Origin of the sequence: Acinetobacter sp. CS-2 (genome assembly GCF_016599715.1) — a bacterium.
GTDB lineage: Bacteria > Pseudomonadota > Gammaproteobacteria > Pseudomonadales > Moraxellaceae > Acinetobacter.
The window spans coordinates 1-57,671 of the sequence record NZ_CP067019.1; the positions used below are offsets into that span (position 1 = coordinate 1).

Consider the following 57,671-nt stretch of genomic DNA (forward strand, 5'->3'; position numbering starts at 1 on the left):
ATGCTTTGGACAGACTGTCTAACTCGTTTGCGACAAGAGCTTTCGGGAAATGTCTTTACCATGTGGATTCGCCCTCTGGTTGCTGAAGAGCTGAACGATACTTTAAGACTCTATGCACCCAATCCGTATTGGACCCGCTATATTCAGGAACATCATCTGGAGCTGATTACGATTTTGGCCGAACAGATGTCCGAAGGCCGGGTACGTAAAGTCGAGATTCTGGTGGATTCACGTCCGGGTGCAATCTTGTCAGCCAATGAACAGCCAGCAACCACCACGGCTGCATTGCAATCTGTTCCGGCAGTTGTTTCCAAACCGAAAAAAGAAAAAGATGAAACGGGCAGTAAAAACAGCCGTAAACGTTTACTCAATCCCTTATTTACTTTTTCACTATTCGTTGAAGGCCGTTCCAACCAGATGGCAGCTGAAACCTGCCGTAAAGTGTTAACCCAGTTGGGGGCTTCACAGCATAACCCGCTATTTTTATACGGACCGACCGGTTTGGGTAAAACCCATCTCATGCAAGCTGTCGGTAATGCCCTGTTACAGGCCAAACCCAATGCACGGGTGATGTATATGACGGCCGAGAGTTTTGTACAAGATTTTGTCAGCTCTTTACAGCAAGGCAAAGTGGAAGAGTTTAAAAAGAATTGCCGCTCGCTTGATCTGTTGTTGGTGGATGATATTCATTTGCTGGCCGGTAAAGAAGCCAGTCTGGTGGAGTTTTTTTATACCTTTAACGCGCTATTGGATGAATCAAAACAGATTATCCTGACTTCCGACCGTTATCCCAAAGAATTGACTGAACTGGATGCACGTCTGGTTTCACGTTTTTCCTGGGGCTTATCGGTCGGGGTGGAACCACCGGATATTGAAACCCGAATTGAAATTTTGTTGAAAAAAGCCGAAAGCAGTGGGGTGGAGTTGCCGCGTAACTGTGCCCTGTTTATTGCCCAGCAAGTGGTAGCCAATGTTCGTGAGCTGGAAGGTGCGCTGAACAAAGTGGTGGCGATTTCCCGTTTTAAAGGCACACCGATCGATCTGGATGTGGTACGTGAATCGTTAAAAGATGTGCTGGCCATTCGTGCCCGTACCATCAGTACTGAAAATATCCAGCGGGTGGTGAGTGAATATTTCCGTATTCCTTTAAAGGAAATTGTCGGTCCCAAACGTACCCGGATTTATGCCCGTCCACGTCAGCTGGCCATGGGCTTGGCACGTGAACTGACCGGGGACAGTTTCCCCGAAATTGGCATGGCCTTTGGTGGTCGTGACCACAGTACCGTGATGCATGCCTGTGAAAAAGTCATCAGTCTGCGTGAACAAGATCCGATCTTTAATGAAGACTATAAAAACCTGCAACGGCTGTTGCAAAGCTGATCTGATTTGATCAAATTCTATTCTTGCAATGCGGCATATTCTGCCGCATAGTACACTGCTAAAAAACACATTTATTTATTTTCATCTTCAGTTGTTAGAGGAATGTACCGTGCGTTTGAAAATCGCGAAAGAAAGCTTACTTAATGTTCTGTCACATGTCGTAGGAGCGGTTGAACGTCGCCATACTTTAAACATTCTGTCTAACGTAAAAATTCAAGTAAACAATGAATCCTTGACCATTACCGGTTCCGATCTGGAAGTGGAACTGGTGGCCAGTACCACACTGGCTGAAGGGGCTTGCTTGCAGGCAGGTGAAACCACTGTACCTGCACGTAAACTGATGGATATCTGTAAATCCTTGCCTGCCGCGGCATTGATTGACCTGCAAATTACTGAAGATCGCTGTATTTTAAAATCAGGGAATAGCCGCTTTGTACTGGGTACTTTGCCAGCTGAAGATTATCCATTGTTAAGTACTGAAAATGCCCAAGGTACGCAAGTGACCGTGACTCAGCGCGAGTTAAAACGACTGTTTGAAAAAACGGCTTTTGCAATGGCTGTGCAGGATGTCCGTTTCTATTTAACTGGTACCTTACTTGAAATTGACCAAAATCAATTGCGTGCTGTAACGACTGATGGTCACCGTTTAGCGCTGTGTGAAACGGTTGCACAATCTACTGCAACTCAGCCGATTCAGGCGATTGTGCCTCGTAAAGCGGTAGCAGAATTACAGCGTCTGCTTAGCATTGAAGATGAGCAATTGTCTTTATTGATTGGTCGTGAACTGTTAAATGTGACCATTAGTACCCCGAGTCGTGATAAAGAGCAGGGCGATATTACCGTTCGTTTCACGACTAAACTGATTGATGGAAAATTCCCGGATTACCGTCGCGTGATTCCACGTGGTGGCGATAAAAACGTATTGATCGCGCATGATGTATTCAAGCAATCCTTGCAACGTGTGGCCATTCTCAGTAATGAAAAATTACGTGGCGTGTTCCTGAATTTTGGTGCCGATTCTTTGCAGCTGCGTGCCAATAACCCAGAGCAAGATGAAGCGATTGAAGATTTAGCCATTCAGTATGCAGATGCACCGATGGAAATGTCTTTCAATGCCCAATACCTGCTTGATGTGCTGAGTGTGTTAGATGGTGAAGATGTATCGATGACCATGACTGAAGCGAATCAGTCGGTATTGGTGCATGATCCGGCACAACAGGACCAGACCTATGTTGTAATGCCAATGCGTGTTTAATTTACCGATATTGAATCAGATTTAACCATGCATATTACGCGTTTAAATATAGAACGTGTTCGAAACTTAAAGACGGTTGCACTCCATGAGTTGCAGCCGTTTAATGTCTTTTATGGGCAAAATGGTTCAGGTAAGACCTCGATTTTGGAAGCCATTCATTTGCTGGCGACCGGGCGTTCTTTTCGTACCCATATCCCGAAAAATTATATTCAGAATGAAACCAGCGATGCGATTGTGTTTGCACAATCGGCAACGGAAAAAATTGGCATGCAAAAGCTGCTCTCCGGTGAACAGCTGATTAAGGTCAATGGCGATCATATCGCGACCCAAGGTCAACTGGCCAAAATACTGCCTTTACAGCATATTGATCCGCAAAGTACCGACATTATCGATTATGGTGCCAAACCGCGCCGGCAGTTGCTGGATTGGCTGATGTTCCACGTGGAACCGGATTTTTATCATGCCTGGCAGTACTATGCACGTGCCTTAAAGCAACGTAACAGCTTGTTGAAATCGAGCAGAAATCTCGGTTTGCATGATCTGGAACCATGGAACAAAATGTTGGCTGAATATGGCGAAATGCTGAATTCGCAGCGTAGCGGCATTGTCGAGCAGTGGAAAGTTTATTTTGAGCAGGATTTGCAGCACTTGCTACCCAATCTTGCGGTTGAACTGGAATATATGCCTGGCTTTCATACCGAACAGGGCTTGCTGCATGACCTGACTGTGCATCATCAGAAAGATGTGGATCGCCGTTATACTGAATACGGTCCACATCGTGCCGATTTACGTTTAAAAACAACGTTGGGCGATGCTGATGTGGTGCTTTCACGCGGTCAGAAAAAGCTCTTGATTATGGCTCTAAAACTGTCACAGATTGCAATGCTACATGCCTGTAATAAGGAAACTGTGGTATTATTAGATGATCTGACAGCAGAATTAGATTTAACTGCACAACGACGATTAATTGAGCGATTAAGCCAGCTGGGTAGTCAAGTTTTTATTACCACTTTAGAACATGAATCGGTCAAAAAACATTTACATGATTTGTCTATTTCATATCAATTATTCAAAGTTGAAAATGGTCAAGTTCAGGTTGTTGTGCAATAACTTTTTAAATTTTACCCATCTTTGGATAGACCTATATTTCACTAGGGAGAAACCATGAGTTCAGAAGATCAAGCTGCTTCTCAAACAGAACCAACCCATGAAAAAGCTTATGATTCCTCTAGTATCAAGGTATTACGTGGCCTCGATGCTGTGCGTAAGCGTCCAGGTATGTATATTGGCGATACAGACGATGGCTCAGGCTTGCATCACATGGTGTTTGAGGTGGTCGATAACGCCATTGATGAAGCTTTGGCAGGTCACTGTGACGAAATCCTGGTCACCATCCATGAAGATGAGTCAGTCAGCGTATCCGATAATGGTCGTGGTATTCCGACAGATATTCATCCTGAAGAAGGCGTATCTGCAGCTGAAGTGATTTTAACTATTCTGCATGCCGGCGGTAAGTTTGACGATAATAGCTACAAAGTTTCTGGTGGTTTGCATGGTGTAGGTGTTTCGGTCGTCAATGCCTTATCGAGCAAACTGGAATTAACCATTTACAGAGCCGGTCATATTCACCAACAAGAATATAAACATGGTGATCCTGTCTATCCACTCAAAGTCGTGGGTGATACCGACAAAACCGGGACTACTGTTCGTTTCTGGCCAAGTGCCGAGACCTTTAGTCAAACTATTTTCAATGTTGATATTTTGGCGCGCCGTTTGCGTGAGCTTTCATTCCTGAATGCCGGTGTGCGTATTGTGCTACGTGATGAACGTATCAATGCAGAACATGTGTTTGATTATGAAGGTGGTTTGTCTGAATTCGTAAAATATATCAACCAGGGCAAAACCCATCTGAATGATATCTTTCATTTTACTGTGCAAGCAGACAATGGCATTGGTGTAGAAGTTGCCTTGCAATGGAATGACACGTATCAAGAAAACGTGCGTTGTTTTACCAATAACATTCCACAAAAAGATGGTGGTACACATTTAGCTGGTTTCCGTGCTGCTTTAACCCGTGGCTTAAACAGCTATATGGAAAGCGAAAACTTGCTCAAAAAAGAGAAAGTTGCTGTATCGGGTGATGATGCACGTGAAGGTTTAACCGCGATTGTTTCGGTAAAAGTGCCTGATCCTAAATTCTCTTCACAAACCAAGGAAAAACTGGTTTCAAGTGAAGTGAAACCTGCTGTAGAGCAGGCGATGAACAAGTCATTCTCGGAATACCTGCTGGAAAATCCGCAAGCAGCAAAATCGATTGCCGGAAAAATTATCGATGCTGCACGTGCGCGGGATGCTGCACGTAAAGCGCGTGAAATGACCCGTCGTAAGAGTGCGCTGGATATTGCCGGTTTGCCAGGTAAACTGGCGGACTGTCAGGAAAAAGATCCGGCATTGTCTGAATTGTACCTGGTCGAAGGTGACTCTGCGGGTGGTTCTGCCAAACAGGGCCGTAACCGTAAGATGCAAGCCATTCTGCCACTGAAAGGTAAAATCCTGAACGTAGAACGTGCACGTTTCGACAAGATGATCTCGAGTCAGGAAGTCGGTACGCTGATTACAGCGTTGGGCTGTGGTATTGGTCGTGAAGAGTACAACCCGGACAAATTACGTTATCACAAAATCATCATCATGACCGATGCTGACGTTGATGGTTCGCACATCCGTACGCTACTGTTGACCTTCTTCTTCCGTCAAATGCCTGAACTAGTAGAACGCGGTTATATCTATATTGCACAGCCACCGTTATATAAACTGAAAAAAGGCAAGCAAGAGCAGTACATTAAAGATAATGATGCGCTTGAGACTTACCTGATTTCTAACGCAATTGATGAGTTGGAACTGCATGTCAGCGCCGATGCACCTGCGATTCGTGGTGAGTCTTTAGCAAAAGTCATTGCTGACTATCAGACTTCACAAAAGAGCTTGCAGCGTTTAACGCTACGTTATCCAGCAAGCTTGCTGGATGGTTTACTGGGCCTAGATGCGTTCAAGTTAGACCATAGTCATGATGAAGACTATGTGAAACAGTGGTCTGAACAGTTGCGTGCTGCTATTGAAACGTATCAACCAAGTTTACGTCCTGAAATCACGCTTGAAGTGTTTGAGAAAGAACATGCAGACGGTAGCAAAGTGGTGCATTACTGGCCACGTGTAACGGTGTATGTGCACAACTTGCCGCATCATTATTTACTGGATACCGGATTGCTCGGTTCAAGTGAATACAAGCGTTTACTGCAAAATTCGAAGAGCTGGTTTACCTTGCTTGAAGAAGGCGCTTATTTGCAGAAAGGTGATCGCAAGATTCAGGTGTCGACCTTCCATCAGGTTTGGCAGCACATTTTATCTGACTCACGTCGCGGCATGATGATCCAGCGCTATAAAGGTTTGGGTGAGATGAATGCGGAACAGCTGTGGGAAACGACTATGGATCCTGAAAACCGTAACATGCTGCAGGTGACCATTGACGATGCCATTGAGGCAGACCGCATGTTCTCCTGTTTGATGGGCGATGATGTGGAACCGCGTCGTGCCTTTATTGAGGAAAATGCCTTAAATGCGGATATTGACGCTTGATGCATTGATGAGTGAAATTGTAAAAAAGCATCCTTCGGGATGCTTTTTTTATGCTGTTTTTATTTTAATTCGATTAATTTTTAGCCATCTTTGTTTTTATTAAAATGACGTATTCCTCTGTCATGATGATTCCAAATAAAGAGGAAATCATCATGCAATATGACGAGGTGAGCACTATGGACCAAGAACTGGAACAGATCCGCGATATCTGGACTCAGGCCTTTTTTAGCGGAAATTATGAGGTGCTGGCTCAGTATGAACATGAACAGTTCAAAGTGGTCTACGAGCAGGAAGGTCGCGTGGAAAGCAATTTTGTTCGCTATGACCGCATTGCTCATGCCGTGAAAAATGGTGTCTGGAAGCCGCAAAAACTCGCAGTTGAGTTTGAAGAATTTGATTATGATGAAGATTTAAAGCATTGCCAGGTCTGGATTGGCTTGCAGAATCATAAACAAATTCGGGAATTATGGGTCAATGAGAGCGCCTGGAAAATCATTGAACTCAGGTTTTTAAAACGCAAAAAACAGCTCAGGATAAGTCAAAAAACTAATTTAAAATGACGAGTATAGTGTGGATAAGTTTTTAAGCTGCCATTTCAGCTCAATAAAAGAGTAAAAATTAACTTATCCATAGCATAAGGCGATATTTTATTTTAAATTTAAACTTGAATTTTAAGTGGTTGTGGATAAATTTTTTAAATTTAAAAGCAGATTTTGAATTTAAATTTATTTTAAGAGGGTTTTTGAATTTAAAACCTGATCATGTTGTTTGATTTAAAATAGCTTGTCATAGCTGGGTAGAATGGCTATATAGAGTGGTTGTGTAGAATAGAATGGTTGTGTAGAAAAATTAAAAAATCGCAGCACACCTTAAATATTGTGCTGCGATCATAAAATAAACGTCACTTTAGCTTTACTTAAGAATGGAAAAATGCCTTATTCAAAAGAACTTTCCAGCTCTTCCAATTCCATCATTAACTCTAACATCTGTTCTTCCGCCGTTTCCAGCTGGCTTTTTAACTGAGTTTGCTCATTCATCAGCTTGAGTAAATCATCTTTACGACTGGCTTCATATATTGCCGCATCACCCAGTAATACTTCAATTTCAGCTAAACGGGGTTGCAGCTTGCTGATCTGTGCTTCATTTTTTTCAATATTTTTACGAATCGGTCGGCTCAGTTCACGGCGGCGCGCAGTTTCTTTACGTTGAGCTTCTTTATCGAGTTTTGAAATTGCCGGTTTTACTTCTACTTGTGACTTCACGGGTTCAGCAGGTTTCTGACCATTTTTCATGAGGTCAATCCGTGCCTGACGTAACCAGTCTGCATAAGCAACCAAATCACCATCAAATTCACGGCATTGACCATTGTGGACTAATAACAATTCATCACAGACGCTGGCAATCAATTGACGCTCATGCGATACCAACACCACAGCACCTTCAAAGTCCTGTAAAGCCATGGTCAGGGCATGACGCATATCAAGGTCCAAATGGTTGGTCGGTTCATCCAGAATCAATACGTTTGGACGTTGCCATACAATTAAAGCCAAAGCTAGGCGCGCACGTTCACCACCAGAGAAGCCTTCACTTGGGGTGTCCATACGTTCGCCACTAAAACCAAAGCTACCGAGGAATGAACGTAAAGTTGCTTCACTGATTTTTTTGTCCGCGATTCGTGATAATTGCAGCATTGGACTGGCACTACCATCTAGGGCATCCATTTGATGCTGGGCAAAATAACCAATATTCAGTAATTCGGAATCTTTGCGTGTTCCTTTGAGCAGTTTCAGGTCACCGACCAAAGATTTGATTAATGTCGATTTACCGGCGCCATTCATCCCGAGTAAACCAATCCGGCTGCTTGGTGTTATTTGCAAATTGACATTGGTTACAATCAGCTTGTCACCATAACCAATATCTGCATGTTCCAGTTGCAGCAGAGGTGAGCTCATTTTAGTCGGTTCACGGAAACTGAAGGTAAATGGTGTATCTACATGTGCAGCAGAAAGTTCCTGCATACGTTCTAATTGTTTAATCCGGCTCTGTGCCTGTTTGGCTTTGGTGGCTTTGGCCTTAAAGCGATCAATAAATTTTTGTAAATGTGCCCGTGTTTCAAGCTGCTTTTCATACGCTTGTTGTTGTTGTGCCAGACGTTCACTACGTGTACGTTCAAAGGTAGAATAATTTCCGGTATAGAGCATCAGTTCCTGATTTTCGATATGTAAAATATGATCGGTAACGGCATCAAGAAAATCACGGTCATGCGAAATTAAAATCAGGGTGCCTTCATAGGCTTTTAGCCAGTCTTCCAGCCATAAAATTGCATCCAAATCGAGATGGTTTGTCGGTTCATCCAGTAACAGCAAGTCTGAACGGCTCATCAGGGTGCGGGCCAGATTTAAACGCATGCGCCAGCCACCCGAGAAACTGGAAACATCCAGTTGTGACTGATGTTCAAAGAAGCCCAAACCGGCCATCAATTGTGATGCTTTTGATGGAGCAGAGTAGCCATTAATTTCGTCAAAGCGGCCATATAAATGTGCTAACTCATCGTTATTAAGGGCTTCAGGATGTTCCAGTTTATGCTGGATGTCCCAATATTCTTCATCTCCAGACAGGACAAAATCGATGGCCTTCATCTCCAGCGCTTTAATTTCCTGAGCCATATGAGCCACCGTCCAGGCAGCAGGACGGGTCAAAGAACCGCCATCTGATTCCATGCCACCCAATAATGCGGCGAACAGGGTCGATTTTCCTGCACCATTGACACCGGTTAGGCCAATTTTCCATCCTGGATGTAGCTGCATAGACGCTTTTTGAAATAAAACACGCCCACCGCGACGTATAGAAAGTTGATCTAACTGAATCATTGAAATATCTAAATGAGAAGAATAATGTGCGTATTCTAAAGGAAGCCACTCAGAAAAGAAAAAGGCAGTGCATGATTCTTTTTTATAAAAGCATGATTTTAAGTAGATGAATAAAAATGTGACAAATTGTGCAAAAAAACAGCCTTTCGTCAGAAAGGCCTCAGCAGCTCTATTTTTAGTATAAAAACAAAATTATAGTAATTTTCTAAGATAAGTAAGCGAAAAAGAATAAGGCACATCATGAAAAAAAAGACTTTTATTTTATCTATGCTCACACTTTTGAGTTTTTCCAGCTTAGCGCAGGCAAAACAGAATATCTGTGTATTTGATTTACTTGGGAAAGCAGGTGAGTCTTATAAATTAATTGAAGAATGGGCCTTAACCAGTAAAAACTGGGGAGCCGAGGTCAATCTAATGCCCTATCAAGACGAAGCCAAAATTGAAAAAGATTTTAAGGTCGGTGTCTGTGATGCTTTTTACATGACCTCAATGCGTGCCCGCGCCTATAACAAATTTGCCGGTTCAATTGATGCACTTGGTGGCGTTCCAAGTAATCAGATTGCACAAAAAGCCATTGCTTTTGTGTTGGACAAACGTAATAAAAAGCGGCTGACCAGTAGCATTGCCAATGAGAAATATGAGGTGGCAGGAATTGGGCAAATTGGTACTGCCTATCTTTTTGTACGTGATAAATCAATTAATTCTATAGAGAAGGCACAAGGTAAAAAATTTGCCATTCTGCACTATGATCAGGCGCAAAAAATTGTTGTCCAGCGTATTGGTGCAGTGCCGGTGATGGCTGATATTTCTAATTTTGTGAAGAAATTCAACAATGGTGAAGTCGATATGATTGCGGCACCCGCTTATGCCTTTAAGCCGCTAGAAATTTACAAAGGTTTAGGCTCTAGCGGGGCAATGATTAATTTTCCGGTCGTCAATGTGACTGCCGATCTGGTGATTCGCCCGGAGAAATTTCCTGAAGGTTTTGCAGATCAGTCACGGAGTTGGTTCGTAAAACTTTTACCGAAAAGCTTTGCTATGGTGAAACGCCTGGAAGCGGAAATTCCCGCCAGATATAAAGTCAATTTAACTAAGGAAGATCATGATAAATATCAAAAATTATTACGAGATGGACGTTTAGACCTGACTAGGCAAGGAATTTATGAACCGACCATGATGACGGTGCTGAAAAAAGCCCGTTGTACGGTAGAGAGAACCAACTTTGAGTGTTCATTAAGCGGTGAATAAATCCATCATTATTGTATTCATTTGTAAAATAGCGCAAATTTCATAAATTATACCTAAAAATCGCTGTTACATAAGTTTATGATTTTTATTGCTAACTTAAAAAAATGAAAAACGATTGGCATTTTAAGCCTGATTAATTGGAGTAAATACTCTATTTTTTTAGAATGAACTTGCTTAATATTTGTGGCGTGAACGGATACTCGTCAAACAACAAGATTCTAAAAGGACCGAAATAATGAAAAAAATGATTTTCACATTAACAACATTTGCTGCTGTAGGCTTAGCGAGTACAGCACAAGCTGCTAAAGTCGATGTCTGTGTATTTGATTTACTGGGTAAATCGGGTGAATCTTTTCAAATGGCTCAGGAATGGGCATTGGCTGCCAAAGGATGGGGGGCAGAAATTAATCTTATTCCACGTCAAGACGAAGCGGTTGCTGATAATGACTTTAAAGCCGGTAAATGTGACGGCGTGTTTATGACCGCGATGCGTGCTCGTCAATACAATAAATTCGTAGGCTCTATTGATGCTCTCGGTGGTGCACCAAGTAATGCGATTGCTCAGCGTGCCATCACTTTTGCTTTGGATAAACGTAATGCGCCGAAAATGGTCAGTAATTTAGGCGGCAAAAAATATGAAGTGGCGGGTATTTCACCTTTAGGTTCTGCTTTTATTTTTGTACGCGATAAAAAAATTGACTCGATTGAAAAAGCAGCAGGTAAAAAATTTGCGGTATTAGGTTATGACGATGCACAAAAAATTATGGTGCAACGTGTAGGTGCGCAAGCGGTGATCTCTGATGTATCTAACTTTGTCGCAAAATTCAATAATGGACAGGTCGATATGGTAGGTGCACCTGCCTATGCCTATAAACCTTTAGAAATTTATAAAGGTTTAGGTTCTAATGGTGCGATGTTTAATTTCCCTGTACTCCAGGTGACCGCAGATTTTGTGATCCGTCCAGACCAATTCCCGGCAGGCTTTGGTCAAAAATCACGTGACTGGTTTGTGAAAAACTTACCAAAAAGTTTTGCCCTAATTAATCGTCTGGAAGCCAATATTCCGGCCAAGTTTAAATTGAACCTGACTGCAGAAGATAAAACCAAATATCAAAAATTATTGCGTGAAGGCCGTATGGATATGACCAACCGCGGTATTTATGATCCAGGCATGATGGGGGTTTTGAAAAAGGCTCGCTGCTCTGTCGATAAAGCCAATTTTGAATGTTCACTTGGTGGTGAATAGTATTGATTTTTAAAAAGAAAGCCTAGATTAAATCTAGGCTTTTTTGTTACTAGTATTTTGTCATTTTTGCCATTGTGGTGAGTAAAAAAAGGCGTAATCTTAAAATAATAGTAAAATTTTATCAGCCACAAAAACAATTCTTCAAGTCGGCTGCTGGCTGATGAATAAAAAAAGCAAAAACGATTCAATTCAAGATTGAATAAAATAATAAAACAAGGAAGAAAAAAATCATGATGCCATGCTCTAAAACACTGCTGCTTGGTCTGGGTTTGTGTGCTGTCACCAGTATGACTCAGGCCAAACAGGTTATTTGCGTATTTGATTTGGTGGGTAAAAGTGGGGATGTTTTTGCCCTGATGAAAGATTATCAATTGGCAGCCAAAAATTGGGGTGCCGATATTGAATTACGTGTAGGCCAAAATGAAGCAGTCATCGCTGAAGATTTTAAAGCTGGAAAGTGTGACGGGATCAGTGTGACCGGTATGCGCGGTCGTCAGTTTAACCATTTTACCGGTTCACTGGATGCTATTGGTGCGATTCCCGATTTAAAATTGGCAGTAAAAGTGATGCAGGGTTTAGCCAATCCAACTTTTGCCAAACATATGCTGAATAGCAAATATGAAGTGGTGGGTGTGATTCCAGTCGGCGATGCCTTTTTAATGGTTAATGATCGTAATATCAATACCGTGGCGAAAGCTGCAGGCAAAAAAATTGCCGTGCTTGATTATGATGAAGCGCAAAAAATTATGGTTCAGCAAGTGGGTGCACAGGCGATTAGTGCAGATGTCACCAATTTTGGCGCTAAATTTAACAATGGTCAGGTGGATATTATTGGTGCACCTGCTGCCGTATTTAAACCTTTAGAACTGTATAAGGGTTTAGGCAATAAGGGCGCAATTGTGAATTATCCTATTTTACAAGTCACCGGTAATGTGATTATCCGTCCAGATAAATTTCCGGCAGGATATGGGCAAAAGTCACGTGAATGGGTGAAAAGCCAGTTACCTCGTGCCTTCGGGATTTTAGGCAAAATGAAAGCCGATATTCCGCAAAAATACTGGATGCAAATTCCTGAAGCAGATAAAGTGGGCTATCAAAAATTGATGCGCGAGTCGCGGGTCGATTTAACCAAACGCGGCGTTTATGATAAACGTATGATGAAATTACTGTGGCAATTCCGTTGTAAGCAAGATCCGAAGAATTTTGAATGTAGTCTGCAGGATGAAAATTATAAAAAATCTTGAGAAAAATAGTCTGATTTAACTTTAAATCTGTAAATACTGACCATATATTGGGTATGCTATACTTAATATATGGTCTTTTATATTTCAAGACAGCTGAATTGAACAGAGGAATCCCACATGAATGCCCAAGCTCTGGTGTTGACCGACAATGCTGCGAATAAAGTACGCCAATTGCGTGATAGCGAAGGCAACCAAGAATTAATGTTACGCGTTTATGTTACAGGTGGCGGTTGTTCCGGTTTCTCTTATGGCTTTAACTTTGCTGAAAGCATGAATGAAGATGATGCTGAATTTGTTAATGGCGATGTGAAAATGCTGGTCGATTCACTGAGCTATCAATATCTTGTCGGTTCAGAAGTGGATTATGTAGAAGGTCTGGAAGGTTCACGTTTTATCGTGCACAACCCCAATGCAACAACCACCTGTGGTTGTGGTTCATCTTTTTCAATTTAATCGAATAATCAAATATAAAAAGCCCTCCAAAAATGGGGGCTTTTTTTATTGCAGTTCAGCCTGCTAAATTGCTGTTGCAAGCTATTTAAATTATTAGGCTTGCAGTTTTGCCGCTTCTAGAATATCAAAAATAACCGTAGTCACATCTTGGCTTAAATCGCGATTGTTAAAAATTTCATAAGCACTAATGGTGATATCGGTATCGCTTGGCAGTAAACGTTGTTCTTCTTCAATCAAATCTTGAATAGGCAACAGGGTCTGTTTGACTTGCAAATGCAGAATATCTTTATATTCTATATTTTCATCTTCAAGTTCAATCAGTTGCTCATTGAAATACGGCAAAAGAATGGAATGGAGATAAGGTTGAATCTCAATAATATCAAAAATTTCAATATCACGAGTCTGTTCAATCGTACTGATGTGATCATTTACTTCAATAAGAATATGGTAGTAACTCACATGCATCTCCAGAGGTTTCTGTTGTCATTTCTGGTTATTACCATAACACGAAATTTGCCTGATTGCCGATATCTTACTATTCATAGACTTATAAAAAGTAAGGTTTTTTTGCATTGTATCTCAAGTTGAGTCTAACGCACCTGTAACAGGGCAAGATCAGCAGCGGACAAGCGGAAATTTTGCAGGTTCTGCTCTTTCATGACTGGATACATTAGCGCTTGTGGATCCTGATTATGTTTCAAGCCCAATGCATGGCCAAATTCATGTGCCAGCGTCAAGCGTAAATCCTCAACGGATTCAAATTCATAAATGTTGATTTGCTTGCCATTAAATGAACCTTTATCAAATAATCGTGGCTGAAAACGCTGATTAAAGCTTTTTACAGAGCTATCAATCTGTTGATTAAGCTGATTCAGGTCATCAACCTGAAGATTGAGTTGCTGAATTTTCTTGTTATAAAGATTGATCTCCTGCTGCAGTACAAAAATGTGCTGTTGTAACTGGTTTTGCTGCTGCATGAGCTGATTACGTTGTGAAGCCGGGATTCCGCCACTTTGATTAATAATTGCAATATATTGATTATGTTGATTTATTTGTATATTGAGTTGGGCTTTTTTCGCATCGAGTAGAGTATTGGTACGGTCTAGTTCATCTTTAAATTGCTGCAGTTGTTGATTTTTATTGACCCACACTTGCTGGTTGTTTTGAATCTGGCCTAATTGCTGCCGACGTTGCACCGATTCGTCTTGACGTTGATCATAAATTAAATGGATGGTGAGCCGGGCATCGGGATCATAAACAAAATAGTCTTTGCCTGTACCCGCTTTCCAGATGTCAGTGGCTTGCTGGCTAATCTGTTTCAGTTCATTTTCAGTAACACCAAAACGTGAATCAACCTCAGCAATACGGTAACGTAAGCGGGTATCGAAAGGATGTTGAATACGATCCAACAGGGTATTGTGGCGAACTTGGGGATGATTTCGGGTTTGATAGGTCATGCCGAACAGAAATATGACCAACAGGCTGAGTAGCACTAAGCGCATAAAAGCTTAAAATCATTATTTTTCTATACTGTATAACAATTAAGCTGAAATAAAAATAAAAAAACCGCGCTTGCGCGCGGTCTTTTTTCTGTTAATTCGACAAATTATTTTTTGTCATCTTTAACTTCAGTGAACTCAGCATCTACAACGCCGTCATCTGCTTTTTGTTGTTGACCCGCATCACCTTGGAATGCATTTGGATCAAAACCTTGCGCACCGCCTTGAGCACCTTGCGCAGCTTCATAAGCGCGTTGAGTGATCGGCATGATGATGTTTTGAAGTGCTTCAGTTTTCGCTTTGATGTCTTCAACATCATTTTCTTTGGTTGCAGCTTCAAGTTCAGAAACCGCAGTTTCAACCGCAGTTTTTTCGTCAGCAGTCACTTGTTCGCCCAGATCTTTTACTGCTTTTTGCGCGCTAGAAACTAAAGCATCAGCTTCGTTACGAGCTTTAGCCAGTTCTTCGAACTTACGGTCTTCTTCCGCATTTGCTTCCGCATCTTTGATCATCGCTTCAATTTCAGCATCGCTCAAACCAGAGTTTGCTTTAATTTGAATTGATTGTTCTTTACCAGTGCTCTTGTCTTTTGCAGACACTTTTAAGATACCGTCAGCATTGATATCGAACGATACTTCAATTTGTGGTACACCACGTGGAGCAGGTGGGATGTCGCCTAACTGGAAGTTACCCAACAATTTGTTTTGCTGCGCCATTTTACGTTCACCTTGGTAAACCGAAATGTCTACAGCAGGCTGGTTGTCTGCAGCAGTTGAGAACACTTGAGATTTCTTAGCAGGAATCGTGGTATTTTTCTCGATAATTGCAGTTAACACGCCGCCCATAGTCTCAATACCAAGCGTCAATGGAGTTACGTCAAGAAGCAATACGTCAGTTTTGTCACCAGACAATACCGCACCTTGAATTGCAGCACCAATCGCTACAGCTTCGTCAGGGTTTACGTCTTTACGTGGCTCTTTGCCGAAGAATTCTTGTACTTTTTGTTGTACAAGTGGCATACGAGACTGACCACCAACCAGAATCACGTCAGAGATGTCTGAAGTTGAAAGACCGGCATCTTTAAGTGCAATCTTACATGGTTCAATAGTACGAGCGACCAGATCAGCAACCAAACCTTCAAGTTTTGCACGCGTTACATTGATCACTAAATGTTTAGGACCAGTCGCATCTGCAGTGATGTATGGAAGGTTAATTTCAGTTGCATTAGAAGAAGAAAGCTCGATTTTTGCTTTTTCAGCGGCTTCTTTCAAACGTTGTAATGCAAGAGGATCTTGTTTCAAGTTCACGCTTTGTTCTTTCTTGAATTCTTCAACCAGGAATTCAATTAAAGCGTTATCGAAGTCTTCACCACCTAGGAAAGTATCACCGTTTGTAGATAATACTTCGATTTGCTGGTCGCCATCCAAGTCAGCAATTTCAATGATGGATACGTCGAAAGTACCACCACCCAAGTCATAAACCGCGATTTTACGGTCGCCTTCTTTCTTGTCCATACCGAACGCAAGAGCTGCAGCAGTTGGTTCGTTGATGATACGTTTAACGTCCAAACCGGCAATTTTACCTGCATCTTTAGTGGCTTGACGTTGTGCATCGTTGAAGTAAGCAGGAACAGTAATTACCGCTTCAGTAACTGTTTCACCTAAATAGTCTTCTGCAGTTTTTTTCATCTTTTTCAAGATTTCAGCAGAGATTTGTTGTGGTGCAAGTTTCTTGTCATTCACATCAACCCAAGCATCGCCATTGTCTGCCTGGATAATTTTGTAAGGCACTAAACCGATGTCTTTTTGTACTGCTTGGTCTTGGTACTTACGGCCGATCAAACGCTTGATCGCGAATAATGTGTTTTTAGGGTTAGTCACTGCCTGACGTTTCGCAGATTGACCAACCAGAATTTCGCCATCTTTATAGGCAATAATAGATGGAGTTGTACGCGCGCCTTCAGCGTTGTCGATGACTTTAACTTTGTCGCCTTCAAGTACGGCAACACAAGAGTTTGTTGTACCTAAGTCAATACCAATGATTTTAGCCATTTGGATGTTTCCTCAAAATTATTTTTTGCAATGTTTTTGCTTGTTATCCGATATGAGAGCCATTCAAAATTTTTCAAGTTGTTTGCATGAAAAAAATAGAAAAACTCTCGAATTTCTATACCTTATTGACCTACGAGGACCATTGCTGGACGCAGTAAACGGCCTGAAAGGGCATAACCTTTTTGTAATACGGTACCGATTTCACCAGCTTTGACGTCAGGTGCAATACCGACGGCCTGATGTAAATCAGCATTGAAACCGTTGTTCATGTTGACTTCTACAACGTTAAATTTTTCCAGCGTACTGAGTAATGATTTATGGGTCAGTTGAACGCCTTCAAGTAATGGCGATTCAATATCCCCAGCCGCTTGAATGGCACGCTCTAAATTATCGACAGTGTCGAGCAGCTCTTTAGCAAACTTCTCAATCACGGTCTCTTTATGCTTTTCAGCTTCACGTTGAATACGTTCTACGCTTTTTTGTGCTTCATAAACTGCATTGGCTGTACGGGCTTTTTCTAACTTCAAGTCACCTTCAAGCTGTGCAATCTGCTCTTGTAAAGATTCAACGGTAACTTCTGACTGTTCAGGTTCAGCTTGAGATTCTACTGTTTGTTGCTCAGCTTGCTCTTGCCCTAGATCTTGAGCGTCTTGATTCTGCTCAGTTGCCATAGATTTACTCCGTTTGAATGGGTTTTTAAACATGTCAGTCCTTTTGGCCTCAGTGCTAACTGCGTTAATCCTGAACTGCCATGAGTGATAAAATTCATGATTAATACAGAGTTCGGGGCAGACGCTAAAAATTCAAGCGAGATAAGCGATTAAATCTGTTTAATTTGATTAAAATTATTAAAAAGCATTATTTTTCTAAAATAGAACACAAAATGATGGAGAGATGGCGGGTGAATATCTGAATTTAAGCCAGCTACCAGTTTCACTCTTTTGAACAGCCGATCATGATACAAATACACATTATGATCTATAATGGATGGACTAACCGCAACAGCAGTTATAATAGGCTGTTCCGAAGTAAAGAATTGATATCCATGTATCTAAGAAGCTTGATTGCATGCAGAGGAATGAACTTCGCAATGATTTTATCTTCATCGAGCGTAAGACCCCCACCGACAGTCAGGTGGGGGATATAAGCGAGTGGCGATAGCCATAAAAAATCAAATATCGCCTTTATTACAGTGCTTTATTTTGCTATAATTCACCCATATTAATTCTTTTGTAAACAATGATTTAATGAATATTTCACAACACTATAAATTTAGGCTTCTACCTAATAAAGAACAGGAAATATTGCTTAACCAAGCAATAGGTTCTGCTCGTTTTGTGTGGAATCAAATTCTTGCTAAATCGTTTGAAATGTTCGCCAAAGATGAATATATACGTTACGAAACCATTGAAAAGAATTTAGTACCTCTAAAAAAGAAACCTGAATTTTCTTTTCTTGGTCAAACATATTCAGCTTGCTTACAACAAAAAATTCGTGATCTTGCTCAGGCATGGAACAAATACTACAACCCAAAAGAACATGCTCGTCTAAAAGAAAACAAGCGTAAACCACGCAAGCCGAAATTCTTTAAATTGACTGATGGTAGTGAAGTTCAACTTAGACCACTCATGCCACGATTCAAGAAGAAATCAGACGGTGAGCAATCCTTTAGACTACCATTTGCAGATTGTGATGTTGCTGGTGGTCGAGTTTCTTTGCCTAAAGGAACAGGTTGGATAAGATTTAAAAAATCACAAGAAATTATTGGTAAAATCACAAGTGTAACGATTAAGAAAATTTGTGGACTTTGGTATGTTTCATTTTGTACTAATCGTGAAATCAAACAGCCACTTCACCCATCGAAATCAGCTATTGGTGTTGATCTTGGCATCAAAAAATTGGTTACAACATCAGATGGTCAGGTATTCGAGCCGATCAATAGCTTTAAAGCCAATCAACTAAAATTAGCTAGGCTTCAACGAAAGTTGAAGAAGAAAACCAAATTCAGCGAAAATTGGAAAAAACTTAATTTAAAAATTAACAAGCTACATCATCATATTGCCAATATTCGGCATGACTACTTGCACAAAGTCACGACAACGCTCAGCAAAAACCACGCAATGATCGTAGTTGAGGACTTAAAAGTAGCCAATATGTCGAAGTCAGCAAGTAGAACACCTGAAAATCAAGGAAAGAATGTGAAAGCCAAATCAGGCTTAAACAAATCAATCCTAGATCAAGGTTGGTCAATGCTTGTTGGTATGTTGGAGTACAAACAGCAATGGCGAGGTGGTTTACTCGTTAAAGTTGACCCTAAATATACAAGTCAGACTTGTAGTTCATGTGGTCATATTGCAAAAGAAAATAGACCCACTCAAGCTAAATTTGAGTGCGTTTCGTGTGGATATGTTGCGAATGCGGATATTAACGCATCTCGTAACATCTTAGCGGTAGGACATACCGTTTTGTCTGTGGAGGGAAGACGCAGTAAAGGTCGCCCTGCGAAGCAGAAAGCAAGCGAAATCCGTGAGGAAGTCGCCTAAGAGCCTTTGCTTTTAGAATCCCTGAGAAACGAGTTTCGCAAGGAGCTAGTCGAAAGTGGTGGGAGTATGTCAATAGACTTAAAAACGATTAATATTAAATAAATTATATATTTCACAAAAATGCTTTATATGCTTACTATTTAACCCAGATTCTATCGCTGTAGTTTCTTCTTGGTATTTAGAAATGTGTTTTCTAGGCTTATCCAACCTCTGGATAAGCTTTTTTTTTGCCTAAAGTTAAGTAAATGCAGAATAAATAGAATTTATGTATCTGTTTAGCAAAATTTTATCAGGATTCTGAGCGGACCCCCCCTCTAAATTAGGATCTAAATAATAGGCGAAGGAATCATATTTCCAACGTTGAGGAATTACTCCCCTTTATATTGCTAGTCATAACCTGAACCCTAGGCTTGGTTATAATGACAGTCCTAGCAAGTATAAGAATCATTTTAATAAGTGCCATCTTCAGGAAAGGGGATAATCATGCAGCCAAAAATAGCCTTGCTAATGATAGCAGAAGGCATCTTTTAACCATAACGTTCATTCTTTTTGTGGGCGGGAGTGGCAAAAAAACGCCGAAATATACATGGAAATTGTCAATGACAAGGTATGAAAAGAAGATTAGCGTATGAATGTTTTTACTGTGTATACCGATAATTAGACTGATATAAGCGTATGGTCACGCATTGGCTGATCATGTAGAAAATATCAAGATTAAAATAAAAGGAAGGTGCCATGATGGTTGCTTTTAGCCGAACTTTACAGACCATGTTAGAAAAAGGTCAAGGTACAGCGGCACGTACTTTAGATCGATTGCCCAGTTTTGCACAAAAATTTCTAGTTAAAATTTTAAGATATCCGCATCAATATCCTGAACTTGATCCCTTGGTGCAATGCATGATGGCAGCCCAGTTAAAACGGGGCAGTAGTGGTGGTTTGGTCAGTGAAGATATTATTCATGCCCGTAAAAGCTTTGATTTGCAAATGCAGTCCATCAAAGCCAAGCCTACACCGGTGAAACAGGTGGAAGATCTACGTTTACCTTTACACAGCGGCACCATCTTTGCGCGACATTATCATCCTGCACCCACTAAAAAATTGCCCATGGTGGTGTATTTTCATGGTGGCGGCTTTGTTGTAGGCAGTCTGGATTCGCATGATGAGGTCTGCCGTTTACTTGCCGTCCATGCCAAAGTGCAGGTTTTAAGTATTGACTATCCTTTAGCACCTGAAGCGAGTCCGAATCAACTGATTCAAAGCTGTGAAGATGCCTTGGCATGGGTTTATCAAAACAGAAAGCAGCTGAAAATCTTAAAAAATAGAATTTCAGTGGCGGGGGATAGCGCTGGAGGGAATATCAGCACGGTAGTTGCACAACGTACAGCTCATAAAGTGTATGCACCGCAAGCGCAATTACTGCTTTATCCGGCAGTCGATTTTAAAAGCCGTCATCCTTCATTTTATGCCTACAATGAAGGACTGGTTTTAACCGGTAAAGATGTGGATTTTGTCACCCATTATTATGCAGATACGCATCAGGTTGAACTCGATGATCCGCTGATTTCACCGACCTATGGTCAGCATGACAAATTACCGCCTACGTTTGTGGTGACTGCAGGTCATGATGTATTACATGATGAAGGGGAAATTTATGCACATAAATTACGTCATCGTGGCGTAAAGGTGCATTATCAGGAATATAGCGATCAAGCGCATGGTTTTGTCAATCTCACACCCGTTTCTTATCGTGCTAAAAAGTATTTTATTGAAATCAGTAAAAACTATAGAAAGTTTTGGGATAAACACGCTTAAATTTTTTGAGCTGGGTATTCATTTATAATAAAGGTGTTTCACGTGAAACACCTTTATTTTTTCTCGATTTTAGCTTTAGGTAAGATGAGACTAAATTCTGGCACATAAAAGCTCTGTAAATAGCGGGCGTGAGAAAAATCGGGAAAAATGTTCTGGGTGTTTTTCCAGCTCGCCTGTTTTAATTTACTCAGTTTACCGCGAAATTGTAGTGTGAACTGATAGCGTAAACCTTGCCAGGCTTGATTGATCTTGAGCAGCCGTGCAGGTAAATGATGACTATTCACATAAAAAATCTGGCTATGTTTATATTTCTGCAAGCACAAACTCATTTCTTGTTGCTCAAAGCAGATATTGCAATACACCACATCATCATGGATGAGCCATTCAAATTGGGCCAGCTGTTTTGGTATTCCCCAAAAATGTTGACCATTTAGCATAGAGGCTTTGGTAGAAACATAAATTTTCGGAATGGAAGACAAACGTCTTTTACTGATTAAAGGATGATCCAAGATCAGCAATTCATCATATGGGCCTACAGGAGAATCATGATAACGAACCAATATGACCTGTACCACGCGTCCAATTGGAGAAGGAGCAATATAAAAAGTCCGATGCTGCGCAATAAATTTGGGCGTTAACCAGTAATTCAAAATAAAAGCATCACCCTGTAAATGCCAAGGTGGGTAAAGGGAAAAAGTAGTTGTATTTAATTCTTCGCTCATTGTAATGCTCATTTTATATCAAAAAGAGAAGCTGTTATATTTATATTGAAAGATTAATATATAGATATTCACAATGACAACTTAACGTAGAAGAGTAAAGAAATGTTAAAAAAGGCCTTATTTGCTATTGGTACTGCATGTATGAGTTTGCAGGTGATGGCTGCAAATACCCTGGTAGAAATGAAAACCTCAATGGGAAATATTGAAATAGAGCTATTTAATGATAAAGCGCCTATTTCAGCAAAGAACTTTGAAAGCTATGTAAAAGATAACTTTTATAACGGCACCATTTTTCACCGGGTGATTCCTGGCTTCATGATTCAGGGGGGAGGAATGGATGCCAACATGGTCGAGAAGAAGACCAAAGCCCCTATTCAAAATGAATCCTATAATGGCTTAAAGAACCTACGTGGCACATTGGCCATGGCACGAACCAATATGCCTAATTCAGCAACCAGCCAATTCTTTATTAATACAGTAGACAATAGACTTCCGTCATAAATCAAAAAACGTACAATTTATTTGATCTTAAATTAATCAGCAAAATTATTTAATTCAAGAGATAATCCTTGGATGAAATTCAAAGATATTCAAAAATTATCAGACGTTAAGTTTCGTAGGCTTACCGGTGTTAGTTGGGCTACATTTAACCTCATGTTGGCCGAGCTAAATAAGCATTTACCTGGTCATATTGGTAAAGGACGACCGCATAAATTATCGTTGGAAGATCGTTTGCTCTTATGTATAGAATATTGGAGAGAATATCGAACATTTTTCCATCTTGGTATGAGTTACGGTGTATCTGAAACGAGTGCAATTCGTATCACACGTGTTATTGAAGATACCTTAATCCGTTCTGGAAAATTTAACTTGCCAAAACAACTTCCTAATCGAGATGAAGTGGATTGGGAAGTTGTTGTGATTGATGCAACTGAAATATTAGTTCAACGTCCAAAAAAAACAGAAGAAATGGTATAGCGGTAAAAAAAAGCGACATACCTTTAAATTTCAGCTATCTATGCACTATACAACAGGTGAAATACTGAGTGTATGTGGAAGTCATGGAAGCATGCATGATTTTAAAATATTTAAAAAAAGTATGAGGAAATTAAAATTTAAGCCCTTTTTTATCGTTGATAAGGGGTATTTAGGGATAAAGAAATTGGGTTTTGGATGCCTCATGCCATCTAAAGCAAAGAAAACTGAAAAACTAGATTCTGAATTAAAAAAGTTAAATAGAGAGATTGGTCGTAGACGAATTCAAGTAGAGCATGTATTTGGAAGGATGAAATGTTTTAAGATTTTATCTTGTGTATATAGAAATCGTCGTAAAAGATTAAACCTGCGGTTTAATTTACTTGCTGGCATATACAATTTAGATTGGGTGAAAGATAAACAATTAAATTGATTGAAAAATGATTTATGAAGGAAGTCTAATGACTTTTTAAACAGAAGTCAGATGAATGCAGGTTATGCCGTGTTTGGTAAGGTTACGAAAGGCATGGATGTGGTCGATAAAATCACTCAAGTACCGACTGCAAACTTTGGAATGCATCAAAATGTACCAAAACAAGTGGTGAAAATTATCAGCGTGAACATTAAAGCAGCAGAGGTGAAAAATTAAGAAAAAATAAAGCAGAAATATTTTATTCATATTTTTGCTTTAAAATTATATGTTTATATTGGAATTAGAATAAAAATGAACCAACTTAGTGCATAAAAATACAACACTCAATAAAACAATCAGTTAAAAGCACTTGCATGGGTAAGAAATTGCCCTATAATGGGCTCATCCCGACGCGATACAGCAAACGAACTTAGCTGAACAGGTTAAGTTGTTAAATGTTTATTGCGTTATATTTTCTACTGACGAGGTAGGGAATAGATCATTAAGAGATTATGAAGAACAACTTGTGTGGATTTTTACTGGTTGATTGATCGAAATTATTTTCATTGATTGATGGTAGAAATTACTCGAAGTTTATTTGAGAAATATTTGTCAGAAAATTGATGAGCCAGATTTGGTGTTTTGAATAAAGCACTATTGATTTTAAACTGAAGAGTTTGATCATGGCTCAGATTGAACGCTGGCGGCAGGCTTAACACATGCAAGTCGAGCGGAGTTGTGGTGCTTGCACCATAACTTAGCGGCGGACGGGTGAGTAATGCTTAGGAATCTGCCTATTAGTGGGGGACAACATCTCGAAAGGGATGCTAATACCGCATACGCCCTACGGGGGAAAGCAGGGGATCTTCGGACCTTGCGCTAATAGATGAGCCTAAGTCGGATTAGCTAGTTGGTGGGGTAAAGGCCTACCAAGGCGACGATCTGTAGCGGGTCTGAGAGGATGATCCGCCACACTGGGACTGAGACACGGCCCAGACTCCTACGGGAGGCAGCAGTGGGGAATATTGGACAATGGGGGGAACCCTGATCCAGCCATGCCGCGTGTGTGAAGAAGGCCTTTTGGTTGTAAAGCACTTTAAGCGAGGAGGAGGCTACCCTAGTTAATACCTAGGGATAGTGGACGTTACTCGCAGAATAAGCACCGGCTAACTCTGTGCCAGCAGCCGCGGTAATACAGAGGGTGCGAGCGTTAATCGGATTTACTGGGCGTAAAGCGTGCGTAGGCGGCTTTTTAAGTCGGATGTGAAATCCCTGAGCTTAACTTAGGAATTGCATTCGATACTGGGAAGCTAGAGTATGGGAGAGGATGGTAGAATTCCAGGTGTAGCGGTGAAATGCGTAGAGATCTGGAGGAATACCGATGGCGAAGGCAGCCATCTGGCCTAATACTGACGCTGAGGTACGAAAGCATGGGGAGCAAACAGGATTAGATACCCTGGTAGTCCATGCCGTAAACGATGTCTACTAGCCGTTGGGGCCTTTGAGGCTTTAGTGGCGCAGCTAACGCGATAAGTAGACCGCCTGGGGAGTACGGTCGCAAGACTAAAACTCAAATGAATTGACGGGGGCCCGCACAAGCGGTGGAGCATGTGGTTTAATTCGATGCAACGCGAAGAACCTTACCTGGTCTTGACATAGTAAGAACTTTCCAGAGATGGATTGGTGCCTTCGGGAACTTACATACAGGTGCTGCATGGCTGTCGTCAGCTCGTGTCGTGAGATGTTGGGTTAAGTCCCGCAACGAGCGCAACCCTTTTCCTTATTTGCCAGCGGGTTAAGCCGGGAACTTTAAGGATACTGCCAGTGACAAACTGGAGGAAGGCGGGGACGACGTCAAGTCATCATGGCCCTTACGACCAGGGCTACACACGTGCTACAATGGTCGGTACAAAGGGTTGCTACCTAGCGATAGGATGCTAATCTCAAAAAGCCGATCGTAGTCCGGATTGGAGTCTGCAACTCGACTCCATGAAGTCGGAATCGCTAGTAATCGCGGATCAGAATGCCGCGGTGAATACGTTCCCGGGCCTTGTACACACCGCCCGTCACACCATGGGAGTTTGTTGCACCAGAAGTAGGTAGTCTAACCGTAAGGAGGACGCTTACCACGGTGTGGCCGATGACTGGGGTGAAGTCGTAACAAGGTAGCCGTAGGGGAACCTGCGGCTGGATCACCTCCTTAACGAAAGATTGACGATCGGTAAGAATCCACAACAAGTTGTTCTTCATGACGATGTATCTGAGGGTCTGTAGCTCAGTTGGTTAGAGCACACGCTTGATAAGCGTGGGGTCACAAGTTCAAGTCTTGTCAGACCCACCACTACTGACGAAGTACGGAAAATCAGAAACATTGACTTATTGATAAGCTGGGGACTTAGCTTAGTTGGTAGAGCGCCTGCTTTGCACGCAGGAGGTCAGGAGTTCGACTCTCCTAGTCTCCACCATGTATCTTCGGATGCATAATAAGCAAACGGTTAGATAGCTTATAGAGCTTAGTAAGAAAGCGGCGTATAATGCGCGGCATTGTTATTAACCTCTGTGATTTATCACAGTTTCTCGATCTGACGAAGACGAGAAAAATCATTAACAGAATATATTTGAGTTGAAATAAATTGTTCATACTCGTTTTAAAATCGACATTAGCAGTCATTTATGACTGGTTGATGAAGATTAAGAAATGAGTTACTAGCGATTAAACTGAATCAAGCGTTTTGGTATATGAATCTAATTGAAGCTGTACAGTGCTTAAGTGCACAAACGCCAACTGTAAGAAAGTGATGAGAAATCATCATAATCTGTTGCTTATCCTACTTGTAGGGATAAACGACTGTTTGGGGTTGTATAGTCAAGTAATTAAGTGCATGTGGTGGATGCCTTGGCAGTCAGAGGCGATGAAAGACGTAATAGCCTGCGATAAGCTCCGGGGAGGCGGCAAATATCCTGTGATCCGGAGATTTCTGAATGGGGAAACCCACTTACCATAAGGTAGGTATCGTAACATGAATACATAGTGTTACGAGGCGAACGAGGGGAAGTGAAACATCTCAGTACCCTTAGGAAAAGAAATCAATTGAGATTCCCTCAGTAGCGGCGAGCGAACGGGGAAAAGCCCATTAAGTCATATAAGCTTTAGTGGAATGCTCTGGGAAGTGCAACCATAGTAGGTGATAGTCCTGTACACGAAAGGGCTTATATGATGATGTCGAGTAGGGCGAGGCACGTGAAACCTTGTCTGAATATGGGGGGACCATCCTCCAAGGCTAAATACTCCTGACTGACCGATAGTGAACCAGTACCGTGAGGGAAAGGCGAAAAGAACCCCTGTGAGGGGAGTGAAATAGATCCTGAAACCGCATGCATACAAGCAGTGGGAGCCGACTTGTTCGGTGACTGCGTACCTTTTGTATAATGGGTCAGCGACTTATATTCAGTAGCGAGGTTAACCGAATAGGGGAGCCGTAGAGAAATCGAGTCTTAATAGGGCGTTTAGTTGCTGGGTATAGACCCGAAACCGGGTGATCTATCCATGAGCAGGTTGAAGGTTAGGTAACACTGACTGGAGGACCGAACCCACTGTCGTTGAAAAGCCAGGGGATGACTTGTGGATAGGGGTGAAAGGCTAATCAAACTCGGTGATAGCTGGTTCTCCCCGAAAGCTATTTAGGTAGCGCCTCGGACGAATACCATTGGGGGTAGAGCACTGTTTCGGCTAGGGGGTCATCCCGACTTACCAAACCGATGCAAACTCCGAATACCAATGAGTACTATCCGGGAGACAGACTGCGGGTGCTAACGTCCGTAGTCAAGAGGAAAACAATCCAGACCGCCAGCTAAGGCCCCAAAATCATAGTTAAGTGGGAAACGATGTGGGAAGGCATAGACAGCTAGGAGGTTGGCTTAGAAGCAGCCACCCTTTAAAGAAAGCGTAATAGCTCACTAGTCGAGTCGGCCTGCGCGGAAGATGTAACGGGGCTAAAACTATGTGCCGAAGCTGCGGATGTATACTTTGTATACGTGGTAGGGGAGCGTTCTGTAAGCCGATGAAGGTGGATTGAGAAGTCTGCTGGAGGTATCAGAAGTGCGAATGCTGACGTGAGTAACGACAAAGCGGGTGAAAAACCCGCTCGCTGAAAGACCAAGGGTTCCAGTCCAACGTTAATCGGGGCTGGGTGAGTCGACCCCTAAGGCGAGGCCGAAAGGCGTAGTCGATGGGAAATTGGTTAATATTCCAATACTTCAGTGTAATGCGATGAGAGGACGGAGAAGGTTAAGTCAGCCTGGCGTTGGTTGTCCAGGTGGAAGGAAGTAGGCATGCATCTTAGGCAAATCCGGGGTGCTCTATGCTGAGATCTGATAGCAAGCTGTACTTGTACAGTGAAGTGGCTGATACCATACTTCCAGGAAAAGTCTCTAAGCTTCAGTTACACTGGAATCGTACCCGAAACCGACACAGGTGGTCAGGTCGAGTAGACCAAAGCGCTTGAGAGAACTCTGCTGAAGGAACTAGGCAAAATGGTACCGTAACTTCGGGAGAAGGTACGCTGCTTTTGGTGATGGAACTTGCTTCCTGAGCTGAGAGCAGCCACAGAAACCAGGCCCCTGCAACTGTTTATTAAAAACATAGCACTCTGCAAACACGAAAGTGGACGTATAGGGTGTGATGCCTGCCCGGTGCTGGAAGGTTAATTGATGGGGTTAGCGTAAGCGAAGCTCTTGATCGAAGCCCCAGTAAACGGCGGCCGTAACTATAACGGTCCTAAGGTAGCGAAATTCCTTGTCGGGTAAGTTCCGACCTGCACGAATGGCATAATGATGGGGGCGCTGTCTCCAGCAGAGGCTCAGTGAAATCGAAATCGCCGTGAAGATGCGGTGTACCCGCGGCTAGACGGAAAGACCCCGTGAACCTTTACTGCAGCTTGACATTGAACTTTGATCTTACTTGTGTAGGATAGGTGGGAGGCTTTGAAGCTGGGACGCTAGTCCTAGTGGAGCCAATCTTGAAATACCACCCTGGTAATATTGAGGTTCTAACTCTGTCCCGTTATCCGGGACGAGGACCATGTCTGGTGGGTAGTTTGACTGGGGCGGTCTCCTCCTAAAGAGTAACGGAGGAGTACGAAGGTGCGCTCAGCGTGGTCGGAAATCACGCGTAGAGTATAAAGGCAAAAGCGCGCTTAACTGCGAGACCCACAAGTCGAGCAGGTACGAAAGTAGGTCTTAGTGATCCGGTGGTTCTGTATGGAAGGGCCATCGCTCAACGGATAAAAGGTACTCTGGGGATAACAGGCTGATACCGCCCAAGAGTTCATATCGACGGCGGTGTTTGGCACCTCGATGTCGGCTCATCTCATCCTGGGGCTGAAGCAGGTCCCAAGGGTATGGCTGTTCGCCATTTAAAGAGGTACGCGAGCTGGGTTTAGAACGTCGTGAGACAGTTCGGTCCCTATCTACCGTGGGCGTTGGAAATTTGAGAGGATCTGCTCCTAGTACGAGAGGACCAGAGTGGACGAACCTCTGGTGTACCGGTTGTGACGCCAGTCGCATCGCCGGGTAGCTATGTTCGGAAGGGATAACCGCTGAAAGCATCTAAGCGGGAAGCCTACCTCAAGATAAGATTTCCCCGAGACTTTATGTCTCCTAAAGAGCCGTTGAAGACTACGACGTTGATAGGTTGGATGTGGAAGCATAGTGATATGTGAAGCTGACCAATACTAATTGCTCGTGAGGCTTGACTATACAACACCCAAACAGTTGTTGTATAAAGCATCAATTAATTCGATATTAAGCAAAACAGCTTGATTTAGTGAACGCTAAAGAACAAAATATGACAGCTCAGATATACCTGTTAATGAATTCTATTTGACCAAGCATTGGCATATAAATAAGACCAAACGCAAAGTCATAAACAGTTGTGCTGGCGACCATAGCAAGAGTGAACCACCTGATCCCTTCCCGAACTCAGAAGTGAAACCTCTTAGCGCTGATGGTAGTGTGGGATTACCCATGTGAGAGTAAGTCATCGCCAGCTCATTATTCGAAAACACCCTCAGTCAAACGACTGGGGGTGTTTCTTTATGTGAGGAAAAAAGGAAATTTAAAAATGAAGAATAAAAGATGTATGCTTTATTACGTGTATAGTTCTTTAAACGTTATTACGCAGACATAAAAAAGCTCCGACATCCTGTCGAGACTTTTTCGTATGGGTTAAACATATCACTCCTGATCTACCTCAGCATCCTGCTGTTTTGTACTTTTATTCTTGTTGTTTTAGAAACATCCTGTTTCGGTATGGGTTAACTATAATTTGAACGCTGCCGCATGCCTAGCCTTCATTTTCTGCAGTCCATGTACGCGAAAGCATACAGTAGTGCTTTAAAAATATGCTTCTATGCCCAGATAAGGGCCTTTAAATTTGAGTTTGGTTTCTGCATTTGAACTTTCTTCCAGCTGAATGTCTAAAATGCGATACCCAACTCTGGCACCTACGTCAACCAAGAGGTTATCGATGAAGTTATATTTGAGTTCTGCTTGAGCATCGCTAATTTGTTCATCATTCAGTGCAGCAAAACTGGCTTCAGCTCGAGCACTTAAGCCGGTAAAGGGCAGGTTTACCCCGGCCTGGGCATATAGTATCGGTAACGTACTACTCACATCTAAAGTGTCAGTATAGTTTTGCAGAATATCTCCACTTAAACGCTTGGCTCCAAAGCCGACATCGGCATCGACAATATTGTCCAGTATTTCGTAATAGAGAATGAAATCTGTATAAGTGAGGTCGACCTGATGGCTTTTTACACCTTCAAAACTTTGATCGCTATCAGCCTGTAAATGGCTATGTTTAATTTTTGCATTGGGTAAAAATGGCACCGGATGTTCTAGTGCAACCGAGAATGACAGCGCATGATCATCTTCAAGTTGTGCTTGTGGAAGCGAAGATGCCGGTTGGGTTACATCGGTGCTGTAGTACCAGTAATCAATATTGCCTTTAACCGCAATAACATCGGCTTGGGTGGAGCTGAATGCGCCCAGTCCAAGGGCTAAGCAAAGAATTTTGAATGATTGCATAAGAATCCTGAAGTAATGTGAACTGTTATTTTTGGAAAATCTTTTTCTGACTAAAATGGAGTTAATAGAGACTCAACTCAGCGCATCATATAGGGAATGATAAAAAATTGCATTGTTGTTATTCCTCCAAATTACAGGAAATTTACCGGTCATAATTAGCACACTACTTGAAAAAGCCATGCTGCATTTAATTTTTAAAGCATTATCACACAACCATAAATAAGTAGATTGAAGCATCTTAAGATAACTTCAGGTTTTTATATGTAATTTATGTATTCCCAAAAGTTTATTATTCAATAATAAAGAGAGATTAAAAATAAGCCGATTAAATGAGCATTCAAACTCAACAGATTATAAAAATGAAATGTTTGGTAAATAAATTACAGAAAATTTTTATAAAAGTGAGTATTGTTAAGTTCATATAAAGGATGGGTATTGATCAACATTTTTAAGCAAAATTTGATCCTTACTGATCTGTTTGCAATTTAGAATACTGCACCCAAAAGGTGACCTCTAAATCAGACACAAGAATTATTTTTGAATGGTACTTTTTTTTGCTTGCGATATAAACCCGATAACAAGCAGCAACTGAAGATACCGAAGGTTTAGGTGTTGTATGACAGATTCTCGTGAAAACTGGACCTCACGATCCGGCTTTATTATTGCCGCTATCGGATCGGCGGTCGGTTTAGGTAATATTTGGCGCTTTCCATACGTTGCCTATGAAAATGGCGGTGGTGCGTTTCTTATCCCTTATTTGATTGCTTTAATTACTGCGGGTTTACCGCTGTTATTTCTGGACTATGCAGTCGGACATCGTAGCAGTGGCTCGCCTCCGAAAGCATACCGTAAATTATTCCGGGGAGGCGAAACCCTGGGATGGTGGCAAGTCAGTGTCTGTATCATTATTGGCTTGTATTATGCCAGTGTTTTAACCTGGGCAGGCAGTTACGTTTATTTCTCGATTGGTCAAATGTGGGGCAGCGACCCGGAAGGGTTCTTCTTTAAAACCTATTTGCAGACTTCAGAGGCAACCGGTTTTGACCCGCGTTTTGTCAGTCATATTTTTTGGCCATTGGCTGGAATTTGGGTACTGACCTTAATCATTTTATATGGTGGGGTGAAAAAAGGCGTTGAGCTTTCCAACAAGATTTTCATGCCATTACTGTTTGTTTTATTTACCCTGTTAGTGATTCAATCCCTGCGTTTGCCGGGTGCAGTGGAAGGCTTGAATGCCTTCTTTACCCCAAACTGGGCAGCCATGATGGACTATAAAGTCTGGCTGGCGGCGTATGGCCATACCTTCTTCTCTCTATCTGTCGGTTTCGGGATCATGGTGACCTACGCTTCTTATCTGAAGCCGAAAACCAATTTAACCGGTTCAGGTTTAATTGTGGGCTTTGCCAATGCTTCAACTGAAATTTTAGCAGGTATTGGGATTTTCTCAGCGCTGGGCTTTATGGCGTATAGCTCAAACAGCAATGTACAGGATGTGGTGAGTGGCGGTATCGGGCTGGCCTTTATTGCTTTCCCTAAAATCATTTCCAGCCTGGGTGCTGGTGCGGATTTATTTGGTATCCTGTTTTTTACCTCATTGTTTGTTGCTGGTATTTCATCGATGGTCAGTATTTTGGAAGTTCCAATTTCTGCCATGATGGACAAGCTGAAATGGGGCCGTAAGAAAGCTGTTACTATTGTTGGTGGCGGTAGTGCTTTGGTTTCTATCGTTTTATTCTCCAGTGTCAATTCGATTAAACTGGTGGATATCATTGACCATTTCATCAATAACATCGGTATTATTGGTGGTGCATTAATTTCAATTATCAGCATTGCCTGGTTTAAGCGTTCAGCTTTGCTTGAGATCCGGAATCACGTTAATGCCATTTCAACCGTGCATTTAGGCAAAGGCTGGGATTTTACCCTAACGGTCATTACCTCGTTGATTTTATTGATTACATTGGCCATGACCATTTATAACTTGTTATTAAAAGGCTATGGTGACTATAGTATCAGTATGCAGTGGCTGTTTGGCTGGGGCTGTGTGATTTTCTGTGCTGTGGTGGCGTTTGTTTTAGCCAGAATGAAAGATCGCTAGGAGAATAAACATGAATACTTCAGCAATTGTCATGATGATTATCTCGATGCTGTTTTTATGGGGCGGATTGGTGTTATCTATTCTACACTTGATGAAACATCCGGAAGAACTGGATGAGGTGCTGGAAGAAGTGAAAGACCAGCATACGCTTTAAATCCGTAAATACTTCAGTTCATACTGTTGCAAAAGAAAGCCATTATCATTGATGATAATGGCTTTTTGTTTCTTGAATACTTGTGTCTTGAATGGAGCATGCTGTTGCCCAACCTTGTGCTACCGCAAGTCTGGGTCGCATTTGCACCGATCTTTCTGGCAGGAGAGGGCATCCTAATAAAAAAGGAGGGTTTTTGCTCCCTCCTTTTTTAAGTATATGGCTTAAGCTATTTTCTGGATACGGCAATAGAAGAAGCCATCGCCACGGCCCACTTGTGGCAGCAATTGGCGACCGTGAATTTGTTCAATGCCCCAGTCGGCTTCAATTTTGATTTCTTTGGCATCTGGATGGGTAGCAAAGAACTCGACCATTTGCTGTTCATTTTCTGCTTTTAAAATCGAGCAGGTGATGTAAAGTAAGGTGCCACCGACTTTTAGTTGCTGCCACATGTTGTCCAAAATCTGTTTTTGCAGTTGGACTGTTTTGGCAATATCAGTTGATTGACGCAGTAAACGGATGTCTGGATGACGGCGCATCACCCCAATCGCTGAACACGGTGCATCTAAAACAATGCAATCAGCTGGTTCAGGTGCTGTCCAGGTTACGGCATCTGCGCTGACAATTTCGACATGTTTGCCATCGAGAACCAAACGCTCCAGGTTTTCAGAAACACGTTTTAAGCGCTTTTCATCCTGATCAAGGGCAATCAGTTTTTTCGGCTGATATTTCTCTAAAATGTGCGCAGTTTTACCGCCTGGTGCCGCGCAGGCATCAATCACGATTTTGCCATTCAAGTTCGGCAATAAAGTAGCGCACAGCTGGGCATGTTCATCCTGTACCGAGAAACCGCCAGCTTCAAAACCTGGCAGGCTTGGAATATGCAGGCTTTCATCCATGACAATACCGACTTCGGAAATTTCGCAGCGATGTGCATCGATGCCTTCATCTTCAAGAATGTCGAGATATTCGTCACGGCTGACCTGGCGTGTGTTAACGCGTAAAGTCAGTGGTGCAACCTGTTTCAGCTCATAGCTAAGTTGAGCAAACTGTTCGCCCCAGTCTTTTTTCAGACGTTTAGACAACCAGCTTGGTAAATTCGTCGCTTGTTCAAGCACGTCATAGAACTGCTCAGTTTCACGGGTGGCACGACGTAAAATCGCATTCACTACGCCACTTAAGCTTTCCATTCCCAATTGTTTGGTCGCTTCAACGGTTTCTGAAATGGCCGCATGGGCAGCCACGTGGGTGCACAGCAATTGGTATAAACCAAGGTACAAACAAGTTTCAACCACTTGATTATCCAGTGGTTTAGAGAGTAATGGTAAAGTCAGTTGTTTCAATGCATGCCATTGACGTAAACAACCCAGTACCAATTCATGGAACAAAGCACGGTCTTTGTCTGACACGATGTTCATTTGCTGCGCCAGCACAGATTGCAGCGATTGACCATTTTGGACAGCCAATAACGTCTTCACCACCTGAGCACGTAAATTAAGGTTTTTGGCTGAGGCGTTGGGAGATTGCTTCATTATAAAATTTGTCCAATAGTCAGTTTTTGGGTTTGTAAAATTTGTACAGGGTTAAGCGGTTTAGCGCCCGGCCATTGTAAAGCAGTCAGTGTGATGACCGTGTTATTTGCACAGGCCACATGAACGCCATCTTTATCAATGGCAATGATTTCACCCGGTTGAGTATTTTCCGCAGTAGCATGAGATAACTTGGAATTCCACACCCGCAAGTTGTTTTTCTCATCGAGTACGATAAATGCTACTGGCCACGGATTGAAGGCACGAATATTGCGGTCAATCTGTGCGGCATCTATAGACCAGTCAATTTCCGCTTCGGCTTTGGAAAGCTTGTGAGCATACACAGTCGATGCTTCATCTTGCACTTCACGGGTCGCCAGGTAGTGCTGTAATTTTTCTTCCGATGCTAAAACAGCTGCAATGGCGCTTGCACCTTGTCCAGCCAGTTTGTCATGCAATGTTGCAGAAGTGTCGCTTGCTTCAATCGGACAAATGGTTTTAAACATCATGTCGCCGGTGTCCAGACCCGCCGCCATTTTCATGATGGTGACGCCAGTTTCAGTATCGCCTGTGGCAATGGCACGCTGAATCGGTGCTGCACCACGCCAGCGTGGCAACAATGAACCATGGATGTTGAGACAGCCATATTTAGGTGTATCGAGTACCACTTGCGGTAGAATCAAGCCATAAGCGGCCACCACCATCACGTCGGCATTTAAAGCGGCCAGTTCTGCTTGTGCGGCCAAGCCTTCTTCAGTCGAAGATTTAAAATGAAGCGGCTGGTAAACCGGAATATTATTGGCTAAAGCCAGCTGCTTTACAGCAGAAGCCGTGAGTTTTTGTCCTCGTCCAGCTTTGCGGTCCGGTTGAGTATAGACCGCAACAATGTCATGTTCGGTTTTAAGCAGTGCAGCCAATGCAGTGGCGGCAAATTCTGGTGTACCCGCAAAGATGATTTTCACACAAAAGCTTCCAAATAAACGTGATGTCTATTATAAGGCAAAAGCATTTATTCACCTAAATTGCGTCTGAATACAGACCGAAGAAGCCTATTTTTATAAAAAAAACTTATGCAAAATTTAAAAATTATTCATGAAAGTTTTGCATTGTCTGGCCGGGGATGGCGGTATAGTAGATTTCAGTTAAAGATTTTTGTCGTCAAATCACGAAGTTCAAATTATAGACCCATCTACCCCTATACTAAGATGAAAATGCCATCTTGAAAAACAATGGCTTGGTGTATGATAGGTTGGAAATTCGACTGATTTCATGCTCTCGATCTGTAAGATTTCGCCAGAGTGAATGAGCTCATTCAACTCAAGCACAAACTTTGTTGGAATAACACAATGCCTGACTATCGTTCAAAAACATCGACACACGGAAGAAACATGGCGGGTGCGCGTGGCTTATGGCGCGCAACTGGGATGAAAGATGAAGACTTTGGCAAGCCAATTATTGCCGTCGTCAACTCATTCACACAATTTGTTCCAGGTCACGTTCATTTAAAAGACCTTGGTCAACTCGTGGCTCGTCAAATTGAAGCATCAGGTGGTGTAGCCAAAGAATTCAACACCATTGCGGTGGATGACGGGATTGCCATGGGGCATGACGGCATGCTGTATTCACTGCCTTCACGTGACCTGATTGCTGACTCGGTGGAATACATGGTCAGCGCGCACTGTGCCGATGCCATGGTGTGTATTTCCAACTGTGACAAAATCACCCCGGGGATGTTGATGGCAGCGATGCGCCTGAACATTCCAGTGGTATTCGTGTCGGGCGGTCCAATGGAAGCGGGTAAAGTCAAAATCCGCGGCAACGACAAAGCCATCGACCTGATCGATGCGATGATCGTTGCGGCAGATGACAACTATACTGATGAAGAAGTGGCGGAATACGAACGTTCTGCCTGCCCAACCTGTGGTTCATGTTCAGGCATGTTCACTGCCAACTCAATGAACTGCTTAACCGAAGCATTGGGTCTTTCTCTTCCAGGTAATGGTTCAACTTTAGCAACCCACGCCAACCGTAAAAAACTGTTTGAACGTGCAGGCTCGTTAATTGTTGAATTAGCTAAACGCCACTATGAACAGGACGATTACAGTGTATTACCACGTTCAATGGTAACCAAAGCATCGTATGAAAATGCCATGACGCTGGACATTGCAATGGGTGGTTCAACCAATACGGTACTGCACTTGTTGGCAGCTGCAAATGAAGCGGGCGTTGATTTCACCATGGATGATATCGACCGTTTATCTCGTAAAGTGCCAGTACTGTGTAAAGTTGCTCCTGCAAAAAATGATGTGCATATGGAAGATGTACACCGTGCCGGCGGTATCATGTCCATTCTAGGTGAACTGGATCGTGCTGGCTTACTGAATACGTCTGTGGGTACTGTCCACGAAGCAACCCTGAAAGATGCTTTGGACAAATGGGACATCATCCGGACTGAAAATGAAGAGGTTTACCAATTTTTTAAATCGGCACCGGGCGGCGTACCAACACAAACTGCTTTCTCACAAGACCGTTACTATTCGCGTTTAGATGGTGACCGTGAAAATGGCGTGATTCGCAATGCAGCACATGCATTCTCGAAAGACGGTGGTTTGGCCGTGCTTTACGGCAACATCGCACTGGATGGCTGTATCGTCAAAACTGCCGGCGTTGATGATTCAATTTTGAAATTCAACGGTACTGCCCGCGTATTTGAAAGTCAGGATTCTGCGGTAGAGGCGATCTTGGGTAATGAAATTAAAGCCGGTGACGTAGTCGTGATTCGTTACGAAGGTCCACGTGGTGGTCCGGGTATGCAGGAAATGCTGTACCCAACCAGTTACCTGAAATCGAAAGGTTTAGGTAAAGAATGTGCCTTGCTGACTGACGGCCGTTTCTCGGGTGGTTCATCAGGTTTGTCGATTGGTCACGTTTCACCTGAAGCGGCTGAAGGCGGTGCCATTGGTCTGGTTGAAGATGGTGATTTAATCGAAATCGATATTCCAAATCGTACCATCAACCTGGCTGTGGATGAAGCAACCATGGCAGCTCGCCGTGAAGCGCAAGAAGCCAAAGGCTGGCATCCGGTGGAAGAGCGTCCACGTAAAATTTCTAAAGCACTAAAAGCGTATGCCATGCATACCACCAGTGCGGCAAAAGGTGCGGTACGTGAAATCTAAGCTTTAGATTTTTACTAATAAAAAAGCACTCCAGATGGAGTGCTTTTTTATTGATTATTGAAAATAGCACGGTCGCATTTTATTTTGTGATTTTGAAATAGGATTGCGTAGACGATATTTTACTTTTGACAGCGCAAAAGTAACAAAACGCTTTTGTTTTCCTGATGCAGCGTCCTGAACAAGTTTAAAGCACTGCTTTTAAACGCAGTGGAAGACAGGAAAACAGCGACATCCATGTCGCTTTATCATGTGATCTGATTCGGGTAGAAAAACAATAAATGGGTGAATGAGATACACAGAGTTTCACTTTTACATATCGTATGCCTTCTATACAATGATCTTAGAATAATTTGCCAAAGACTGAAGCTGAAAATCAGTCATCGCCAAGGAAGAAACCAATGAGTAAAGATAATATCCGTGAGCATTCAGCTCCTGTCTATGAAGGCATTGAAAATGCGCCGGCACGTTCTATGATGCGCGCGACCGGTTTTAAAGATGCAGACTTTAGCCGACCTTTTATTGGCATTGCCTCAACCTGGGCCAATGTCACGCCGTGTAATATGCATATCGATGGCTTGGCGCGTGAAGTGGAAAGAGGCGTGAATGCCGCAAATGGCAAGGGCATTATCTTTAATACCATTACCATTTCTGATGGGATCTCAAATGGTACCGAAGGGATGAAATACTCATTGCTGTCCCGTGAAATTATTGCCGACTCCATTGAAGCGGTGGTGGGTTGTCAGGCTTACGATGGGGTGATTGCGATTGGTGGCTGTGACAAAAATATGCCGGGTTGTATCATGGGGCTGGCGCGTTTAAACCGTCCGGGGCTGTTTATTTATGGTGGAACCATTAAACCGGGTGCTGGCCATACCGACATGATTTCTGTGTTTGAAGCTGTGGGCCAGCATGCCAAAGGCGAAATTAACGAAATTCAGGTCAAGCAGATTGAAGAAGTCGCATTGCCGGGACCAGGATCCTGTGGCGGCATGTATACCGCCAACTCGATGGCATCTGCCATTGAAGCACTTGGCATGAGTTTACCCGGTTCATCTGCGCAGGAAGCAGTGTCTGAAGAGAAAAAAATTGACTGTCTGCGTGCCGGTGAAGCGGTGATGAATCTGCTACGTCTGGACATCAAACCACGTGACATCATGACCAAGGCAGCATTTGAAAATGCCATTAAAGTGCTGATCGCTCTGGGTGGTTCAACCAATGGTGTCTTACATTTATTGGCTATGGCGCATACCGCAGGGGTGGAACTGACACTGGATGATTTCGTGCGGATTGGTAAGGACATTCCTGTAGTGGCGGATGTGCGTCCATCAGGCAAATATCTGATGTCGGAACTGATTGCCATTGGTGGGATTCAGCCACTGATGAAACGCATGCTGAATGCCGGCATGCTGGATGGTTCCTGCCTAACCGTAACCGGTAAAACCTTGGCTGAAAATCTGGCAGATGTAGAAGATTATCCAGAAGGTCAGCAGATTATTTTGCCCTTTGATGCCCCGATTAAAAAAGACTCTCATCTGGTGGTATTAAAGGGTAACTTGTCACCAACTGGTGCGGTCGCAAAAATCACCGGTAAAGAAGGCCTGTATTTTGAAGGTCCAGCACGTGTGTTTGAAGGCGAAATTGGCGCCATGCGCGGCATCTTGGATGGTGAAGTGCAGGAAGGCGAAGTGGTGGTGATTCGTGGCGAAGGGCCGAAAGGCGGACCCGGCATGCCGGAAATGCTGAAACCGACCTCGGCCATTATTGGTAAGGGCTTAGGAAAATCTGTGGCGCTACTCACCGATGGCCGTTTCTCTGGCGGCAGTCATGGCTTTGTAATTGGTCATGTCACTCCGGAAGCCTATGAAGGCGGGCCGATTGGTTTGGTTAAAAATGGCGATAAAATTTCCATTAATGCCGAAACCCGTGAAATGACGCTGCATATTTCCGATGTAGAACTGGCAGAGCGTAAAGCGGCTTGGGTCAAGCCGGAGCCGAATTATCGCTATGGAGCTTTGGCGAAGTTTGCCAAATTGACCACAGGTGCTGAAAAAGGGGCAGTGACCGATCTAAATTTAGATGTTTGACTATTCCCACCACTTTAGACTAGCTCCTTGCGAAACTCGTTTCTCAGGGATTTTAAAAGCAAAAGCTCTTAGGTGACTTCCTCACGGATTTCACTTGCTTTCTGCTTCGTAGCGAATAAATTCATCTTTAGCGAACATTTAAAATGATTTAGCGAGAATTTGATTCCACACAAAACTAGCAGAACCTATTGCTTGGTTAAGCAATATTTCCTGTTCTTGGCTAGGCAAAAGCCTGAATTTATATTGTTGTGAAATCCTCATTAAAGCATTGTTTAAAAAAGAATTAAAATGTTTCTATTGTATTAAAAATAAGCAATAAAAATATTAGATTTTTTATGGCTTACGCCACTCGCTTATATTCCCCACCTGGCTGTCGGTGGGGGTCTTACGCTCAATTAAGATAATTGATCATTACCTAACAAATTGTTATAAACCGTTATTTAAAACCTACTCAAACCTACTTATGTCGATTTGATGTTTAATTCCTACTTTGCCATCAAGAACCAAAAGCATTTGCTCTTGGGATTACCTCAATTCCATAGGCTGTCACGGTGTAACTCACCGCCTTAATCACCACCTAAGCAGCAATTAAATCCTTATCCGCATGGTTTAAGATATTAATTGCTGCATTAATATCTCGATTTTGCTCAGTGTGACAAATAGAACACTTCCACTCACGAATTGAAAGTGTGAGAGATTGATTTAATTCGCCACAACAAGAGCACATTTTACTACTTGGGAAGAATCGACCAACGGACAATACAGATTTACCGTGCTGTTTCGCTTTATAAACCAATTGTCTTTTAAACTCACAGAAACCCATATCAGATATGGCTCTTGCGAGTTTTCGATTCTTCACCATGCCTTTAACATTTAAATCTTCGATAGCGATCACATCAAAACGTGTAACCAAATCGGTTGTGACCTGATGAAGATTATTTTTACGAAGGCAGGCTATTTTGTAGTGCAAGCGAGAAAGCTTGGTTTTTGCTTTTTCTCGATTTTGACTACCTTTTTTCTTTCGACTAAAAGATTTATTGAGTCGTCTTAGTTTTGCAATTTGTCTTTTAAGTGGTGCTGATGATGGAATGATCTCTCCATTTGAGAGGGTGGCAAGACTAGAAACCCCTAAATCCACACCAATAGACAAGCCTGTTTTGGGTTTGAGTTTTTCAATTTGAGACAACTCAACAGCAATTGACACAAACCATTTACCACCATGCTTAAGCACTTTGGCTGACAAGATTTTACCTTTGTAGCGTAAAGCCTCCGTCATCTTAACCCAACCCAAATTGGGGATTTTAATAGATTGATTATCTACGCTGAATTGATCATTTGATAATGAAAAGCGGTCATCTTTGCCTTTTTTTCTTGGCTTAGGGTATTTGCTTTGACCACTAAAAAACCGATCAAAAGCATTGCCTAGTTGCTTAATAGCAAGCTGTGGTGAACATTTAGTAACTTTTTTCATGAAAGGGTATTTTTCATATTTAAAAGAATTTAAATGCTTTCTTAGTTTTGCTTCTTTTGGTTTGTTTAGTAAATTCTTATCAACCTCAACGCCATAGTATTTACACTGATCTCGATATTCCTTGTCGGCTTTATCTTCATCGAGCGTAAGACCCCCACCGACAGTCAGGTGGGGGATATAAGCGAGTGGCGATAGCCATAAAAAATCAAATATCGCCTTTATTACAGTGCTTTATTTTGCTATAATTCACCCATATTAATTCTTTTGTAAACAATGATTTAATGAATATTTCACAACACTATAAATTTAGGCTTCTACCTAATAAAGAACAGGAAATATTGCTTAACCAAGCAATAGGTTCTGCTCGTTTTGTGTGGAATCAAATTCTTGCTAAATCGTTTGAAATGTTCGCCAAAGATGAATATATACGTTACGAAACCATTGAAAAGAATTTAGTACCTCTAAAAAAGAAACCTGAATTTTCTTTTCTTGGTCAAACATATTCAGCTTGCTTACAACAAAAAATTCGTGATCTTGCTCAGGCATGGAACAAATACTACAACCCAAAAGAACATGCTCGTCTAAAAGAAAACAAGCGTAAACCACGCAAGCCGAAATTCTTTAAATTGACTGATGGTAGTGAAGTTCAACTTAGACCACTCATGCCACGATTCAAGAAGAAATCAGACGGTGAGCAATCCTTTAGACTACCATTTGCAGATTGTGATGTTGCTGGTGGTCGAGTTTCTTTGCCTAAAGGAACAGGTTGGATAAGATTTAAAAAATCACAAGAAATTATTGGTAAAATCACAAGTGTAACGATTAAGAAAATTTGTGGACTTTGGTATGTTTCATTTTGTACTAATCGTGAAATCAAACAGCCACTTCACCCATCGAAATCAGCTATTGGTGTTGATCTTGGCATCAAAAAATTGGTTACAACATCAGATGGTCAGGTATTCGAGCCGATCAATAGCTTTAAAGCCAATCAACTAAAATTAGCTAGGCTTCAACGAAAGTTGAAGAAGAAAACCAAATTCAGCGAAAATTGGAAAAAACTTAATTTAAAAATTAACAAGCTACATCATCATATTGCCAATATTCGGCATGACTACTTGCACAAAGTCACGACAACGCTCAGCAAAAACCACGCAATGATCGTAGTTGAGGACTTAAAAGTAGCCAATATGTCGAAGTCAGCAAGTAGAACACCTGAAAATCAAGGAAAGAATGTGAAAGCCAAATCAGGCTTAAACAAATCAATCCTAGATCAAGGTTGGTCAATGCTTGTTGGTATGTTGGAGTACAAACAGCAATGGCGAGGTGGTTTACTCGTTAAAGTTGACCCTAAATATACAAGTCAGACTTGTAGTTCATGTGGTCATATTGCAAAAGAAAATAGACCCACTCAAGCTAAATTTGAGTGCGTTTCGTGTGGATATGTTGCGAATGCGGATATTAACGCATCTCGTAACATCTTAGCGGTAGGACATACCGTTTTGTCTGTGGAGGGAAGACGCAGTAAAGGTCGCCCTGCGAAGCAGAAAGCAAGCGAAATCCGTGAGGAAGTCGCCTAAGAGCCTTTGCTTTTAGAATCCCTGAGAAACGAGTTTCGCAAGGAGCTAGTCGAAAGTGGTGGGAGTATGTCAAATTGTCGCTGCCATTCATTTAACGCCCAATTATACGACAAACGAGCAACGCCACACGCTTGAGCGAAATGACTTGCTTGCTTGTTGGTGGGCATCAACTCAATGACATGCCCTCGTATAAATCGACTCATAGTACTTCTTTAACCGCCTGTATTAACTTTTGATTCTTTTTACTTCGACTGCCATACAATCTTGCAGAGAATACAGTGATAATTTCCAGTATATCTTGGGCAAGTTCTTCTTCAAAACTCAGATTTTCGCCTTGATTAATAATCACAATTTCAACATTTCTTGCTTCACATAAAGCAAAAACCAACTCAGCACCAAAGCGTAGTAAGCGATCTTTATGTGTTAAAACCAAACGACCAATTTGATTATCAATAATCCCATCTAAAAGAGCCTTTAAACCCTTTTTATGGTAATTCATGCCTGAACCGAGATCGCTGATGAGTTCAAATGTCCAGCCTTGTTTAGCACAGTACATTTCTAAAACTTGTTTTTGTCGCTCAAGATCAGCCTTTTGGTCATGACTTGATACTCTTGCATAAGCAATCGTTTTTCGATTATTTTGAATAGCAAGATCATGGATAAGTTCAGGCGTTATTTTACTTAGATCATAACGTCTGTGATTTTTAGGGGTTCTATCTGCAACTAAAGTGCCTTCCTCATCCCATCTTCTTAGGGTTTGAATGGAAACGCCCAATGTTTTAGCTGCAACACCAATACTAACATATCTACTCATTTGTATATAATAATATAGAAATAAGTAGATTTAAATTAACATTTAACAACTCTTGTAGCACACAAGGTTTTTTTTCGAGGCTGATCTCATGTCACTGTTACGCCGTTGGTTTGATCCACTTCGATCGAGTTGGTTTTATCAAAAGCCAACTCGTCAGGTGGAATTATCTACGGAGCAGGGTTTAACCATCCACTTGCGTCTGGATGATGTCTATAGCTATCTGGCTGCACAGCAGTTACCTGAACTTGAAGAAATCTTGAGTGATGAGATCAAACCCTTAAAGGTGATCATTTCCAGTGAAACGGCAGAACCTCCCAATAACATGTCAGAAATGGAGTGGCAAAATTACTGCCTCAACGATGCCAAAATTTTGTCCAAACAGCATCGTTTTAGTTTTCATGAAACCCCCGAACAGCCACCACTTGAAGCCATTGCTCAAGCAGAAACCATCCTTCGCAATACTCCTTTACGCGGCCAGGATTTCCTGTATTTACTCGAAGATGTGTTCCACATGCTGTGGCAAAAACAGTATGGCAAATTGCGTACCTTGCATGCCATGGCTAGTCGCCATCATCCAGCGCAAAATTTTCCGGAACGGATTTTTAACGATAACGAAGTGCTTGTCAGCTATTTTGAATTCGGGGAGCGCAAGTATCATGCGGTGGATGATCTGCTGCGTTTGACCCGCCGTTTAAAACAGCAAAAATTACTCACTGGCAATCCGATTTTCCTGATCAACCATATTGAATGGCGTGAACACCTGATTAGTGATGCTGAGGAACTGAATGAAATTCAGGCGCTGGATCCGGAACTGGATTTATATATTGCCCTGGAAGACCCGATTTCCTGGCTATTGTTGGCCTATATTAAAGAAGAGCTGGCCAATTTTTATAATATTCACCTCAATGTTTACCCGCTGTCTTATCATGGACGGGACCTGTTTGACTGGGGGCTGGCGACACGCTTGTCCAAACGTACCGAAGTGAAATTTACCCCGTTTTGCCGTCCTACCCAGCAAGCAACTTATGAGATAGCGAAACTGTTTTATAGCGTGCCTGAAGAGCAGCGTGTGGAAGCCATGTACAGCATTTTGCAGGCAGTCTGGACCAAAGGCAAAGACTTGTCATTTAGGGCACATTTTGACCAGATCAAGCGTGATTTAGAGATCAATGAACTGAGCACTGAAGATATTGCTGCCAAATTAAAAGAAAATGACATACTCTGTGAAATGAAGTCTCAGCCCGATTTTCCTGTGCTCGAACTGCGCATTGATGGTCAAAGTTATGTGTTTAATAGTTTGTACCGGGTCTGGATGATCGAAAGTATTTTTAGTAATGTTTTAGAAGACCAATATAAAAGTGAAAATGATGATAGCAAAGATGAAGAAAGAGAAATGTGAGTCTTTAGAACAGGCCCGTGCACAGATTGATGCAATTGATACCGCACTCATTGAGATGATAGCTACCCGTCAGTTTTATGTCGATCAGGCTACGCGTTTTAAGCGTACTGTACAGGACGTACAATCTCCGGAACGGGTCGAGCAGGTCATTCAGAAAGTACGTGCACAAGCACTAGATTTGGGAACCGATCCTGATCTGGTGGAACATTTATATCGTCAAATGATCCAACGTTTTATTCAGCGCGAATTGCGAGAATTTCGTCCTTAATTTTATTTAAATTTCGCTAAGAACATACTTGCGCTTGGGCATAAGCGTCTAGCAGTAGGAATCCCCCACCTAGCGAAAGCGTAGGTGGTGGAAGAATGTCAAGATTTATCGCCCAGGCTAAAGAACCAGTTCAGAATTAAGGCTGCAAACGTAGCGGTACCAATACCACCCAAATTAAAGCTGCCGAATTGCAGGGCAAAGTCACCGGTGCCTAAAATAATGGTCACCGCAGCCACCATCAGGTTTTTGTTTTTAGAGAAATCAACCTTGTTTTCAATCCAGATTTTTGCCCCGGCAATGGTAATTAAACCGAAGACCACAATCGATGCACCAGTTAAGATAGCAGTCGGAATGGTATGGATAATGGCACCAAATTTTGGTGAAAGTCCCAAGAAAACCGCAAAGATACCGGCAAAAACAAAAATGATGGTGGAATAGACACGAGTCACCGCCATCACGCCAATATTTTCACCATAAGTCGTCATCCCCGGAGCACCGACACCACCTGATAAAGTGGTTGCAAGACCATCGGCAACAAAGGCTTTACCAATATGCGGATCAAGGTTTTCACCGGTCATGGCACCCACTGCTTTGATATGCCCCAGGTTTTCAGCCACTAAAATCAAGGCAATCGGCGCAATAATTAGCATGGCATTGGCATCGAATACCGGTGAGTGGAAGGTAGGAATACCAAACCAGTCTGCCTGTTGAATTGGAGCAAAATTAATGGGTGTGCCATGTCCCATCACATTGGAAACAATATAATAAATTAAGTAAGCCAGTAATAAACCGATCAATAACAGCAGACGTTGCAGCAGGCCTTTGGTAAATACTGCAATAGAACCCATGCACATCACGGTGACCAGTGACATCCACATATTGAAGTTATTCCCTGCTACGCCTTTAACAGTCACCGGTGCCAAATTCAGGCCGATGATCATGACCACAGCACCGGTCACTACAGGGGGCATGAGTTTTTCAATCCATTTGGTTCCGGTTGCCATCACAATAAAACCAAAAATGGCATACAGAATACCGCAGGCCATAATACCGCCAGCGGCTAGGGCCAGATTGGTATTGGGTGCACCCGTACCCGAAGCGGCATAACCCGTTGCTGCAATGACCACCCCAATAAAGGCAAAGCTGGAACCCAGATAACTCGGCACACGTCCCCCGGTCATCAGGAAAAACAGGATGGTACAGATGCCTGACATTAAAATAGCCAGATTAGGATCAAAGCCCATCAGGAAGGGCGCAAGTACAGTCGCCCCAAACATGGCAAAAGCATGTTGTACACCCAAAACTACACTTTGTGCAGGTGGAAGGTATTCATTGGTACCGACAGGACGTGCATCGATACTGCCTTCGTACGGGCGCCATTTGGGAAACCAATTGGACATTTTTTGAGCACTCTAAAAACAAATTGTGCACATCATACGCTTCTTTTTTGGAAGATTTAATCATTGAAACAAAATTTTATTTATACTAATACCATGACTTTTCAAATATTTTTACCATGTGATAAAAAATTTAATAATTAAAAATAACGCTAAATCAATAGTTAATAGGTATGAAGATGGGTTGATAAATTCATAAATATTTTTTGTTTTATTTATAAAAAATAATGGGAAACTTTTGACCATAAGGTTAAAAAAAGCACATTGCAGGAATGTGCTTTTTCTATGGGAAATCAGAATTTAACCGGTATTACGCAATCCGGCTGCAATCCCGGCAATACTCACCATTAAGGCATGATCGACTGGGGTATGTTCTGCCTGACGTTCTGCCAAATAGCGACGGCGGCGTTTCATCAGTTCGGCCTGCAATAAATGCAGCGGCAACAAATACGGTTTGCGTACCCGCATAGACTGATCCAGCACTTCATTGCTGCTGAGCAGTTTGGATTCGCCTTTCAGCGCCAGCAAGGTTTGTACCGCATCTTTTAAGCGCTGACGCAGTTCATTGCCCAGGACTTTTAAATCTTCATCCTCGGTCAAATGTGATTCGTAATATAAGGCGACATTACTATCTGCTTTGGACAATACCATTTCCAGCATGTCAATCAGGGTCTGGAAATATGGCCATTGTTGCAGCATCTCATCTAGCAGTGGTTTTTGCCCTTGATGAATCACCTGGTTAATGGCTGCTCCAGTGCCCAGCCAGGCTGGAAGCATCAGACGGATTTGGGTCCATGCAAAGACCCAGGGAATGGCACGTAAGGATTCAATCCCACCACTGACCTTGCGTTTTGCCGGGCGTGAACCGAGTGGCAACATTTGCAATTCTAGTTCCGGTGTAACCGTACGCAGGTATTTTACAAAATGTGGATTTTCACGCACGGTTTGACGATACACCTGTACCGACAAATCGGTCATGCTATGCATCAGTTCACGCCATTCATCCTTAGGCACCGGTGGTGGCAATAAGGTTGCCTCTAAAGTGGCTGCGGTATAAATCTCCAGATTTTGTAAGGCAATGCCTTCCAGACCAAACTTGAAGCGGATCATTTCCCCTTGTTCGGTCACGCGAATAGCACCGGAAATCGAGCCTGGCGGTTGTGAAAACAGTGCTTGCTGGGTCGGAGCACCCCCGCGGCTGATGGAACCGCCACGGCCATGGAACAGGGTGAGTTGTACTGCATGTTTTTTTGCAATGGCAGTCAGTTCTTCCTGCGCACGGTATTGCGCCCAGTTGGCAGACATAAATCCGGCATCTTTGGCTGAGTCGGAATAGCCAATCATCACCTCGTGCTTGCCCTGAATATGCTGTTTGTACCAATGCATATTAAACAGGGTATTCATGGTACTGGCTGCACCGTCCAGATCTTTCAGGGTTTCAAACAGCGGAACTACACGAAGTGGATGCTTGATGCCGGCTTCTTTTTGCAGCAATAACACTGCCAAAACATCACTTGGATATTCCGCCATGGAAATAATATACGCACCCAGACTTTCTTCCGGTTGTTCGGCCAGCGTGCGCATGGTGGCAAACACTTCCTGCACATCCGGATGTTCAATCAGGCTTTGTTTAGGCTCATTCAGATGTTTAGGCAACAACGGACGTTTGCTTTGTAATTCCTGCAACAGGAAGTTTTGGCGCGCCTGTTCGGTCCAGGTTTCAAAATTGCCCAGACCCAGATATTCAGTAATGGCAGAAATAGCCTGACGATGACGACCGGATTCCTGACGGATATCCAGTTTCAGCAGTTCAATGCCAAAGCAGTTGACGCGATGGATAAAGTCCAGCAGTTTGCCATTGGCAATTTCCGGCAGGTTGCAGGCAATCAGTGAACGGTAGCACAGCAATAAAGGCTGTAATAATTCATCTTTGCTTTTAATCACCAGATGATCATCGGCATCTTGCCCTTGCAGTTTTTGCGCCAGCCAGTGACGGGTGGCTTTGAGGCGTTCGCGGGTATCCCGCAGATATTCACGGTAGGGTTCAGGGTGGCTATGGCCCAGTGCCTGCATCAGTTCATCGCTGCAGTTTTGAATCGACAGTTCCCAGCGCAGGTCTTCCATATCACGCAGATATAAATCAGCCGCTTTCCAGCGCGACAGCCAGAGCACTTCCTGGGTAATGTTATGCGTGACATTCGGGTTGCCGTCACGGTCACCGCCCATCCAGGAGGCAAAACGCACTGGTGCAACGGTTAAAGGTAAACGCTGGCCACAGTGATCTTCAACCATTTCATCCAGTTCGCGAATGAACTTGGGAATGGCATTCCACAGCGTCTGTTCAATGGTGGTAAAGCCCCATTTCGCTTCATCGACTGGGGTTGGCCGGTGCTGGCGGATTTCATCGGTCTGCCAGGCGGAACAAATCAGTTGTTTGAGTTCTTGCAGTACGGCTTTGCGTTCACGTGGGGTCAGTTTTTGTTGATCAGACTTAAACAGGCAGTCATTAATATCATCATATTTTTGAATTAAGGTACGACGGCTGACTTCAGTCGGATGTGCAGTCAACACCAGTTCAATTTTCAGTTCACAGATTTGCTTGAATAGCGTGTCGGCTGAAATTTCGTGATCTTTAAATTTCTGGAACAGATGATCGAGCGGATTGGGAGAGGGGGCATGTTCATCGAATTCGCTTTGACGGCGACTTCGAACCACATTGTACTGTTCGGCAATATTGGCAAAATTCAGAAAGTGGGTGAATGCACGGGTAAGTGGAAGAATCTCATCATCTTCCAGACTCAGGAATAGTTGTTCAAGCTGTTTTTCGGCTTCTACCTGCCCATCACGTGCACCTTTGGACAGGGCACGAATCTGCTCCACCTGATTAAACAAATCTTGTCCCGCATGTTCCTTGAGGGTTTCTCCCAGTAAGTTCCCAAGTAAGCGTACATCCTCACGCAGTGGAGCATCAATTTGTTGAATCATTTTTTTTCATTCTCCTAGGCTACTCCTTTGAATATACCCCGATTCGATGACATTCCAAGTGGGGGGCAGACAAAAGTCGGTAATTTTTTGCTGCTAAAACTAGCAATTGAGTTGCCGTTGGTGCAGTCAGGAAAATGGAATTACAGATTTTAAGGGTTTTTCTGATATTTCAGCATAAAGATCTCAATACTGTTCAAGATAATCTGCTGTTTCTCTTCAGCAGTGGGTACTTCCCGCACCCCAAGCAGCACTTCATGATGGCGCAGGCCCAACAGTAAAGAAAGGATCAGTAAGGTCAGGTTTTTTAAAGCTTCTGGCTGAATAAAGCCCAATTCGATAGCCTGCTGAAAAAAGTTTTCCCACAGTGCATTCATACGCAGATGGCAGGCATTATAAAATGTCTGTGCCAGTGGATTTTGTTCCGCCGCCAGTTCCACCAATAAGCGTTCCAGTTTGATGGCTTCTGGCAAATTGGTGATATTGAGGGCCAGCTCACAGGCATGCACAAATTCCTGATAAAAATTACTGTCGGCTTGCAGGTTTAAGGGGCGAGCACTGAGTAATTCTTCGCATGTGGCAACAATGGCACAGACAAATAAATTGGCTTTATCCTGAAAGTGATTGTAGACGGTCAGTTTGGTGACACCCGCTTCCTGGGCAATCTGGTTCATGCTGGAACCATGGTAGCCACACCTTAAAAATAAGCTTTTTGCTGCAGTTAAAATGCGCTGACGTTTTTCTAAGTCTTTGGGGCGACCCACATTTATTTGCACAATTTTTTCCAAAAAAATGAAAAAGGTCATTGATTTGACCCTCGATTCCCAATTAATGTACCGATAAGTATATTAATTAAAAAACGATCAGTTTAAGATAATGCTTATTTTGCCTTAAAAAACATTTTGAGATAAGAGCCAACCTCATGAGCACAGTAAAGATTGCAGTAAAAACCGCCCTGGTCAGCATGATGATTATTTGCAGTGTGACTTTATTGGGCTGCAGCACGGAGGCAACCGAAACAGAACAGGTTCCGTTTGTGATGGTGACTCAGCCGAACAGTACTCATAATGAACAGAAAAGCTATGCCGGAGATGTGCAGGCACGCCAGCAAACAGCTTTGGCCTTCCGGGTGGGCGGACAGATTATCGAACGTTATGTCGATGTCGGCGATCAGGTCAAGATGGGGCAGGTGCTGGCAAAACTCGATGTGAAAGATGCCCAGCTGCAGCTCAATGCAGCAAAAGCTCAACTGGAAAGTGCTCAGTCGGCAGCAAAAATTGCCGCAGATGAACGGCAGCGCTTTAAGCAATTGCTGCCGATGAATGCGGTCAGCCGTTCGCAATATGATGCGGTGGATAATCAGTATAAGTCAGCGATGTCCGCGCTGAAACAGGCGCAGTCCAATTATCAGGTTACGAGTAACCAAACCGGTTATAACCAGCTGATTGCCAATAAAAATGGCGTGATTACTGCGCGTAACATTGAAGTGGGGCAGGTGGTCGCTGCGGGACAGGCTGCTTATCAGGTGGCGATTGCCGGTGATCGTGAGGTGGTGATCGGGGTACCGGAACAGGCCATTTCAGAGATTAAAGTCGGTCAGACAGCATGGGTGACCTTGTGGTCCAAGCCTGAAGAAAAATTTGCTGGCTATATACGTGAAATTTCTCCGGCAGCCGATCAGTCCCGAACTTTTAGTGTCAAAGTCGCTTTGCGTGAAGGCAATGCTGCCATTCAGCTGGGCCAGAGTGCGCGGGTATTTTTTAACAATAGCCAAAACAATGTACTCAGTGTGCCGTTGTCCAGTGTCTCGGCCAATGGTCAGCAGGCCTATGTCTGGGTGGTGAAACCGGACCAGACCATTCATAAGGTGGCCGTGAACCTGGGAGCCTATGGTCGTGACAGTGTGCCGGTATTGTCCGGTCTGAATCCGCAAGATTATGTGGTGATTGGCGGTGTGCATTTATTGCGTGAAAAACAGAAAATCCAGCCGATCGACCGGGAAAATCGTGCCGTGAAAATTCAGGCAGGAGCTGCATCATGAATTTAGGCTCGAACTTTAACCTGTCGGAATGGGCACTGAAAAATAAAGGCTTGATTCTTTATTTCATGCTGCTACTCGGCATTGTCGGCATTGTGTCCTATTCCAAACTGGCCCAAAGTGAAGATCCGCCGTTTACCTTTAAGGTGATGGTGATTCAGACCTACTGGCCGGGCGCAACCGCACAGGAAGTGTCCTTGCAGGTGACGGATCGCATCGAAAAGGAGTTGATGAGTACCGGTAATTACGAACGCATCATGGCCTATTCGCGTCCCGGTGAATCACTGGTGACATTTGTCGCCAAAGATTCGCTGCGCTCAAACCAGATTCCCGATGTCTGGTATCAGGTGCGCAAAAAAGTGGGCGATATCCAGCATCAATTGCCGAGTGGGGTGCAGGGGCCGTTTTTTAATGATGAATTTGGCGATACCTTTGGAAATATCTATGTCCTGACCGGCAAAGATTATGACTATGCCATATTGAAGGAATATGCCGACCGTCTGCAACTGCAACTGCAACGGGTCAAGGATGTCGGCAAGGTCAATCTGGTAGGCCTGCAAGACCAGAAAATCTGGATTGAACTGTCCAATACCAAAGCGGTACAGCTCGGCATTCCGGTCACAACTATTCAGCAAGCCCTGCAACAACAAAATACCGTGGCCAGTGCCGGCTTTTTTGAAACTGGCACCGACCGCATTCAGATGCGGGTCAGCGGTCAATTAAAAAGTATTGATGAACTTAAACAAATGCCCCTGTTGGTGGCAGGAAAAACCATTCAGCTGGGTGATGTTGCGGACATTTATCGTGGCTTTAGCGAGCCGGCCCAGCCACGCATGCGTTTTATGGGCGAAAATGGGATTGGCATTGCCGTATCCATGCGCAAAGGTGGCGACATTCTGGCTTTGGGTAAAAATTTAGAAGCTGAATTTGCCCATTTGCAAAAATCTTTGCCTTTGGGTATGCAGCTAAAAAAAGTTTCCGACCAACCAGTTGCGGTGAAACGCAGCGTCAATGAATTCATGAAAGTGCTGGCAGAAGCGGTGATTATTGTCCTGCTGGTCAGCTTCTTTTCCCTGGGTTTTCGTACCGGTCTGGTGGTGGCATTTTCCATTCCACTTGTGCTGGCCATGACCTTTGCCGGCATGAATCTATTCGATGTCGGACTGCATAAAATTTCACTGGGCGCTTTAATTCTGGCGCTCGGTTTATTGGTGGATGACGCCATTATTGCCATTGAAATGATGGCCGTAAAAATGGAGCAGGGCTATAGCCGGCTCGAAGCGGCAGGTTTTGCCTGGAAAACCACGGCTTTTCCCATGCTGACAGGCACTCTGATTACTGCAGCCGGCTTTTTACCGATTGCTACTGCTGCGTCCAGTACCGGTGAATATACCCGTTCCATTTTCCAGGTGGTGACGATTGCCTTGGTGGTTTCTTGGTTTGCAGCAGTCCTTTTTGTCCCCTATCTGGGCGATAAACTGCTACCCGATTTTAATCAAGACCTGCTGCAAAAAGCACCGTGGTATCAGCGTTTATGGGCGCGCTTACGCAGGCAACCCGAACCGCAAGCTGTGCTACATCATGCCGGTGAGCATCATGATCCCTACCAAACCAGGTTTTATCAAAAATTTAGAGGTTGGGTGAGTCAGTGTATTAGCTACCGTAAAACCGTGATTGCGACGACAGTAGGTATTTTTGTGCTGTCGGTGCTGATGTTTAAACTGGTACCGCAGCAGTTCTTTCCGCCGTCTAACCGGGCTGAAATTTTGGTGGATTTAAAGCTGGAAGAAGGGGCATCACTCACGGCTACAGAAAATGCCGTGAAAAAGGTAGAAAAATTCCTGTCGACCAAACAAGGCATCGACAATTATGTGGCCTATGTCGGCACGGGTTCCACCCGTTTCTACTTGCCACTGGACCAGCAATTGCCACAAGCCAGTTTTGCACAGTTTGTGGTTTTGGCTTCATCCCTGGATGACCGCGATGAAATCCGCAAATCTTTAGATCATGAAATCCGTAAATTGCTGCCGGATGTGCGTACTCGGGTCTCGCTGTTGGAAAATGGTCCGCCTGTCGGTTATCCATTGCAGTATCGCGTTTCCGGTGAAGACCTGAATCTGGTGCGTCAATGGGCACATAAGGTTTCCGCCGTCATTGCAGAGAATCCGAACACCACTAATGTTCATCTGGACTGGGGCGAACCGAGTAAGGTCATTCAGCTGAATATTGATCAGGATCGCGCCCGTCAAATGGGAGTATCAACTTTAGATTTGTCACAATTCCTGAACAGTTCCATCAGTGGTGCTGTGATTAACCAGTATCGTGAAAAACGTGAACTGATTGAAATCCGTTTGCGTGGAGACCAGAACGAACGCATCAATGTGGAATCTTTGTCCAGTCTGGCCGTACCGACTGCCAATGGCGGTTCTGTACCTCTGGCGCAAATTGCCAAAATTGAATATAAATTTGAAGATGGCCTGATCTGGCATCGTAACCGTTTGCCGACCATTACCGTACGTGCCGATATTCGGACCAAGTTGCAGCCTGCCACCGTGGTCGGGCAACTTGCCGATAAAATGGATCAGCTACGGGCCGAATTGCCAGGCGGTTATCTGGTTGAAGTGGGCGGTACGGTCGAAGAGTCGGCTCGTGGACAAAACTCGGTCAATGCCGGTATGCCGTTCTTCCTGGCAGTGGTGATGACCTTGCTGATGATTCAGCTCAAGAGTATGTCTCGTGCATTTATCGTCTTTTTGACCGCACCTTTAGGCCTGATTGGAGTTGTACTGTTTCTGTTATTGCTGAATAAACCTTTTGGTTTTGTGGCAATGCTGGGAACCATTGCCCTGTCAGGCATGATCATGCGCAATTCTTTAATCCTGATTGACCAGATTGAACAGGACATTCAGGCTGGACATGATCCTTGGAATGCCATTATCGATGCAACCGTACGTCGTTGCCGCCCGATTGTGCTGACCGCCCTGGCCGCAGTATTGGCGATGATTCCACTCTCCCGCAGTATTTTCTTTGGTCCGATGGCGGTGGCGATTATGGGGGGCTTGATTGTGGCGACCCTGTTGACGCTGTTCTTTTTACCGGCATTGTATGCACAATGGTTTAAAGTGAAAAAAAATAGCCAAACGGAGTAATTTTTTGACAATAATCAGGTGCGAAACGTTGAAAACTTCAATATAGTAGCACCTAATATTTGTATACATTTTTCTCAAGCAATTTACTGCATATTAAAACTCTAAACATGCGGTAAATGGGGTTGAAACGCACATGAAGCAAGACAACTTAAGCCGACTTCGCCGTTCCGTTGCGATTTCCTATGTCTTGATGTTTTTCGCGTTATTTACTGTGATTAGTGGCATATTTGCTTATTGGTTTGCGCGTAAAGTTACACAAGTGGATGAAGTGGAGGTCTGGCTTGAAGCCCAAGCCCTCTGGATCATGCGTAATATTGTGATTTATATGATTTTGGTATGTTTTGCAGCACTCTGGTTTATTCCGCTGATTTTCTTTTATTGGGATAGTGCAGTTTGGGTAAAAGGTTGTACCGTTGCAGGCGTGGTTTTCGCCATGATTGCCTTCTTATTCCTGTTGAATGCCTGGCTGAAAGGAATCTCCCGGTTTTTCAAAAATAAAGCCGTTTTCTAATCCGAGTAAATTTTTTTCCCCTCTTTCCCTTGTAAAATTTGTTTCTGTCCCCAATTTCACACCACAGTTAAGTATTAAATAAAATTCCGTGAGGAGCATCGCCAGACATGGCTAAACGTGATTATTATGAGGTTTTGGGCGTCGCTAAAACCGCTAGTGATGATGAAATTAAAAAAGCCTACCGTAAGTTGGCGATGAAATATCATCCAGACCGTAACCCGGACAACCCTGAAGCTGAAGAAAAATTTAAAGAAGCTGCCGAAGCTTATGAAATTTTATCCGACAGTGAAAAACGCAGCATGTATGACCGTATGGGGCACAATGCCTTTGAAGGCGGCATGGGTGGTGGTGGCTTCGGTGGTGGTTTCAGCACTGAAGACATTTTTAGTCAGTTTGGCGACATCTTTGGTGGCGCATTTGGTGGCGGTGGTGGCCGTGGTCAGCAACGTGCACGTCGCGGATCAGACCTGCGTTACGTGATGGAATTGACCCTTGAAGAAGCGGTCAAAGGCGTGAAAAAAACCATTACTTTTACTGCACCTGCACCGTGTGAGGACTGTGATGGTAAAGGCTCTAAAAATCCGAACGATGTTGAAACCTGTAAAACCTGTCATGGTACAGGTCAAGTGCGTATGCAGCAAGGTTTCTTCTCTGTTCAGCAAACTTGTAGCACCTGTCGCGGTCAGGGTAAAATCATCAAGAACCCATGTAATACCTGTCATGGTTCTGGTGTAAAAAACCGTCAGCAAACCCTTGAAGTGACTATTCCTGCTGGTGTGGACAATGGCGACCGCGTACGTTTAACCGGTAAGGGTGAAGCGATTCGTGACGGCCAGTCTGGTGACTTATATGTTGAAGTGGTGGTGCGCGAGCATGACATCTTCCAGCGTGACGGTGCCGACCTGTATATGGATGTGCCGGTATCTATTGCCGATGCTGCATTGGGTAAAGAAATCCAGATTCCAACCCTGGATGGCCGTGTCAGCCTGAAAATTCCTGAGGGAACTCAAACCGGCAAACTGTTCCGCTTGCGTGGTAAAGGGGTTAAACCGGTACGTACCAGCATGCAGGGTGACTTGCTTTGCCGCGTAGTGGTCGAAACTCCGGTGAATTTGACTGCGCGTCAACGTGAGCTGTTAAAAGAATTGCAAGAAACGATGGATGGTGAGGACAGCAAATCATCGCCTAAGAAAAAATCGTTCTTCGGTCTGTTTGATTAATTTCAGACACAGTTTAAAAAAAGGGGGGAATATTGAATATTCCCCCCTTTTTTTATAAGCGCTTATTCGATGATTGGTTTGTCAATAGCTTCGACATCTACCGATTGCGTTGCTGCTTCGCCAGCCGGTTCTTGCTTGGTCGCTGCCGGATTAGTTTCAGCTTGAGCCGGTGTAGAGCTATGGGTACGAATATTTATTTTGACTTGTGATAAGCTTTCCAAAGTATCTCCCGCTTGGATTGCCGGTTCTGCCCACGCTGTGCTGACGATGGTTGCCATAAAAACGGTTAATGCGATTTTTTTCGAATGCATGTTGATTTCCTTATAATTCATCTTTTGATCACTCGTGTTGCGTAGTCTGCGCAGAGATGTTTACAGGGAGATGAAAATCAGCAGCAAAATCATTTATTTTTAATGCTGAACTTTCAATACAGCAACCGGTCGGGGTTGAGCCATTACATCGTGCTTTGGCATAAACATTCATCATGACCGGTTTCTTTTTAAATAAAAAATTTCAGGCTGAAACTTAGTCTCGGTACATAGTTTTGATATAGTAAGAACAATTTAAAATCAACATTGGGAATATGTTATGTCAGCAGCTCCACGCATTGGTGTATTGGGTGCAGGCGGTCGTATGGGACGCATCCTTATTCAGGCCGTTAAAGAAGCAGGTTACCAGCTTGCAGCAGCAGTTGAACGCCCTGAAAGCAGCCTGATTGGTGCAGATGCAGGTGAGCTTGCCGGTATTGGTGCTGTGGGTGTAAAAGTGGTAGGTAGTCTGCAAGAAGTTTTGCAAGACTGTGACGTGGTGATTGATTTTACTGCACCAGTTGCAACTGCTCAGCATTTAAAATTATGCCGTGAAGCAGGGGTGGCAATTGTGATTGGTACCACTGGCATGAATGATGAACAAAAAGCCTATCTGGATGACAGCGCAACGCAAACTCCTGTTGTTTATGCTGCCAACTATTCGGTTGGCGTGAATGTTTCCATTAAACTGTTAGAACTGGCATCTAAAGTGTTTGGTGATACAGTCGATATTGAAGTGATCGAAGCACATCACCGTCATAAGGTCGATGCACCGTCAGGTACAGCACTGATGATGGGCGAAGCCATTGCCGATACTTTAGGCCGTAACTTAAAAGAAGTCGCGGTGTATGGCCGTGAAGGTCATACTGGCCCGCGTGATCGTCAAACCATTGGTTTTGAAACGATTCGTGGTGGTGACATCGTCGGTGAACACACAGTGATGTTTATTGGTGAAGGCGAACGTGTGGAAATTACCCATAAAGCCACCAACCGTATGAACTTTGCCGCAGGGGCCGTTCGTGCCGCAGCATGGGTCGTGGGTCGCGAAGCATGCAAATATGATATGAAAGACG

General features: G+C 43.2%; 41 protein-coding genes, 2 tRNA genes, 3 rRNA genes and 3 pseudogenes (1 of these 49 running past the window's edge). 32 read left to right on the forward strand and 17 right to left on the reverse strand.

What is annotated here, in order from left to right; genetic code table 11:
* From dnaA to JFY49_RS00025, 5 genes are all read left to right on the forward strand, one after another.
* Positions 1-1,380: a chromosomal replication initiator protein DnaA gene (dnaA, locus tag JFY49_RS00005; protein ID WP_086197589.1), complete on the forward strand. Its 1,380-nt coding sequence runs from the start codon at positions 1-3 to the stop codon at positions 1,378-1,380.
* A gap of 109 nt (positions 1,381-1,489) precedes the next feature.
* Positions 1,490-2,635 carry a DNA polymerase III subunit beta gene (dnaN, locus tag JFY49_RS00010; RefSeq protein ID WP_180043243.1) on the forward strand — a complete coding sequence of 382 codons (1,146 nt, stop codon included), beginning with the start codon at positions 1,490-1,492 and terminating at the stop codon, positions 2,633-2,635.
* A 27-nt stretch (positions 2,636-2,662) separates the two neighbouring features.
* Entirely contained in the window at positions 2,663-3,745 is a 1,083-nt protein-coding gene (gene recF, locus JFY49_RS00015) for a DNA replication/repair protein RecF (RefSeq protein WP_180081884.1), read from the forward strand.
* A 54-nt stretch (positions 3,746-3,799) separates the two neighbouring features.
* Positions 3,800-6,268: a DNA topoisomerase (ATP-hydrolyzing) subunit B gene (gene gyrB, locus JFY49_RS00020; protein ID WP_086197586.1), complete on the forward strand. Its 2,469-nt coding sequence runs from the start codon at positions 3,800-3,802 to the stop codon at positions 6,266-6,268.
* Between the two features lie 176 nt (positions 6,269-6,444).
* Positions 6,445-6,828, forward strand: coding sequence for a hypothetical protein (locus tag JFY49_RS00025; RefSeq protein ID WP_086197610.1), 384 nt, complete (start codon positions 6,445-6,447; stop codon positions 6,826-6,828).
* 375 nt (positions 6,829-7,203) lie between these two features.
* Here JFY49_RS00025 and JFY49_RS00030 read toward each other — a convergent pair whose 3' ends face one another.
* Positions 7,204-9,138, reverse strand: a complete 1,935-nt coding sequence (locus tag JFY49_RS00030) for an ATP-binding cassette domain-containing protein (protein WP_086197585.1) — start codon at positions 9,136-9,138, stop codon at positions 7,204-7,206.
* A 240-nt stretch (positions 9,139-9,378) separates the two neighbouring features.
* On the opposite strand from JFY49_RS00030, the gene JFY49_RS00035 reads away from it, so the two are divergent.
* The 4 genes from JFY49_RS00035 (at position 9,379) to erpA (ending at position 13,329) form a co-directional block, all read left to right on the forward strand.
* The gene (locus JFY49_RS00035; protein WP_086197584.1) at positions 9,379-10,386 is read left to right on the forward strand and encodes a putative solute-binding protein; all 1,008 of its coding nucleotides are present in this window, start codon (positions 9,379-9,381) and stop codon (positions 10,384-10,386) included.
* A gap of 235 nt (positions 10,387-10,621) precedes the next feature.
* A complete protein-coding gene (locus JFY49_RS00040) occupies positions 10,622-11,632 on the forward strand; it encodes a putative solute-binding protein (RefSeq protein ID WP_086197583.1) in 1,011 nt (336 codons plus the stop codon).
* Between the two features lie 233 nt (positions 11,633-11,865).
* Positions 11,866-12,876 carry a putative solute-binding protein gene (locus tag JFY49_RS00045; RefSeq protein ID WP_086197609.1) on the forward strand — a complete coding sequence of 337 codons (1,011 nt, stop codon included), beginning with the start codon at positions 11,866-11,868 and terminating at the stop codon, positions 12,874-12,876.
* A 117-nt stretch (positions 12,877-12,993) separates the two neighbouring features.
* Entirely contained in the window at positions 12,994-13,329 is a 336-nt protein-coding gene (erpA, locus tag JFY49_RS00050; protein WP_086176706.1) for an iron-sulfur cluster insertion protein ErpA, read from the forward strand.
* Positions 13,330-13,422: 93 nt separating this feature from the next.
* On the opposite strand, the gene JFY49_RS00055 is transcribed toward erpA, so the two are convergent.
* From JFY49_RS00055 to grpE, 4 genes are all read right to left on the reverse strand, one after another.
* Positions 13,423-13,800 (reverse strand): hypothetical protein, encoded by a 378-nt coding sequence (locus JFY49_RS00055; RefSeq protein ID WP_171263258.1) that lies wholly within the window; start codon positions 13,798-13,800, stop codon positions 13,423-13,425.
* Positions 13,801-13,919: 119 nt separating this feature from the next.
* On the reverse strand, positions 13,920-14,831 hold the full coding sequence (locus tag JFY49_RS00060; RefSeq protein ID WP_200223402.1) for a matrixin family metalloprotease: 912 nt from the start codon (positions 14,829-14,831) through the stop codon (positions 13,920-13,922).
* A gap of 104 nt (positions 14,832-14,935) precedes the next feature.
* Positions 14,936-16,879: a molecular chaperone DnaK gene (gene dnaK / locus JFY49_RS00065; protein WP_086197580.1), complete on the reverse strand. Its 1,944-nt coding sequence runs from the start codon at positions 16,877-16,879 to the stop codon at positions 14,936-14,938.
* 122 nt (positions 16,880-17,001) lie between these two features.
* Positions 17,002-17,550, reverse strand: coding sequence for a nucleotide exchange factor GrpE (gene grpE, locus JFY49_RS00070; protein ID WP_086197579.1), 549 nt, complete (start codon positions 17,548-17,550; stop codon positions 17,002-17,004).
* A 576-nt stretch (positions 17,551-18,126) separates the two neighbouring features.
* On the opposite strand from grpE, the gene JFY49_RS00075 reads away from it, so the two are divergent.
* On the forward strand, positions 18,127-19,422 hold the full coding sequence (locus tag JFY49_RS00075; RefSeq protein WP_086197621.1) for an RNA-guided endonuclease InsQ/TnpB family protein: 1,296 nt from the start codon (positions 18,127-18,129) through the stop codon (positions 19,420-19,422).
* A 738-nt stretch (positions 19,423-20,160) separates the two neighbouring features.
* The gene (locus JFY49_RS00080) at positions 20,161-21,234 is read left to right on the forward strand and encodes an alpha/beta hydrolase (RefSeq protein WP_200224772.1); all 1,074 of its coding nucleotides are present in this window, start codon (positions 20,161-20,163) and stop codon (positions 21,232-21,234) included.
* Positions 21,235-21,287: 53 nt separating this feature from the next.
* On the opposite strand, the gene JFY49_RS00085 is transcribed toward JFY49_RS00080, so the two are convergent.
* The gene (locus JFY49_RS00085; RefSeq protein WP_171263255.1) at positions 21,288-21,956 is read right to left on the reverse strand and encodes an acetoacetate decarboxylase family protein; all 669 of its coding nucleotides are present in this window, start codon (positions 21,954-21,956) and stop codon (positions 21,288-21,290) included.
* 102 nt (positions 21,957-22,058) lie between these two features.
* Between JFY49_RS00085 and JFY49_RS00090 the strand changes: the two are divergent.
* From JFY49_RS00090 to rrf, 9 genes and pseudogenes are all read left to right on the forward strand, one after another.
* Positions 22,059-22,442 (forward strand): annotated as a pseudogene (locus JFY49_RS00090) (peptidylprolyl isomerase); the annotation flags it as partial.
* Positions 22,443-22,529: 87 nt separating this feature from the next.
* Entirely contained in the window at positions 22,530-22,934 is a 405-nt protein-coding gene (locus JFY49_RS00095) for a transposase family protein (protein ID WP_019384912.1), read from the forward strand.
* Positions 22,935-22,971: 37 nt separating this feature from the next.
* Positions 22,972-23,364: pseudogene (locus tag JFY49_RS00100) on the forward strand (transposase family protein); the annotation flags it as partial.
* A 27-nt stretch (positions 23,365-23,391) separates the two neighbouring features.
* Positions 23,392-23,580 (forward strand): annotated as a pseudogene (locus JFY49_RS00105) (peptidylprolyl isomerase); the annotation flags it as partial.
* A 428-nt stretch (positions 23,581-24,008) separates the two neighbouring features.
* Positions 24,009-25,546, forward strand: a 16S ribosomal RNA gene (locus tag JFY49_RS00110).
* 61 nt (positions 25,547-25,607) lie between these two features.
* Positions 25,608-25,684 (forward strand) — tRNA-Ile (locus JFY49_RS00115).
* A gap of 48 nt (positions 25,685-25,732) precedes the next feature.
* Positions 25,733-25,808: transfer RNA gene (locus JFY49_RS00120), tRNA-Ala, on the forward strand.
* Positions 25,809-26,207: 399 nt separating this feature from the next.
* A 23S ribosomal RNA gene (locus tag JFY49_RS00125) occupies positions 26,208-29,100 on the forward strand.
* Positions 29,101-29,277: 177 nt separating this feature from the next.
* Positions 29,278-29,392 (forward strand): 5S ribosomal RNA (gene rrf, locus JFY49_RS00130).
* Together the 16S, 23S and 5S rRNA genes with 2 tRNA genes alongside form the textbook arrangement of a ribosomal RNA operon.
* A gap of 344 nt (positions 29,393-29,736) precedes the next feature.
* Here rrf and JFY49_RS00135 read toward each other — a convergent pair.
* Entirely contained in the window at positions 29,737-30,429 is a 693-nt protein-coding gene (locus JFY49_RS00135; protein ID WP_200223404.1) for a TIGR04219 family outer membrane beta-barrel protein, read from the reverse strand.
* Between the two features lie 616 nt (positions 30,430-31,045).
* Here JFY49_RS00135 and JFY49_RS00140 point away from each other — a divergent pair.
* Positions 31,046-32,524: a sodium-dependent transporter gene (locus JFY49_RS00140; RefSeq protein ID WP_086197762.1), complete on the forward strand. Its 1,479-nt coding sequence runs from the start codon at positions 31,046-31,048 to the stop codon at positions 32,522-32,524.
* A 10-nt stretch (positions 32,525-32,534) separates the two neighbouring features.
* Positions 32,535-32,678 carry a methionine/alanine import family NSS transporter small subunit gene (locus JFY49_RS00145; protein WP_086197760.1) on the forward strand — a complete coding sequence of 48 codons (144 nt, stop codon included), beginning with the start codon at positions 32,535-32,537 and terminating at the stop codon, positions 32,676-32,678.
* 221 nt (positions 32,679-32,899) lie between these two features.
* Here the strand turns inward: JFY49_RS00145 and rsmB are convergent, their stop codons facing one another.
* Together rsmB and fmt are read right to left on the reverse strand one after the other, a co-directional pair.
* A complete protein-coding gene (gene rsmB / locus JFY49_RS00150) occupies positions 32,900-34,207 on the reverse strand; it encodes a 16S rRNA (cytosine(967)-C(5))-methyltransferase RsmB (protein ID WP_200223405.1) in 1,308 nt (435 codons plus the stop codon).
* Positions 34,207-35,166: a methionyl-tRNA formyltransferase gene (gene fmt, locus JFY49_RS00155; protein ID WP_200223406.1), complete on the reverse strand. Its 960-nt coding sequence runs from the start codon at positions 35,164-35,166 to the stop codon at positions 34,207-34,209. The genes rsmB and fmt overlap by 1 nt, the downstream gene beginning before the upstream one ends.
* Before the next feature lie 384 nt (positions 35,167-35,550).
* Between fmt and ilvD (JFY49_RS00160) the strand changes: the two genes are divergently transcribed.
* Together ilvD (JFY49_RS00160) and ilvD (JFY49_RS00165) are read left to right on the forward strand one after the other, a co-directional pair.
* Positions 35,551-37,380, forward strand: coding sequence for a dihydroxy-acid dehydratase (ilvD, locus tag JFY49_RS00160; protein WP_086197804.1), 1,830 nt, complete (start codon positions 35,551-35,553; stop codon positions 37,378-37,380).
* A gap of 398 nt (positions 37,381-37,778) precedes the next feature.
* Positions 37,779-39,464, forward strand: a complete 1,686-nt coding sequence (ilvD, locus tag JFY49_RS00165) for a dihydroxy-acid dehydratase (protein WP_200223407.1) — start codon at positions 37,779-37,781, stop codon at positions 39,462-39,464.
* A 138-nt stretch (positions 39,465-39,602) separates the two neighbouring features.
* Here ilvD (JFY49_RS00165) and JFY49_RS00170 read toward each other — a convergent pair whose 3' ends face one another.
* Positions 39,603-39,725 carry a helix-turn-helix domain-containing protein gene (locus tag JFY49_RS00170; protein ID WP_227609497.1) on the reverse strand — a complete coding sequence of 41 codons (123 nt, stop codon included), beginning with the start codon at positions 39,723-39,725 and terminating at the stop codon, positions 39,603-39,605.
* A gap of 316 nt (positions 39,726-40,041) precedes the next feature.
* Positions 40,042-41,157 carry an RNA-guided endonuclease InsQ/TnpB family protein gene (locus tag JFY49_RS00175; RefSeq protein WP_320159619.1) on the reverse strand — a complete coding sequence of 372 codons (1,116 nt, stop codon included), beginning with the start codon at positions 41,155-41,157 and terminating at the stop codon, positions 40,042-40,044.
* Between the two features lie 59 nt (positions 41,158-41,216).
* Between JFY49_RS00175 and JFY49_RS00180 the strand changes: the two genes are divergently transcribed.
* Entirely contained in the window at positions 41,217-42,512 is a 1,296-nt protein-coding gene (locus JFY49_RS00180) for an RNA-guided endonuclease InsQ/TnpB family protein (RefSeq protein WP_086197621.1), read from the forward strand.
* Here JFY49_RS00180 and JFY49_RS17720 read toward each other — a convergent pair.
* Both JFY49_RS17720 and JFY49_RS00190 read right to left on the reverse strand, forming a co-directional pair.
* A complete protein-coding gene (locus JFY49_RS17720) occupies positions 42,509-42,715 on the reverse strand; it encodes a helix-turn-helix domain-containing protein (protein WP_413784588.1) in 207 nt (68 codons plus the stop codon). The genes JFY49_RS00180 and JFY49_RS17720 overlap by 4 nt on opposite strands.
* Complete coding sequence (locus tag JFY49_RS00190; protein WP_086196774.1) at positions 42,712-43,326, reverse strand: IS607 family transposase; 615 nt, start codon at positions 43,324-43,326, stop codon at positions 42,712-42,714. Before JFY49_RS00190 ends, JFY49_RS17720 begins: the two co-directional genes overlap by 4 nt.
* An 88-nt stretch (positions 43,327-43,414) precedes the next feature.
* On the opposite strand from JFY49_RS00190, the gene JFY49_RS00195 reads away from it, so the two are divergent.
* Positions 43,415-44,725, forward strand: coding sequence for a hypothetical protein (locus tag JFY49_RS00195; protein ID WP_086196773.1), 1,311 nt, complete (start codon positions 43,415-43,417; stop codon positions 44,723-44,725).
* Positions 44,706-44,993, forward strand: a complete 288-nt coding sequence (locus JFY49_RS00200; protein ID WP_086196772.1) for a chorismate mutase — start codon at positions 44,706-44,708, stop codon at positions 44,991-44,993. Before JFY49_RS00195 ends, JFY49_RS00200 begins: the two co-directional genes overlap by 20 nt.
* 98 nt (positions 44,994-45,091) lie before the next feature.
* Here the strand turns inward: JFY49_RS00200 and JFY49_RS00205 are convergent, their stop codons facing one another.
* The 3 genes from JFY49_RS00205 to JFY49_RS00215 all read right to left on the reverse strand — a co-directional run bounded on the left by JFY49_RS00205 (position 45,092) and on the right by JFY49_RS00215 (position 50,148).
* A complete protein-coding gene (locus tag JFY49_RS00205; protein WP_086196771.1) occupies positions 45,092-46,393 on the reverse strand; it encodes a solute carrier family 23 protein in 1,302 nt (433 codons plus the stop codon).
* 297 nt (positions 46,394-46,690) lie between these two features.
* Positions 46,691-49,375 (reverse strand): phosphoenolpyruvate carboxylase, encoded by a 2,685-nt coding sequence (ppc, locus tag JFY49_RS00210; protein ID WP_200223408.1) that lies wholly within the window; start codon positions 49,373-49,375, stop codon positions 46,691-46,693.
* A 149-nt stretch (positions 49,376-49,524) separates the two neighbouring features.
* Positions 49,525-50,148: a TetR/AcrR family transcriptional regulator gene (locus JFY49_RS00215; RefSeq protein WP_200223409.1), complete on the reverse strand. Its 624-nt coding sequence runs from the start codon at positions 50,146-50,148 to the stop codon at positions 49,525-49,527.
* Positions 50,149-50,294: 146 nt separating this feature from the next.
* Here JFY49_RS00215 and JFY49_RS00220 point away from each other — a divergent pair, with 146 nt between their 5' ends.
* The 4 genes from JFY49_RS00220 (at position 50,295) to dnaJ (ending at position 56,290) form a co-directional block, all read left to right on the forward strand.
* On the forward strand, positions 50,295-51,413 hold the full coding sequence (locus JFY49_RS00220) for an efflux RND transporter periplasmic adaptor subunit (RefSeq protein ID WP_200223410.1): 1,119 nt from the start codon (positions 50,295-50,297) through the stop codon (positions 51,411-51,413).
* A complete protein-coding gene (locus tag JFY49_RS00225; RefSeq protein ID WP_200223411.1) occupies positions 51,410-54,559 on the forward strand; it encodes an efflux RND transporter permease subunit in 3,150 nt (1,049 codons plus the stop codon). The genes JFY49_RS00220 and JFY49_RS00225 overlap by 4 nt, the downstream gene beginning before the upstream one ends.
* A gap of 133 nt (positions 54,560-54,692) precedes the next feature.
* The gene (locus JFY49_RS00230) at positions 54,693-55,070 is read left to right on the forward strand and encodes a hypothetical protein (RefSeq protein WP_086176574.1); all 378 of its coding nucleotides are present in this window, start codon (positions 54,693-54,695) and stop codon (positions 55,068-55,070) included.
* 107 nt (positions 55,071-55,177) lie between these two features.
* Positions 55,178-56,290, forward strand: a complete 1,113-nt coding sequence (gene dnaJ, locus JFY49_RS00235; protein WP_180043870.1) for a molecular chaperone DnaJ — start codon at positions 55,178-55,180, stop codon at positions 56,288-56,290.
* Positions 56,291-56,352: 62 nt separating this feature from the next.
* Here the strand turns inward: dnaJ and JFY49_RS00240 are convergent, their stop codons facing one another.
* On the reverse strand, positions 56,353-56,601 hold the full coding sequence (locus JFY49_RS00240) for a hypothetical protein (RefSeq protein WP_180043872.1): 249 nt from the start codon (positions 56,599-56,601) through the stop codon (positions 56,353-56,355).
* A gap of 277 nt (positions 56,602-56,878) precedes the next feature.
* Between JFY49_RS00240 and dapB the strand changes: the two genes are divergently transcribed.
* Positions 56,879-57,671, forward strand: the 5' portion of a protein-coding gene (dapB, locus tag JFY49_RS00245; RefSeq protein ID WP_086196765.1) for a 4-hydroxy-tetrahydrodipicolinate reductase. It continues 29 nt past the right edge of the window; 793 of the gene's 822 nt are visible here — the first part of the coding sequence; it begins with the start codon at positions 56,879-56,881; its stop codon lies off the right edge, out of view.

Excerpts from the sequence above, each read along its gene's own strand:
- dnaJ (WP_180043870.1), top strand. The coding sequence starts at position 55,178 with ATGGCTAAACGTGATTATTATGAGGTTTTGGGCGTCGCTAAAACCGCT.
- JFY49_RS00085 (WP_171263255.1), bottom strand. The coding sequence starts at position 21,956 with ATGAGCGAAGAATTAAATACAACTACTTTTTCCCTTTACCCACCTTGG.
- JFY49_RS00180 (WP_086197621.1), top strand. The coding sequence starts at position 41,217 with ATGAATATTTCACAACACTATAAATTTAGGCTTCTACCTAATAAAGAA.
- JFY49_RS00025 (WP_086197610.1), top strand. The coding sequence starts at position 6,445 with ATGGACCAAGAACTGGAACAGATCCGCGATATCTGGACTCAGGCCTTT.
- JFY49_RS00035 (WP_086197584.1), top strand. The coding sequence starts at position 9,379 with ATGAAAAAAAAGACTTTTATTTTATCTATGCTCACACTTTTGAGTTTT.
- JFY49_RS00095 (WP_019384912.1), top strand. The coding sequence starts at position 22,530 with ATGAAATTCAAAGATATTCAAAAATTATCAGACGTTAAGTTTCGTAGG.
- gyrB (WP_086197586.1), top strand. The coding sequence starts at position 3,800 with ATGAGTTCAGAAGATCAAGCTGCTTCTCAAACAGAACCAACCCATGAA.
- erpA (WP_086176706.1), top strand. The coding sequence starts at position 12,994 with ATGAATGCCCAAGCTCTGGTGTTGACCGACAATGCTGCGAATAAAGTA.
- JFY49_RS00240 (WP_180043872.1), bottom strand. The coding sequence starts at position 56,601 with ATGCATTCGAAAAAAATCGCATTAACCGTTTTTATGGCAACCATCGTC.
- JFY49_RS00060 (WP_200223402.1), bottom strand. The coding sequence starts at position 14,831 with ATGCGCTTAGTGCTACTCAGCCTGTTGGTCATATTTCTGTTCGGCATG.
- JFY49_RS00225 (WP_200223411.1), top strand. The coding sequence starts at position 51,410 with ATGAATTTAGGCTCGAACTTTAACCTGTCGGAATGGGCACTGAAAAAT.
- JFY49_RS00045 (WP_086197609.1), top strand. The coding sequence starts at position 11,866 with ATGCCATGCTCTAAAACACTGCTGCTTGGTCTGGGTTTGTGTGCTGTC.
- JFY49_RS00135 (WP_200223404.1), bottom strand. The coding sequence starts at position 30,429 with ATGCAATCATTCAAAATTCTTTGCTTAGCCCTTGGACTGGGCGCATTC.
- ilvD (WP_200223407.1), top strand. The coding sequence starts at position 37,779 with ATGAGTAAAGATAATATCCGTGAGCATTCAGCTCCTGTCTATGAAGGC.
- JFY49_RS00040 (WP_086197583.1), top strand. The coding sequence starts at position 10,622 with ATGAAAAAAATGATTTTCACATTAACAACATTTGCTGCTGTAGGCTTA.
- dnaA (WP_086197589.1), top strand. The coding sequence starts at position 1 with ATGCTTTGGACAGACTGTCTAACTCGTTTGCGACAAGAGCTTTCGGGA.
- JFY49_RS00205 (WP_086196771.1), bottom strand. The coding sequence starts at position 46,393 with ATGTCCAATTGGTTTCCCAAATGGCGCCCGTACGAAGGCAGTATCGAT.
- ilvD (WP_086197804.1), top strand. The coding sequence starts at position 35,551 with ATGCCTGACTATCGTTCAAAAACATCGACACACGGAAGAAACATGGCG.
- JFY49_RS00190 (WP_086196774.1), bottom strand. The coding sequence starts at position 43,326 with ATGAGTAGATATGTTAGTATTGGTGTTGCAGCTAAAACATTGGGCGTT.
- recF (WP_180081884.1), top strand. The coding sequence starts at position 2,663 with ATGCATATTACGCGTTTAAATATAGAACGTGTTCGAAACTTAAAGACG.
- JFY49_RS00230 (WP_086176574.1), top strand. The coding sequence starts at position 54,693 with ATGAAGCAAGACAACTTAAGCCGACTTCGCCGTTCCGTTGCGATTTCC.
- rsmB (WP_200223405.1), bottom strand. The coding sequence starts at position 34,207 with ATGAAGCAATCTCCCAACGCCTCAGCCAAAAACCTTAATTTACGTGCT.
- JFY49_RS00075 (WP_086197621.1), top strand. The coding sequence starts at position 18,127 with ATGAATATTTCACAACACTATAAATTTAGGCTTCTACCTAATAAAGAA.
- JFY49_RS17720 (WP_413784588.1), bottom strand. The coding sequence starts at position 42,715 with ATGAGTCGATTTATACGAGGGCATGTCATTGAGTTGATGCCCACCAAC.
- JFY49_RS00170 (WP_227609497.1), bottom strand. The coding sequence starts at position 39,725 with ATGAGGATTTCACAACAATATAAATTCAGGCTTTTGCCTAGCCAAGAA.
- grpE (WP_086197579.1), bottom strand. The coding sequence starts at position 17,550 with ATGGCAACTGAGCAGAATCAAGACGCTCAAGATCTAGGGCAAGAGCAA.
- JFY49_RS00200 (WP_086196772.1), top strand. The coding sequence starts at position 44,706 with ATGAAGAAAGAGAAATGTGAGTCTTTAGAACAGGCCCGTGCACAGATT.
- JFY49_RS00140 (WP_086197762.1), top strand. The coding sequence starts at position 31,046 with ATGACAGATTCTCGTGAAAACTGGACCTCACGATCCGGCTTTATTATT.
- JFY49_RS00145 (WP_086197760.1), top strand. The coding sequence starts at position 32,535 with ATGAATACTTCAGCAATTGTCATGATGATTATCTCGATGCTGTTTTTA.
- JFY49_RS00080 (WP_200224772.1), top strand. The coding sequence starts at position 20,161 with ATGGTTGCTTTTAGCCGAACTTTACAGACCATGTTAGAAAAAGGTCAA.
- dnaK (WP_086197580.1), bottom strand. The coding sequence starts at position 16,879 with ATGGCTAAAATCATTGGTATTGACTTAGGTACAACAAACTCTTGTGTT.
- ppc (WP_200223408.1), bottom strand. The coding sequence starts at position 49,375 with ATGATTCAACAAATTGATGCTCCACTGCGTGAGGATGTACGCTTACTT.
- JFY49_RS00030 (WP_086197585.1), bottom strand. The coding sequence starts at position 9,138 with ATGATTCAGTTAGATCAACTTTCTATACGTCGCGGTGGGCGTGTTTTA.
- JFY49_RS00220 (WP_200223410.1), top strand. The coding sequence starts at position 50,295 with ATGAGCACAGTAAAGATTGCAGTAAAAACCGCCCTGGTCAGCATGATG.
- JFY49_RS00195 (WP_086196773.1), top strand. The coding sequence starts at position 43,415 with ATGTCACTGTTACGCCGTTGGTTTGATCCACTTCGATCGAGTTGGTTT.